45 protein-coding genes and 6 pseudogenes (1 of these 51 running past the window's edge) are annotated in these 57,671 nt (G+C 71.7%); 20 read left to right on the top strand and 31 right to left on the bottom strand.

Annotated elements, in window-relative coordinates:
- The 3 genes from ACP4J3_RS32590 to ACP4J3_RS32580 form a co-directional block, all read left to right on the top strand.
- Positions 1-362, top strand: partial view of a VOC family protein gene (locus ACP4J3_RS32590; RefSeq protein WP_426539763.1) — the end only. It extends 439 nt beyond the left edge of the window; 362 of the gene's 801 nt are visible here — the last part of the coding sequence; the start codon falls outside the window, past its left edge; it ends in the stop codon at positions 360-362.
- A gap of 52 nt (positions 363-414) precedes the next feature.
- Entirely contained in the window at positions 415-1,095 is a 681-nt protein-coding gene (locus tag ACP4J3_RS32585; protein ID WP_426539761.1) for a ribonuclease H family protein, read from the top strand.
- An 86-nt stretch (positions 1,096-1,181) separates the two neighbouring features.
- Positions 1,182-2,393 (top strand): FAD-dependent monooxygenase, encoded by a 1,212-nt coding sequence (locus ACP4J3_RS32580; protein ID WP_426539760.1) that lies wholly within the window; start codon positions 1,182-1,184, stop codon positions 2,391-2,393.
- An 18-nt stretch (positions 2,394-2,411) separates the two neighbouring features.
- On the opposite strand, the gene ACP4J3_RS32575 is transcribed toward ACP4J3_RS32580, so the two are convergent.
- Positions 2,412-4,100, bottom strand: coding sequence for a cholesterol oxidase substrate-binding domain-containing protein (locus ACP4J3_RS32575; protein WP_426539759.1), 1,689 nt, complete (start codon positions 4,098-4,100; stop codon positions 2,412-2,414).
- A 137-nt stretch (positions 4,101-4,237) separates the two neighbouring features.
- On the opposite strand from ACP4J3_RS32575, the gene ACP4J3_RS32570 reads away from it, so the two are divergent.
- Both ACP4J3_RS32570 and ACP4J3_RS32565 read left to right on the top strand, forming a co-directional pair.
- Positions 4,238-5,221, top strand: a complete 984-nt coding sequence (locus ACP4J3_RS32570) for an aldo/keto reductase (RefSeq protein WP_426539758.1) — start codon at positions 4,238-4,240, stop codon at positions 5,219-5,221.
- An 85-nt stretch (positions 5,222-5,306) separates the two neighbouring features.
- Complete coding sequence (locus ACP4J3_RS32565) at positions 5,307-5,789, top strand: DUF6328 family protein (protein WP_426539756.1); 483 nt, start codon at positions 5,307-5,309, stop codon at positions 5,787-5,789.
- Between the two features lie 22 nt (positions 5,790-5,811).
- On the opposite strand, the gene ACP4J3_RS32560 is transcribed toward ACP4J3_RS32565, so the two are convergent.
- Positions 5,812-6,846 carry a hypothetical protein gene (locus ACP4J3_RS32560; protein ID WP_426539754.1) on the bottom strand — a complete coding sequence of 345 codons (1,035 nt, stop codon included), beginning with the start codon at positions 6,844-6,846 and terminating at the stop codon, positions 5,812-5,814.
- 87 nt (positions 6,847-6,933) lie between these two features.
- Positions 6,934-7,905, bottom strand: coding sequence for an LLM class F420-dependent oxidoreductase (locus ACP4J3_RS32555; RefSeq protein ID WP_426539752.1), 972 nt, complete (start codon positions 7,903-7,905; stop codon positions 6,934-6,936).
- Positions 7,906-8,030: 125 nt separating this feature from the next.
- Here ACP4J3_RS32555 and ACP4J3_RS32550 point away from each other — a divergent pair, with 125 nt between their 5' ends.
- Positions 8,031-9,467, top strand: coding sequence for a serine hydrolase domain-containing protein (locus ACP4J3_RS32550; protein WP_426539750.1), 1,437 nt, complete (start codon positions 8,031-8,033; stop codon positions 9,465-9,467).
- On the opposite strand, the gene ACP4J3_RS32545 is transcribed toward ACP4J3_RS32550, so the two are convergent.
- From ACP4J3_RS32545 to ACP4J3_RS32520, 6 genes and pseudogenes are all read right to left on the bottom strand, one after another.
- Complete coding sequence (locus ACP4J3_RS32545) at positions 9,468-11,069, bottom strand: serine/threonine protein kinase (protein WP_426539748.1); 1,602 nt, start codon at positions 11,067-11,069, stop codon at positions 9,468-9,470.
- Positions 11,070-11,226: 157 nt separating this feature from the next.
- Positions 11,227-12,186, bottom strand: coding sequence for a threonine/serine dehydratase (locus tag ACP4J3_RS32540; protein WP_426539746.1), 960 nt, complete (start codon positions 12,184-12,186; stop codon positions 11,227-11,229).
- A gap of 126 nt (positions 12,187-12,312) precedes the next feature.
- Positions 12,313-13,154, bottom strand: a pseudogene (locus ACP4J3_RS32535) (polyprenyl synthetase family protein); the annotation flags it as partial.
- Between the two features lie 113 nt (positions 13,155-13,267).
- Positions 13,268-13,945 carry an AIM24 family protein gene (locus tag ACP4J3_RS32530; RefSeq protein ID WP_426539744.1) on the bottom strand — a complete coding sequence of 226 codons (678 nt, stop codon included), beginning with the start codon at positions 13,943-13,945 and terminating at the stop codon, positions 13,268-13,270.
- A 65-nt stretch (positions 13,946-14,010) separates the two neighbouring features.
- The gene (locus ACP4J3_RS32525; RefSeq protein WP_426539742.1) at positions 14,011-15,372 is read right to left on the bottom strand and encodes a CAP domain-containing protein; all 1,362 of its coding nucleotides are present in this window, start codon (positions 15,370-15,372) and stop codon (positions 14,011-14,013) included.
- 79 nt (positions 15,373-15,451) lie between these two features.
- Positions 15,452-16,666, bottom strand: coding sequence for a serine hydrolase domain-containing protein (locus tag ACP4J3_RS32520; RefSeq protein WP_426539741.1), 1,215 nt, complete (start codon positions 16,664-16,666; stop codon positions 15,452-15,454).
- A 195-nt stretch (positions 16,667-16,861) separates the two neighbouring features.
- Here ACP4J3_RS32520 and ACP4J3_RS32515 point away from each other — a divergent pair, with 195 nt between their 5' ends.
- From ACP4J3_RS32515 to ACP4J3_RS32500, 4 genes and pseudogenes are all read left to right on the top strand, one after another.
- On the top strand, positions 16,862-18,040 hold the full coding sequence (locus ACP4J3_RS32515; protein WP_426539740.1) for an ROK family transcriptional regulator: 1,179 nt from the start codon (positions 16,862-16,864) through the stop codon (positions 18,038-18,040).
- A gap of 30 nt (positions 18,041-18,070) precedes the next feature.
- Positions 18,071-19,861 (top strand): alpha-galactosidase D, encoded by a 1,791-nt coding sequence (locus ACP4J3_RS32510; RefSeq protein WP_426539738.1) that lies wholly within the window; start codon positions 18,071-18,073, stop codon positions 19,859-19,861.
- Between the two features lie 43 nt (positions 19,862-19,904).
- Positions 19,905-22,129: pseudogene (locus tag ACP4J3_RS32505) on the top strand (glycosyl hydrolase family 95 catalytic domain-containing protein).
- Entirely contained in the window at positions 22,126-23,322 is a 1,197-nt protein-coding gene (locus ACP4J3_RS32500; RefSeq protein WP_426539736.1) for an SGNH/GDSL hydrolase family protein, read from the top strand. Before ACP4J3_RS32505 ends, ACP4J3_RS32500 begins: the two are co-directional and overlap by 4 nt.
- Before the next feature lie 7 nt (positions 23,323-23,329).
- Here the strand turns inward: ACP4J3_RS32500 and ACP4J3_RS32495 are convergent.
- The 5 genes and pseudogenes from ACP4J3_RS32495 to ACP4J3_RS32475 all read right to left on the bottom strand — a co-directional run.
- A pseudogene (locus ACP4J3_RS32495) lies at positions 23,330-25,481 on the bottom strand (AAA family ATPase).
- A gap of 123 nt (positions 25,482-25,604) precedes the next feature.
- The gene (locus ACP4J3_RS32490; RefSeq protein ID WP_426539734.1) at positions 25,605-25,958 is read right to left on the bottom strand and encodes a UBP-type zinc finger domain-containing protein; all 354 of its coding nucleotides are present in this window, start codon (positions 25,956-25,958) and stop codon (positions 25,605-25,607) included.
- Positions 25,955-27,394 (bottom strand): ATP-binding protein, encoded by a 1,440-nt coding sequence (locus ACP4J3_RS32485; protein WP_426539732.1) that lies wholly within the window; start codon positions 27,392-27,394, stop codon positions 25,955-25,957. Before ACP4J3_RS32485 ends, ACP4J3_RS32490 begins: the two co-directional genes overlap by 4 nt.
- A complete protein-coding gene (locus tag ACP4J3_RS32480; RefSeq protein WP_426539731.1) occupies positions 27,391-29,067 on the bottom strand; it encodes an FAD-dependent oxidoreductase in 1,677 nt (558 codons plus the stop codon). The genes ACP4J3_RS32485 and ACP4J3_RS32480 overlap by 4 nt, the downstream gene beginning before the upstream one ends.
- A gap of 155 nt (positions 29,068-29,222) precedes the next feature.
- Positions 29,223-29,396, bottom strand: a pseudogene (locus tag ACP4J3_RS32475) (VOC family protein); the annotation flags it as partial.
- 98 nt (positions 29,397-29,494) lie between these two features.
- Between ACP4J3_RS32475 and ACP4J3_RS32470 the strand changes: the two are divergent.
- Positions 29,495-30,376, top strand: coding sequence for a universal stress protein (locus ACP4J3_RS32470; RefSeq protein WP_426539730.1), 882 nt, complete (start codon positions 29,495-29,497; stop codon positions 30,374-30,376).
- 14 nt (positions 30,377-30,390) lie between these two features.
- On the opposite strand, the gene ACP4J3_RS32465 is transcribed toward ACP4J3_RS32470, so the two are convergent.
- The 4 genes and pseudogenes from ACP4J3_RS32465 to ACP4J3_RS32450 form a co-directional block, all read right to left on the bottom strand.
- Positions 30,391-31,626 carry a DUF4032 domain-containing protein gene (locus ACP4J3_RS32465; protein WP_426539729.1) on the bottom strand — a complete coding sequence of 412 codons (1,236 nt, stop codon included), beginning with the start codon at positions 31,624-31,626 and terminating at the stop codon, positions 30,391-30,393.
- Between the two features lie 41 nt (positions 31,627-31,667).
- Positions 31,668-32,413 (bottom strand): annotated as a pseudogene (locus tag ACP4J3_RS32460) (MBL fold metallo-hydrolase).
- Between the two features lie 49 nt (positions 32,414-32,462).
- Positions 32,463-33,644, bottom strand: coding sequence for an acyltransferase family protein (locus tag ACP4J3_RS32455; protein ID WP_426539728.1), 1,182 nt, complete (start codon positions 33,642-33,644; stop codon positions 32,463-32,465).
- Positions 33,645-33,753: 109 nt separating this feature from the next.
- Positions 33,754-34,383 (bottom strand): alpha-ketoglutarate-dependent dioxygenase AlkB family protein, encoded by a 630-nt coding sequence (locus ACP4J3_RS32450; RefSeq protein WP_426539727.1) that lies wholly within the window; start codon positions 34,381-34,383, stop codon positions 33,754-33,756.
- Positions 34,384-34,509: 126 nt separating this feature from the next.
- On the opposite strand from ACP4J3_RS32450, the gene ACP4J3_RS32445 reads away from it, so the two are divergent.
- Both ACP4J3_RS32445 and ACP4J3_RS32440 read left to right on the top strand, forming a co-directional pair.
- Complete coding sequence (locus ACP4J3_RS32445) at positions 34,510-35,151, top strand: TetR/AcrR family transcriptional regulator (RefSeq protein ID WP_426539726.1); 642 nt, start codon at positions 34,510-34,512, stop codon at positions 35,149-35,151.
- Between the two features lie 48 nt (positions 35,152-35,199).
- Positions 35,200-36,873, top strand: a complete 1,674-nt coding sequence (locus ACP4J3_RS32440; protein WP_426539725.1) for an FAD-binding dehydrogenase — start codon at positions 35,200-35,202, stop codon at positions 36,871-36,873.
- Positions 36,874-36,895: 22 nt separating this feature from the next.
- Here the strand turns inward: ACP4J3_RS32440 and ACP4J3_RS32435 are convergent, their stop codons facing one another.
- The gene (locus tag ACP4J3_RS32435) at positions 36,896-37,255 is read right to left on the bottom strand and encodes a DUF488 domain-containing protein (protein WP_426539723.1); all 360 of its coding nucleotides are present in this window, start codon (positions 37,253-37,255) and stop codon (positions 36,896-36,898) included.
- A gap of 79 nt (positions 37,256-37,334) precedes the next feature.
- Here ACP4J3_RS32435 and ACP4J3_RS32430 point away from each other — a divergent pair, with 79 nt between their 5' ends.
- From ACP4J3_RS32430 to ACP4J3_RS32420, 3 genes are read left to right on the top strand one after another with little or no spacing between them, the layout of a single operon-like run.
- Entirely contained in the window at positions 37,335-38,078 is a 744-nt protein-coding gene (locus ACP4J3_RS32430; protein ID WP_426539722.1) for a L,D-transpeptidase family protein, read from the top strand.
- A gap of 29 nt (positions 38,079-38,107) precedes the next feature.
- Entirely contained in the window at positions 38,108-38,812 is a 705-nt protein-coding gene (locus ACP4J3_RS32425; protein WP_426539720.1) for a response regulator transcription factor, read from the top strand.
- Entirely contained in the window at positions 38,809-40,632 is a 1,824-nt protein-coding gene (locus ACP4J3_RS32420) for an ATP-binding protein (RefSeq protein WP_426539719.1), read from the top strand. Before ACP4J3_RS32425 ends, ACP4J3_RS32420 begins: the two co-directional genes overlap by 4 nt.
- A 43-nt stretch (positions 40,633-40,675) precedes the next feature.
- On the opposite strand, the gene ACP4J3_RS32415 is transcribed toward ACP4J3_RS32420, so the two are convergent.
- Complete coding sequence (locus tag ACP4J3_RS32415) at positions 40,676-40,909, bottom strand: WhiB family transcriptional regulator (protein WP_194038447.1); 234 nt, start codon at positions 40,907-40,909, stop codon at positions 40,676-40,678.
- A 105-nt stretch (positions 40,910-41,014) separates the two neighbouring features.
- A complete protein-coding gene (locus tag ACP4J3_RS32410; RefSeq protein WP_426539717.1) occupies positions 41,015-42,232 on the bottom strand; it encodes a saccharopine dehydrogenase family protein in 1,218 nt (405 codons plus the stop codon).
- 151 nt (positions 42,233-42,383) lie between these two features.
- Here ACP4J3_RS32410 and ACP4J3_RS32405 point away from each other — a divergent pair, with 151 nt between their 5' ends.
- Complete coding sequence (locus tag ACP4J3_RS32405; RefSeq protein ID WP_426539716.1) at positions 42,384-43,088, top strand: TetR/AcrR family transcriptional regulator; 705 nt, start codon at positions 42,384-42,386, stop codon at positions 43,086-43,088.
- A gap of 173 nt (positions 43,089-43,261) precedes the next feature.
- On the opposite strand, the gene ACP4J3_RS32400 is transcribed toward ACP4J3_RS32405, so the two are convergent.
- Positions 43,262-44,170, bottom strand: coding sequence for a LysR family transcriptional regulator ArgP (locus ACP4J3_RS32400; RefSeq protein ID WP_426539715.1), 909 nt, complete (start codon positions 44,168-44,170; stop codon positions 43,262-43,264).
- 66 nt (positions 44,171-44,236) lie between these two features.
- Between ACP4J3_RS32400 and ACP4J3_RS32395 the strand changes: the two genes are divergently transcribed.
- Positions 44,237-44,851 carry a LysE/ArgO family amino acid transporter gene (locus tag ACP4J3_RS32395; protein WP_426539714.1) on the top strand — a complete coding sequence of 205 codons (615 nt, stop codon included), beginning with the start codon at positions 44,237-44,239 and terminating at the stop codon, positions 44,849-44,851.
- Positions 44,852-44,931: 80 nt separating this feature from the next.
- Positions 44,932-46,227, top strand: a complete 1,296-nt coding sequence (locus ACP4J3_RS32390; protein ID WP_426539713.1) for an MFS transporter — start codon at positions 44,932-44,934, stop codon at positions 46,225-46,227.
- A 3-nt stretch (positions 46,228-46,230) separates the two neighbouring features.
- On the opposite strand, the gene ACP4J3_RS32385 is transcribed toward ACP4J3_RS32390, so the two are convergent.
- From ACP4J3_RS32385 to ACP4J3_RS32365, 5 genes and pseudogenes are all read right to left on the bottom strand, one after another.
- A complete protein-coding gene (locus tag ACP4J3_RS32385; RefSeq protein WP_426539712.1) occupies positions 46,231-46,686 on the bottom strand; it encodes a cyclic nucleotide-binding domain-containing protein in 456 nt (151 codons plus the stop codon).
- 285 nt (positions 46,687-46,971) lie between these two features.
- Positions 46,972-47,211, bottom strand: coding sequence for a hypothetical protein (locus ACP4J3_RS32380; RefSeq protein WP_426539711.1), 240 nt, complete (start codon positions 47,209-47,211; stop codon positions 46,972-46,974).
- A pseudogene (locus ACP4J3_RS32375) lies at positions 47,156-47,902 on the bottom strand (FUSC family protein); the annotation flags it as partial. The gene ACP4J3_RS32380 and the pseudogene ACP4J3_RS32375, both read right to left, overlap by 56 nt.
- A 112-nt stretch (positions 47,903-48,014) precedes the next feature.
- Complete coding sequence (locus tag ACP4J3_RS32370; protein WP_426539710.1) at positions 48,015-49,394, bottom strand: NAD(P)/FAD-dependent oxidoreductase; 1,380 nt, start codon at positions 49,392-49,394, stop codon at positions 48,015-48,017.
- Positions 49,395-49,593: 199 nt separating this feature from the next.
- Positions 49,594-51,498 (bottom strand): AMP-dependent synthetase/ligase, encoded by a 1,905-nt coding sequence (locus ACP4J3_RS32365; protein WP_426539709.1) that lies wholly within the window; start codon positions 51,496-51,498, stop codon positions 49,594-49,596.
- Between the two features lie 150 nt (positions 51,499-51,648).
- Here ACP4J3_RS32365 and ACP4J3_RS32360 point away from each other — a divergent pair, with 150 nt between their 5' ends.
- On the top strand, positions 51,649-51,906 hold the full coding sequence (locus tag ACP4J3_RS32360) for a DUF6480 family protein (RefSeq protein WP_426539708.1): 258 nt from the start codon (positions 51,649-51,651) through the stop codon (positions 51,904-51,906).
- A 16-nt stretch (positions 51,907-51,922) separates the two neighbouring features.
- Here ACP4J3_RS32360 and glgB read toward each other — a convergent pair whose 3' ends face one another.
- The 4 genes from glgB to ACP4J3_RS32340 all read right to left on the bottom strand — a co-directional run.
- Positions 51,923-54,136: a 1,4-alpha-glucan branching enzyme gene (gene glgB / locus ACP4J3_RS32355; RefSeq protein WP_426539706.1), complete on the bottom strand. Its 2,214-nt coding sequence runs from the start codon at positions 54,134-54,136 to the stop codon at positions 51,923-51,925.
- 3 nt (positions 54,137-54,139) lie between these two features.
- The gene (locus ACP4J3_RS32350) at positions 54,140-55,501 is read right to left on the bottom strand and encodes a maltokinase N-terminal cap-like domain-containing protein (RefSeq protein ID WP_426539705.1); all 1,362 of its coding nucleotides are present in this window, start codon (positions 55,499-55,501) and stop codon (positions 54,140-54,142) included.
- 41 nt (positions 55,502-55,542) lie between these two features.
- Positions 55,543-57,261 (bottom strand): maltose alpha-D-glucosyltransferase, encoded by a 1,719-nt coding sequence (treS, locus tag ACP4J3_RS32345; protein ID WP_426539703.1) that lies wholly within the window; start codon positions 57,259-57,261, stop codon positions 55,543-55,545.
- Positions 57,262-57,266: 5 nt separating this feature from the next.
- On the bottom strand, positions 57,267-57,671 hold a 405-nt coding region (locus ACP4J3_RS32340), incomplete at its 5' end, for a DUF3459 domain-containing protein (protein WP_426539702.1).

The raw sequence follows: 57,671 nt of genomic DNA, 5'->3' as shown, positions 1-57,671 counted from the left end.
AGCGGGAGAAGCCGGACGCCTTCTTCCCGGCCGTCTTCGGGTACGGCGCGAAACAGATGGAGGACGACGAGGTCGACTTCCGGATCTACTCGCTCGGCGACGACATGGTCCTCGGCCGGATGCAGATGACGGAGGAGTTCCCGCCCGAGGTCCCCTCCTACATCAACGTCTACTTCACGGTCGACAACTGCGACGACGCCGTCGCCCGGGCCACCAAGCAGGGCGCCGTTTTGCGCTTCGGACCGATGAACTCGCCGTTCGGCCGGTTCGCGGCGCTCACCGACCCGCAGGGCGCGAACTTCTCGGTGATCGACGTCACGACGACGGAAGGGGACATGCCGAAGACGACGGACGTGCCCTGATCGCGGGAGACCTGCGACCGGGCGGCCCGCCGGCCCATGGCATGATCGGCGCATGCGTGAACGTGTTGTGGCCGCGTGCGACGGGGCTTCGAAGGGAAACCCCGGGCCGGCGGGCTGGGCCTGGGTCGTCGCCGACGAGAGGGAGGCCCCCGCCCGCTGGGAGTCGGGGCCGCTCGGCAAGGCCACCAACAACGTCGCGGAACTCACCGCGCTGGAACGCCTGCTCACCGCGACCGACCCGGGCCTGCCGCTGGAGATCCGCATGGACTCGCAGTACGCCATGAAGGCCGTCACCACCTGGCTGCCGGGCTGGAAGCGCAACGGCTGGAAGACGGCCGCCGGCAAGCCCGTCGCCAACCAGGACCTGGTCGTACGCATCGACGAACTGCTCGACGGCCGCGAGGTCGAGTTCCGCTACGTCCCCGCCCACCAGGTCGACGGCGACCGGCTCAACGACTTCGCCGACCGCGCCGCCAGCCAGGCCGCCACCGTGCAGGAGCCCGCGGGCAGCGAACTCGGCTCACCGGAGCCGCCGCCGTCCCCAGACACCCCGAAGTCCAAGGCACCGCGTCGCAAGGCGGCAGCCTCCCGCAAGAACGGCGGCTCCGCGCGCACCATCAAGGCCAAGTTCCCCGGCCGCTGCCTGTGCGGTCGCGGCTATGCGGCGGGCGAGCAGATCGCGAAGAACCCCCAGGGCTGGGGCCACCCGGAGTGCCGTACCGCTCAGGCGTGACGACGGGCGAAGCGTTCCCGCCCTGTCGCCCGGCGGACCTTGCTACCCTGCAAACCCGAAATGACCGAATTGGGAATTTTCCAGGGGTGTGCGTGAAGGTCGCCTGCGTCGGCGGCGGGCCCGCCGGCCTGTATCTCTCGATCCTGCTCAAGCTGCGGAACCCGTCCCACGACATCACCGTCCACGAACGCGACCCGGAGGGCTCCACCTACGGCTGGGGCGTCACCTACTGGCGCGGGCTGCTCGACGAACTGCACGCGCACGACCCCGAGTCGGCCCGGGCCATCGAGGCGAACTCGGTCCGCTGGAGCGAAGGCGTGGCCCACGTCCGGGACCTGACGACCCGTCAACCCGGCGACGAAGGCCACGGCATCGGCCGCCACCGCCTGCTGGCGATCCTCACCGCACGCGCCCGCTCGCTGGGCGTACACCTGGAGTTCGAGCGGGAGGTCACACCGGACGACCTGCCCGACGCCGACCTGATCGTGGCGGCCGACGGCGTGCACAGCGCCCTGCGCACCCGCCACGCCGACCACTTCGGCACGGCGATCGGCACCGGCCGCAACCGCTACCTCTGGCTCGGCACGAGCAAGGTCTTCGACGCCTTCACCTTCGCCTTCGTCGAGACCGGCCACGGCTGGATCTGGTGCTACGGCTACGGCTTCGGCCCCGCGTCGAGCACCTGCGTCGTCGAATGCGCCCCCGAGACCTGGACCGGCCTCGGCCTGGACACCGCGAACGAGGCCGACGGACTGGCCCTGCTGGAGAAGCTGTTCGCCGACGTCCTCGACGGCCACCCCCTCATCGGCCGCACCTCGGCCGACCGCAGCGTCCAGTGGCTGAACTTCCGCACCCTCACCAACCGCACCTGGCACCGCGGCAACCTCGTCCTGATCGGCGACGCCGCCCACACCACCCACTACTCCATCGGCGCCGGCACCACCCTCGCCCTGGAGGACGCCATCGCCCTGGCCGCGGCGCTGCACCAGCGGCCCACCCTCGCGCAGGCCCTCGCCCGCTACGAACAGCAGCGCAGCCAGGCCCTGTTGTCCGCCCAGAGCGCCGCGCACCACAGCGCCCGCTGGTACGAGAACCTGCCCCGCTACATCCACCTGCCCCCGCACCAGATGTTCGCCCTCCTCGGCCAGCGCCACTCGCCCCTGCTGCCCCATGTGCCGCCCCGGCTGTACTACCGGCTCGACCGGGCGGCCGGCCGACTGGAGACGATGCGCCGCCTCAAGCGCCGACTCGGCCCGAAGCTCGCACGCACCCTGCACGCCAGGGCGTCCCGCCCCTGAACGACTAGGGGGCGTGCCTCACCGGAACAACCGGTCGAGGAAGCCATTGCCGAACACCCTGTGCGGATCGAGCCGGTCCAGCACCCCGCCCGCCTGCCCCCACACGTCCTCCCCGAAGCTGCCGGGCACCACATGACCCAGCACCTCACCGTCGCTCCAGGCGGCCTGCCTCGTGTAGGCCCAGCCCTTCGACCACTCGACCCTGGTCATGGCGTACTCGCCGTCGAAGGTACGCAGCAGGAACCGCTCGATCTGGCTGGAGAACTCCTCCGCGTACGGCGTCCCGGGCAGTGTCAGGATGTTCAGCCACACGGCCGTGTCCCACTCGGGGCGGTCCTCGCGCGGCCGGAGCGCCGACAGCAGCGGGGGCCGCGCCCCCGCCCGCCCGACGTCCCCCGGATCGTCCAGGCCCGTCACCCGGATCTCCACCGACCCGTTGACCGGGAACCGGCCCCGGTCGGCATAGGCCGTGAGCCGCTCCCGGTAGAAGGCGGCGAACTCGGCGACGACACGCTGCACCTGGTCCCGGCCGGTGTGCACCGCGTAGCCGTTCGTGGCGATCCTGAGCGTCGTCGGCCGCAGATACAGCAGCGTGTTCTTGGACGGCCCCCAGATGTCCCCCGACAGCGTGGCCGTCAGCCCGAGCACGGCCGCGTCGTACTGGGCGTTGCCCAGCACCGGCGCCAGATACCAGGCCCCGTCCGACACGACGCGCTCGACCAGGTCCGCGACCGGGGGCGGGACGCTGTCGGAGAACGGGTAGTTGTACGGCGTCCTCACCTGCCGCGAGGTCGGCGGCCGGGTCGGGGACACGCTCCACACCTTCAGCCACGGGCGCTCGGTGAAGGCGAACCAGATCGCCTCGGCCCGCCCGGCCCGGTCCAGGAAGCTCGCGAAGGTGCGGCCGTCGGTGCCGGGCGCGGCGAACAGCTCGTCGGCCGGGATGTCCGTACGGCTGACGCACCGCAGATTGGTGTTCGCGCCCACGCGCAGCACGACCTCGGTGACGAAGGCGCGGCCGAGGTGGGTGAGCAGCGCGGCGCAGTCCGCCTCGGCACGGTCGTAGCTCCGCAGCACATACGCGCCGCTGCCCGCGTCCCAGACGACGGCCGTCAGCGACAGCACGAGATTGCTCAGCGAGCCGTACGTGTGACCGGGCAGCCGCCGCTCGCCCGGCGCGGGTACGGCGGTGCCGTGCGCGTCGATCGCCAGGGCGCCGCCCAGGGTGAGATCGCCGGTCGCGGGTGCGGCGGTGACGCCGAGGCCGTGCTCCTCGAGGTAGGTGAGCAGGGCCTCCAGGGTGACGCCCGTGCCGGCGCGCACCGCGGCCGGCGACTCCAGGGACAGGCCGGTGAGATGAGCGGCCGTGTCGACGACGAGGACCGGCGCATCCGACGTCGTGCCCGGCGTGATGGTCAGCGGTGACCAGTTGTGCGAGGAGCCTCGGGCACGCACCCTCCAGTTGTGCCGCCACGCCCAGTTGACGACGTCGACCACTTGGTCCGGGCCGGCCGGCGCGCAGGCCCACAGCCCGTCGACGGTGATCTCGCCGACCCAGTTGCGATACGCCGAGCGGTACGGCGCCACGCCCGCCGGGAACTCCGGCAACTCCTGCGCGGCGATGGCCGGATCCACCGGGGAGAGGGCCGGTACGGCGGCCAGGGCCGCGGTGCGGAGCAGGCCCCTGCGGGTGAACTTGTCGATCACAGGGCAAAGCTAGGGACCGGACCGACGGTAACCGCTTGCTCGCCGAACGGATTCACTCGTGTGAGTGATGGATTCACAGGGAGCCCGAGCGGTGGGCCCGCTGCGCCCACGCGAATGACCAATGACAGACTGACGCCATGGACGAGCGTGTAATCGGTAGGTCGGGTCAGCGGGCATCCGTCGTCGGTCTCGGTACGTGGCAGCTTGGCGCCGACTGGGGAGACGTGGACGAAAAGGAAGCCCTTTCGGTACTGGACGCGGCGGTCGAGTCGGGGGTCACCTTCTTCGACACGGCCGATGTGTACGGCGACGGGCGCAGCGAGCAGACCATCGCCGGCTTCCTGCGGGGCAGGCCCGAGCTGGACATCTTCGTGGCGACCAAGATGGGCCGCCGCGTCGACCAGATCCCCGAGAACTACGTTCTCGACAACTTCCGCGCCTGGAACGACCGTTCGCGGCGCAACCTCGGCGTGGACCGCCTCGACCTGGTCCAGCTCCACTGCCCGCCGACGCCGGTCTACTCCACGGACGAGGTGTTCGACGCCCTGGACACCCTGGTCGAGGAGGAGCGCATCGCGCACTACGGCGTCAGCGTGGAGACCTGCGCCGAGGCGCTGACCGCGATCGCCCGGCCGGGCGTGGCCAGCGTACAGATCATCCTCAACCCGTTCCGCATGAAGCCCCTCCTGGAGGTGCTGCCCGCGGCCGAGGAGGCGGGCGTCGGCATCATCGCCCGCGTCCCGCTGGCCTCCGGCCTGCTGTCGGGCAAGTACACCAAGGACACCGTCTTCCCGGCGAACGACCACCGCACCTACAACCGGCACGGCGAGTCCTTCGACCAGGGCGAGACCTTCTCCGGCGTCGACTACGAGTCCGGAGTGGAGGCGGCCGTCGAGTTCGCCGCCCTCGCCCCGGAGGGCTTCACACCGGCCCAGCTCGCGCTGCGCTGGATCATCCAGCAGCCCGGCGTGACCACCGTGATCCCGGGCGCCCGCTCGCCCGAACAGGCCCGCGCCAACGCGGCCGCCGCGTCGCTGCCGGAGCTGTCCGAGGACACGCTCACCGCGATCCGGGACCTGTACGACCGGCGGATCAAGGAGCAGGTGGAAGGCCGCTGGTAGACGCGCACCCGCGCCGCGAGCGGTGGCCCTGCCGCTCACGAACCCCGCCGTTTGAGTGCTCCGCGGCGGGGTTACCTGTACCGGCATGACCGCACAGGCAAGGCGGCGGGGCCGCGACGAGACCGAGGAGGAGCGGGCCGACCGCATGTGGGGCGAACTCCTCCAAGAGGTCCGGGTGACCCAGATGGGCGTCCAGATCCTGTTCGGCTTCCTGCTCACCGTCGTGTTCACGGCGAAGTACGACACGCTCACCGACACGGACCAGACCATCTACATCGTGACGGTGGTACTGGGCGCCGCCGCCACCGGCGCGCTGATCGGCCCCGTGTCGCTGCACCGTCTGGTGTCCGGGCGGCGCATCAAGCCGCAGGCGGTGGCGTGGGCCTCCAAGATGACCTTCGTCGGCTTGTTCCTGCTGCTCGGCACCATGTCGGGCTCACTGCTGCTGATCCTGCGGGTCGCCACCCACGACTGGTTCGTGCCGCTGCTGGTCGCGGCCGTCGTCGTCTGGTACGTGCTGTGCTGGTTCCTGCTGCCCCTGTGGGCGCGCCACCGCGCGGTGGAATGAGCCCTCGACGCAGTGAGCGCGGCTAGCGCGTTTCGTCGGTGCCTCCCTGCGCGCCGCGCAGTGCCGTGATGCACGTGGAGATGGCCTGCTGGAGCTCCTCGAGCTGCTGGACCATGTCGTCCTCCACGAACTCCTGCACATCGTCGAAGGTCAGCTCCTCGAAGACCTTCGTCACCCGCTGCAGGCTGCTGTAGAACTTCGTCCGCCGCTCCCGCACCCGCAGTTCGGGGTCGGCCTCCACGGTCTCGGCGACGAGGGACTTCATGGTGTCGTAGGCCTCGCCCGCCCACTCGCCGGTGTCCTCGTCCTCCTCCAGCTCGTCGATCAGCGACAGATGCCGTTCCGCCTCCTGGCGCACCTCCACGGGCGCGTCGAGGGTCTGCCCGGCCGGGGTCCTGATCTGGCCGGACTCGGCGATCTGCCGGACGTAGCCGATCCGGTCGGCCGCCCGGTTCTGCGTGGCGACGGCCTTCTTCAGGTCGTCGGTGCGTACGACGTCCCGCGCCAGCTCGGCCTGGAGTTCGGGGTCCTCGCGGACCCGGTCCAGGAGCGCCTGGCGGGCCGCGCGGGCCGTCGAGGGGTCGGCGAGGATCGCGGCGCGCAGCGCGGTGGGGTTCTCGGCGACCTCCAGGGCCTTCGTCGGGCGGATGCCCTCGGCCTCGGCGGCCTCGGCGATGGCGGTGCCCCGCTCGGAGGTGGCGCTGTTGCGCGAGACGTAGTAGCCGAGCCACACATCGGCGTCCGGCAGCTCCACCTCCTGGCCCGGCGCCAGCGCCTCGAAGTGCGGGACGAGACCGTCGTCGGCGGCCCGGTCCCAGGCCTTGTAGTAGCGCATGACGCGCTCGGCGGAGCACCCGGCGAGCTCGGCGAACTCCTTCGCGGACACCTTCGGCGTCTCGCCCGCGCTCTGCCCGCCGGGGCGCACGCTGCGCGCCACCATCAGGCCGAAGGCCCACCCTCCGGTCCGCGCGTAGACCCCGAATTCCCGTGCGTCGCGGGCGACGAGGTCGGACAGGGGCACGGGGGACGGCTCGGACGGGACGATCGCCAGGCTCACGGATGACTCTCCTGTACAGGCTGTTCGGAAGGCAAAAGCGCCGACCGGCAGCCTATGGCACCCGCGAGCAGGGCTTGCGCGCCGCTGTCAGTCGAGCGCCTCCCGCAGCGCGGGCAGCAGCGTCTTCTCCGCCCAGTCGAGATACGGCAACTGCGCATCGCCCCCGATCTGCACGAGGGCGATCTCGGTGAACCCCGCCTCGGCGTACCGGCGGACGGCCTTGACGAACGCGTCGGGGTCGTCGCCGCAAGGGATCGAGTCGGCGACGTCGTCCCGGGTGACGAACCGGGTCGCCGATGCGAAGGAGTCCGGGTGCGGCAGCTCCGAGTTGACCTTCCAGCCACCGCCGAACCAGCGGAACTGGGAGTGGGCGCGCTCGATCGCGGCGTCCGGGTCCGGGTCGTGGCACACCGGGAGCTGCCCCACCCGCGGCTTGCCCTCGCCGCCGTGCCGGTCGAAGGCCTCCAGCAGGTCCGCCTCGGGCTCCGTGGCGATCACCAGGTCGCCGAGCCGGCCCGCGAGCGCGCAGGACTGCTCCCCGGAGACGGCGATCCCGATGGGCGGCGGCTCGTCCGGCAGGTCCCACAGGCGGGCCGACTCCACGTCGAAGTACGGGCCGTGATGGTTCACATGGCCGCCCCCGAAGAGCGCCCGGATGATCTCCACCGCCTCCTCGAGCATCTCGTGCCGCACATCCACTGACGGCCAACCGCCGCCCACCACATGCTCGTTGAGGTTCTCGCCCGAGCCGAGTCCCAGCCGGAACCGGCCCTCGGACAGCGACTGCATCGTGGCCGCCTTCTGTGCCACCACCGCCGGGTGATAGCGGACCGTCGGACACGTCACATAGGTCATCAGCGGAATCCGCGACGTGGCCTGGGCGGCCGCGCCCAGCACACTCCAGGCATACGGCGAGTGACCCTGCGAACGCAGCCACGGAAAGTAGTGGTCCGAGGTCACGGAGAAGTCGAACCCCGCCGCCTCGGCGCGGACCAGGTGGTCCACCAGCTCACGGGGGCCCGCCTGCTCGGTCATCATCGTGTATCCGATCTTCACCATGGGGCCCGAGTCCCCGGACAGCGGCGTCGAAAACGGGATTCATGGGGCACGGCGAGTGCCGTGGGTGCGGGGCCGGGCGTGGAATCGTCTCGATGACCGGCCGGGTGTCGGGAGAGGATGCCCGTATGCCTGTTCGTCCGCTGCCCTCGAGCACCCCCGCCGCCCAGGGCGTCGACGCCACCGGCGTCCTCGCCTTCCTCGACGCCGTCGACGCCGCCCCCGCGATCGAGCCGCACAGCCTGATGATCCTGCGCCACGGCCACCTGGTCGCCTCCGGCTGGTGGGCGCCGTACACCCCCGAACGCCCGCAGTTGCTCTACTCGATCAGCAAGAGCTTCACCGCGACCGCCGCAGGGATGGCCGCCGCCGAGGGGCTGATACGGCTGGACGACCCCGTGATCTCGTACTTTCCCGAGTTCGAGGCCCACATCACCGACCCGCGCAGCCGCGCGATGCTCGTGCGGCACGTGGCGTCCATGGCCAGCGGGCACGAGAGCGACACCGTCTCCGAGGCGCGGCGGCGCGACCGCGAGGACCTCGTGCGCGGCTTCCTCCTGGTGCCCCCGGACCGCGACCCGGGCACGGTCTTCGCCTACAACCAGCCCGCCACCTTCACGCTCTCCGCCATCGTGCAGCGCGTCAGCGGCCAGTCGCTGACCGAGTATCTGCGGCCGCGCCTGCTGGATCCGCTCGGCATCGGCGACATCGCCTGGCTGACGGACCGCAGCGGCCGGGAACTCGGCTTCAGCGGGCTGCACGCCACCACCGACGCGATCGCCAAGCTGGGCCAGCTCTATCTGCGCGGCGGGGTGTGGGAGGGCGAGCGGCTGCTGCCCGAGTGGTGGGTGGCCGAGGCCACGCGCCCGCAGATCCCGAACGAGGGTGTGATGCCCGGGGACGACTGGCAGCACGGCTACGGCTTCAAGTTCTGGATGTCGCGGCACGGCTATCGCGGCGACGGTGCCTTCGGCCAGTTCTGCGTCGTGCTGCCCGAGCACGACGCCGTGATCGCGACGACCGCGGACACCTGGGACATGCAGGCCCTGCTGAACCTGGTCTGGAAGCATCTGCTGCCCGCGTTCGGCCCCGCGCCCCGGACGGGCGGTGAGGCGGCGGACGCGGCGCTGGCGCGGCGGCTGGCCGGCCTGGCGCTGCCGCCCGCCGCCGGTGAGTCCGTGCCGCCGGGGCGGGCCGAGACCTGGTCCGCCGCCGCGTTCACCCCGGACGGCGGCGTCTGCGAGCCCCTGCCCAAGCTGACCGCGATCGACCTCGCCACGGACGGGGACGGCTGGGCGCTGACGCTCACCGAGGGCGGCCACCCGCTCGTGGTGCGGTTCGGGGACGCCGGATGGACCGTCACCGAGGAGCCGGTGCCCACCGCGGTGAGCGGCGGCTGGGCCGACGCCGACACCCTCGTCGTGGACGTCGCCTTCCTGGAGACCCCGCACCACCTGGACGTGACGTGCTCGCTCAAGGACCGGACGTTCACGGCCCGTTGGCGCACCGACCCGCTGCACGGCCTGCCCCTGCGGGCGATGCGCGCACCCCGTGCCTCGGGCTGATCAGCCCTCCGGCACCCGGAAGGTCCGCAGGAACACGTCCAGGGCCTCCCGGTTCTCCGGGTCGTCCCAGTCGTCCTCCGGCGTCGTCCAGCGCAGGGAGTAGCCACGGTGGTCGTCGATCAGGAACCCGCGGCCGAAGGTGCGCAGCCGGGTGCCGTCCCTCTCGGAGATCCACTCCATGTCGGCGGCCTTGTAACCCCGGTACGTCGTCGCCTCGATGTGGCCGATGCGCCGGAACCCGGACCGCTCCTCCAGGTCGGGCTGGACGTCGTCGCGCCACACGGCGACGGGATCCGGTCCCAGGGCCTCGCTGTAGGTGATCGCCAGCCTGCGCGGATCGCCGTCGGCACTGAAGAAGACGCGGTACGCCAGGTCTCCGGCCCGCTTGGTGTGCTGCGCCTTCCACCCTTCGGGCAGGGCGACGGAGAAGCCTTCCGGTGATCTGTACGTCCGGTAGCCGGGCGGCAGGGGCGTGCCCGAGGGGGATGCGGTGGGGGGCTTCGAGCCGGTCCCTTCCTGGGAGGGGGAGGGGCTGGGCGTGGTGGTGGGGGTGGGTGCCTGGCCGGTCGGCGACCCGGCGGAGGCGGACGCGCCGGGCGCCGAACCCGCCGACGCGGGGCCCGAGTCGTTCGACGCGCCGTTGGTCACCACCAGGACGGCGGCCGCCACGGTGACCACGGCCAGGGCCGTGCCGGCCACCATGGCCCGTCTGCTCCAGGTGGGCCCGACGGCGTATCGACGGCGCGGCCGTGGGTGCCCCATCGCCTGCGTGGCCGTCTCGGGGTCCTCGCTGAGGACCCGGACGAACGCGTCGCGGACCGCCGGCCGGCTCAGCCGCTCCCGGGAGTCCTTGCGCAGCAGCCCCTGCACCGCCTGGGTGAGCGGCCCGGCGCGCACCGGGGCGCGCAGCGGGAGCCGGTCGACCCCCTTCAACGTGGCCTCGGGCCGGTCCCGTTCGCGATACGGCGGGCGCCCCTCGACCATCGTGTAGAGGATCGCGCCGAGCGCCCACAGATCGGAGGCCGGCCCGATCCGCTCGTCGCGGGCCTGCTCCGGAGAGGCGTACGACGGCGCGGCGACGCGCGGCGCGAGGGTCGCGCCGGCCAGTCCGAAGCCGGTGACGACGACGGACCCGTCGCCGCCCACGAACACCTGCCCGGGGCTCAGTTCGCCGTGGGTGATGCCCGCGACATGCGCGGCCTCCAGCACGTCGAGCAGTTCGATACCGATGCGCGCGGCGCGCATGTGGTTGAACATGCCCTGCTGAAGGAGGAGTTCGCCCAAAGGCGTGCCGTCGATCCACTCGGTGACGATCCACAGGTTCCCGGACTCCTCGACGGCGTCCAGGACGGGGGCCACTTGGCCCGGGCGCAGCAGCCCCATCCGCTCGGAGGCGCGCAGGATGCGTGAGGTGGTCCGCCGCGCGGCGTCCGGGCACGGATCGTCGGGGAGGCCGATCTGGGTGAGGAGGCACGGGCGTTCGGTTTCCGTGTCCTCGCCGTAGTAGCCGACGCGGTTCGTCTCGCGCTGGACGACATCGACGAGCCGGTACCTTCCGGCGACCAACTCGGCTGTGGAGACGCGCGCCTTGACCATGGCCATCCCTCGCTGAACCCCGGGCTCTCATTTCTCACAGGAAGTACGGGAGGCATGACGGGAAGCGTTCAATGAATCCTCAACCAAAGGGCGCTTCTTTTCCTTTGCTTTCTGACGCGTGAGTAAGCATGTGAAAAGTCCAGGGAAATTGAGCCTGAATGAATCAGCGAAGGCCGAAATCGGCTGCCCAGCGCAGCACGTCCGAGGTCGTCGCGTTGCCCCCGCACACGACCAGCCCGAGCCGCGCACCGTCCCCGACCCGCTCCAGGACACGCCGGGCCGCGGGCAGCAGACAGCCGGCCGCGGGCTCGGTCCAGACCTTGGCGTGTTCGGCGAGATCGAGCACGCCCCGCACCGCTTCCCGGTCCGGGACCACGAGCACCTCGTCGACCAGGGCGGACACATGGTCGTACGTCAACTGCGACACGGCCGGTGCGCTGAGCGTGGACACGATCGACGACAGCGCCACGGGCACCGGACCGCCCTGCGCCAGTGCCCGGGACATGGCCTCGGCGCCCTCGGTCTCCACGCCCCAGATCCGCAGGCCGGGACGGCGGGCCCGCAGCGCCACCGCGACACCGGCGATGAGACCGCCGCCCCCGACGCTGACGATCACGTCGGTGAGGTCACCGGCGTCGTCGGCCAGCTCAAGACCGACGGTGCCCTGGCCGGCGATCACCAGGGGGTCGTCGAAGGGGTGGACGAGCGTCAGCCCCTCGTCCCGCAGTCGGGTGACGAGCGAGAACGCACCGTCCATGTCCTGCGTCAGCCGCACCGACGCCCCGGCGTCCTCGGCGATCCGGACGGCGTGCGCGGGCGCCGAGCGCGGCATGACCACGGTGGCCTTCACATCGAGGACGGCCGCCGTCATCGCCAGGGCGATGCCATGGTTGCCCCCGCTGACCGCCACGACCCCGGCGGCACGCTGGGCGTCGCTCATCGACAGCAGCTTCGCCGTCGCGCCGCGCGCCTTGAACGACCCGGTGCGTTGCAGGAGTTCGAGCTTCGCCGTGACCGGGACGCCGAGCAGGGCCGACAGGCCGGGGCTGGGTACGGTCGGGGTGTGCACCACGTGTCCGGCGATGAGGCCGGCCGCGGCTTCGACGTCCGAGATCCCGATCAAGGCAGTCACCTCTCCGGCGCGGGGCGGGGATCCGCGCCGCTTGGCACCCTGACGCGGGAGGCGCCGCCGGTCAACCCGGTTTCGCGACGGCGGCGACGGTCACCATCGCACGTGTGGCGCGCGCTCTCACAGCTCGCGCCGCACCAGGAGTCCAGCAGCGCCCGCAGTTCGCCGACAGGCCCCTCCCGCAGCGGCAGGTCCGCCAGGGCCGCGTCCACGGCGGCGACACGACGCCGGGCCGCCATGAGCGCGGCCGAGCGACCACCGGCCTCCTCGACCACCTCGCCGGGGTCGGCGGCCGACTCCAGGAGCGCGGGGAGCGGACCCGCGGCGGGGGAGTCGAGCGCGGCGAGCACCGGGAACGTCTTCTTGCGCTCCCGCAGATCGCCGTGGACCGGCTTGCCCGTGACGGCGGGGTCGCCCCAGATGCCCAGCAGATCGTCCACCACCTGAAAGGCGATACCCCGATGCCGGCCGGCACGGTCGAGCGCGGCGACCGTCGCGGGCGGCGCACCGCCGAGCAGGGCGCCCAGCGCGGCGGCACAGCCCGGCAGGGCGCCCGTCTTGTGCTCGGCCATCGCCCGGTACTCGCCCGTCCGCACCCGCTCCGGTCCCTGCCAGGGACGCGTGGCGAACAGCAGGTCGTCGGCCTGCCCGCGCACCAGGTCCCGCAAGGCCGCGGACAGCAGCCGCACAGCCCGGGGCCCCGCCCGTGCCGCAGCGAGCGTCTCGACGGCCGGCACGAACAGGGCGCCCCCCGCGAGCACGGCGGGCCCGGTGCCGTACGCCTTCCACACCGTGGGGCGGCGGCGCCGTGCCTCGTCGCCGCCCATGATGTCGTCGTGCAGCAGCGAGAAGGCGTGCACCAGCTCCACCGCGACCGCGCCGGGCACCGCGACCCGCCCGGGCGCACCGGTCGCTTCGGCACCGAGCACGGCCAGCGCTTGCCGTACGCCCTTCCCGCTCGTTGAAAACCAGCCCTGGCCGAAACGGGCGGCCAGGGCTTCACCTGTTGTCGATCAAGACGTCGGCAGGGCCGACGGGGTTGCCCGCGAGGGGCAGATCACCTCATGAGGTCGGTTCAGTGCTGCTGCGGCTTCTGCGGTGTCGCCTCGCTCGGCCGTACGACGACATGGCCCTGACCCTGCAGCATCAACTGTACGGCCTCCCCGGAACCGCCGCGCAGCATCGAGCCCAGCGACTGCGAGCGATGCAGCGAGGTCTGCAGCCCGGCCGTCCAGCCGACCACCGCGTCCGTGTCGACGTACACCGGGTACTGCTGCGAGACCGGGATGACCAGCGGATCGCCGTCGCAGATCAGCCCGAGCCTGCCCTGACCCGTGAAGACGCTGTTGAACAGGCCGCCGCCGGTGATGCCCGCGCCCTTCACCGTCGCTATGCGGTAGGACAGCGACGCGTCGAAACACAGGACGTTGCGGCCGTTGACCGTGAACTCGTCGCCGGGGTCGACTTCGACGATGAAGCAGTTCTGCGCCTCGTGCGCGAACCAGGCCTCGCCCTGCCCGCGCACCGCCATCAGCGGCAGCCCCTCACCGGTCATGGCCCGCTTGAGCATGCCGCCCACGCCCTGGCCCTTGCGCTCGAACTGGAGGTTGCCGCGGTAGGCGATCATCGCGCCCTGCCGGGCGTGCATCTCGCCGTTCACCGCGTACTTGACGCACTTGGAGTTCTCGATCGTCATGCCCGGCGCCGTGGCGGGCTGGACCATGTGCTCGCTGGAAAAGAGGTCACCCTTCATGCGGGCATCCTGTCCCGGACGGTCCCGTTCCGCCTAGCGCACGGCGTGTCGTCCTTCCCGGGACCTCATGCGCCGAAGAGCTGCGTCCAGTACGTGCCCGCCGGGCCGCCGCCCGCGAAGCCGATGCCTATGTGGGTGAAGTCGCGCTTGAGGATGTTGGCGCGGTGTCCCGGGCTGTTCATCCAGCCCTCCACGACCTCGGCGGGGGAGCGCTGGCCGCACGCGATGTTCTCGCCGATCGAGCGCATACGGGAGCCCGCGGCGGCCGCCCGGTCCCAGGGCTGGGTCCCCTCGGGCGAGGTGTGCGAGTAGAAGGCGCGGGCCGCCATGTCGGCGCTGTAAGTCTGCGCGGCGGTGGTGAGCGCGGGATCTGCGGCCAGCGGGCGCAGCCCGGCCCGGGTCCGCTCCAGGTTGGTGAGGTCGACGACCTCGGCCGCGGTGCGGCTCAGGTCGCCCGGCGTGAGCGGCCTGGCCCACAGCGCCGTCCAGTAGGTGTCGCCCGTGCGGCCGCCGCCCACGTACGCCACGGCCGTGTGGGTGAAGGCCGGGTCGTGCAGGGTGCGGCGGGGGCGTTCGGTGCGCAGGCAGTACGCGACGAACTCGGCGGGTGTGCGGGGACCGGAGACCAGGTGCTCGCCGACGGTGAGATACGCGTACCCGGCGGCGCTGATGCGCTGGTACACGGAGACGCCGTCGCGGCCCTCGACGTCGAGCCGGCCCGCCGCGGCCATGACTGAGGCGTGGGCCCGGGCGGCGGAGGCCAGGCGGGCGTCCAGGGTGACGGGCGGGGAACCGGCGCTCGTGCGGGCGGAGTTGACCAGGCCGAGGAAGCCGTCGGGGTCGGGGGAGGGGGAGTGCGCGGTGGTGAAGCCGGACAGGGTGTGCATCGCCGGCCGTGCGGTCGGCGTGGGTGGAGCGGGCGTCCGCCGGGCCGCAGAAGGCGTCGCGTCCTCGACGACGTCCACCCCGAAGTCGCGGGCGAGCCCCGCCAGCCCGTCCGCGTAGCCCTGCCCGATCGCCCGCACCTTCCAGCCGCTGCCGCGCCGGTAGAGCTCGGCGAGCAGCAGCACCGTCTCCTGCCGCGGGCGCGGCGGGGCGAACCGGGCGAGCGGGCGGCCGCCCGGGCCGGTGACCTGGAGCACCGGGGCGGGCAGCGTGCCCAGGGGAGTGCCGGGGTCGGCCGGGCTGACGACGACCGTGACCCGGCTCGCCCCGGCGCGCAGCCGCGGTGGATCGACGGTCAGGGTGTCGCCGTGGAGCCGGGCGCCCGGCGCGGAGGGCTGGTTGTAGAACACGAAGTCGGCGTCGCCCCCGACCTTGCCGCTGTCGTCGGTGATGAGGGCGGACACGTCGAAGGGGCCGGGCACCCGGACGGTCACGCTGCCGCCCGGGAGGGGCAGATTGCCCCCGGGAACCAACTCGCTCATCGTGCCGTCCTGGTGGGTGGTTCGAGATCCGGTGGAGCTGTCCGGACAACGTCCGCCGGATCTCGCGGGTTCCCGCCCGTCAGGCGCCCTCGGCCGCATTGCGCTCGACGCGCTCGGCACGATGCCGCGGCTTGGCCTTCTTGCCGCAGAACGCCGACTCCAGCGCGCCCCCCATCGACTTGAGGATCGTGCCGTTGTTGGAGGCGTTGGCGAGCGCCGCCAGGCTGCGCCTGCCGTCCTTGGACGCGAACGCGTAGGTGTAGTAGCCCTGGACGGCGCCCGTGTGGCCGTAGACCGAGACACCGCACGACAGCTCGCGCCGCCGCAGCCCGAGCCCGTACGACTGCTTGCCGCCCGCCGGCACCCACCGCTGCATCTGGGCGAGCTGGGCCCGCGAGGTCAGCTTGCCGCCGAGCAGTGCCGACAGGAAGGTGTTGAGGTCCTTCGTGGTGGAGATGACCGCGCCCGCGCTCTGCGCCCACGACACCGTCTGCTCGGTGGCGTCGACGAGCGCCGCGCCGGCCGCGTCCGGGGTGAGATAGCCGCGGGCGTGCCGGCCGGGGATCTTGGTGCGGGGGTGCACGTAGAAGGTGTTGCGCAGGCGCAGCGGCTCGATGATCCGGTCACGGTACTCGGCCCGTACGGAGCGCCCGGTCAGCTTCTCGATGAGCATGCCGGCGACCACGAAGTTGGTGTTGGAGTAGGAGTACGCGCCGCCGGGCTTGGTGGTGCGCGGCTTGCTCAGGGACCGCTTCACGAGCTGGCGGTAGGTGAAGACCTTGGTGCGGACCGCCTCGAAGCCGGGAACCGTCCGCGCGAACATGGCGTTGGTGTAGTCGTACAGGCCGCTGCGGTGGCTGAGCACATGCCGCACCGTGATGCGGCTGTCGGGCAGCAGCCCCGGCAGATAGCGGTTGACCGGCGCGTCCAGGTTCAGCTTCCTCTCGTCGGCCAGTTGCAGCAGGACCACGGCCGAGAAGATCTTGGTGACGCTGCCGATGCGGAACCGGTCGGCGTTGCCGATGGCCCGCCCGGTCCTGCGGTCGGCGACCCCCAGGGCGGCCCAGTGGGTCCTGGCGCCGTCGTCGACCCGCGCGATCGCGCCGGGCGCCCCCTGCTTGCGGACCGTGCGCAGGACGTCCCACACCCCCGCGATGTCCGGGGCGGGGAGGGCTTCGGCCCTGGCGGCCACCGTCGTGGCGCCGGGTTCCGCGGACACGGCGTGGGCGGGTGCCGCCAGGAGCGACACCAGTGCCGCCACCGCCGTACCTCTGACCACCGCTGCTGAGACCATCCGGCTTCCTCCCGTTTCTGTCGATGGGGCGCACATGCGAGAACGATCACCTTCGTTCCGGGCAACCTTCTCGCATCCCGTCACATCGCCACGGACGACGCACAGTTGGACAGCCAGGGATCACCGGGTGGGAGTCCTTCGGCGAATCCCGCTTCTTTCATTGACGGTGGAAAATAAGGGCTCTAGGTTCCGGGCATGTCCTCGATCCACCGCGCCGAGACGTTCCCGGCGAACACGCCGGCCGCCTCGCAGATCTTCACCACGGTCCTGAGCCACGGGCCGCTCACCCGCCTGGAGGTGGCCCGGCGGGCGGGACTGTCCCCGGCCGCCGTCACCAAGGCGGTACGGCCCCTCATCGAGGCCGGCTATCTGGTGGAGGACGCGGACGAGCCGGCCCGCCCCGCACTCGGCCGACCGGCCAACCCGGTGCGGGTCGACGGGGGACGGGCGCTGTTCATCGGTGTCAAGGTGACCGGCGACGAGATCATCGCCGTGCTCACGGACCTGTGCTGCCGTATCCGCCTCGCCCGCCACGCCCCGCTCCCGGACCGGGATCCCAAGGGCGTGCTGACCTCGGTCGCCGAGCTGACGGGCGAACTGCTCGCGGAGGCGGGCGACTTGGGCGTCCCGGTCCTCGGACTCGGCATCGCCGTCTCCGGAGACGTGGACCGCGGCGCCGGAGTCGTCCGCTACTCACCGTTCCTCCGGTGGCGGGACGTGCCCCTCGCCGAACTCGCCGCCGCGACCACCGGGCTGCCGGTCACCGTCGACAACGACGTGCGCGCCCTCACCGTCGCCGAGCAGTGGTTCGGCGCCGGCGTCGGGCTGTCCGACTTCGCCGTGGTGACCGTCGGCGCCGGCATCGGCTGCGGCCTCGTCGTGCACGGCCGGGTGGTCGCCGGTGCGCACGGCGTGGCCGGGGAGATCGGGCATGTGACCGTCGACCCGGCAGGACCGCCCTGCCACTGCGGCAACCGCGGCTGCGTGGAGGCCATCGCGGGGGACGCCGCGATCGTCCGGCGCATCCGCGAGACCACCGGCGTCGAGGTCGCCGACACCGCCGAGGCCGTGAAACTGGCCCACCGGGGCAACACCGGGGCGCGCGAGGCCTACGCCCGCGCGGGTGAGGCGATCGGCCGGGGCATCGCCACCGTGGCCAACCTGCTCGGCCCCGAGCGGGTGATCATCTCCGGCGAGGGCCTCGCCGCCCACGACCTGTTCGCCGAACAGATCCGCGACGCCTTCGCCGCGGCCGCGTTCGGCTCCGCCGCCCAGTGCGACGTACAGACCCGCCCGCTGCCCTTCGAGGAGTGGGCGCGCGGGGCCGCGGCCACCGCGATCCAGTCCTTCATCAGAGCCGACGACCAGCGGTAGCGCCGCTGACCGACCCAGGAGGTACGACCCATGCGGTCATCCTCGTACTCCGTCCTGCCCGCACGCGCCCTGAGAGCCGTGGTGGTCGTGGCCCTCACCGCCGGTGTCACCGCCGCCGTCCCCGCCGAGACCACCACGCCCGTCCCTGTGGCCGCAAAGCCCTACATGGGCTGGACGAGCTGGACGATGCAGTCGTCGAAGTACCCGGGCCTCAACCCGAAGGGCGACTACAGCTACCTGTCCGAGGCGAACGTCGCCAAGCAGACCGACGCCATGGCCGCCAAGCTGAAGAAGTACGGCTACGAGTACATCAACATCGACGCCGGCTGGTGGACGGACTGGAACTGGACGCCGCGGTACGACGAATACGGCCGACAGCAGGCCGACCCCGAGCGCTTCCCGAGCGGCATGAAGGCCGTCGCCGACCGCATCCACGCCAAGGGCCTCAAGGCCGGCATCTACCTCCCGGTCGGCCTGGAGAAGGGTGCGTACCGCGACGGCAGGACGCCGATCAGGAACGCACCGGGGTGCGCGACCGCCGACATCGTCCACGACGACCTGCGCACCACCAACGGCTGGGACTCCGCCTACAAGATCGACTTCTCCGACCCCTGCGCGCAGAAGTACATCGACTCCCAGGCACAGATGTTCGCCGACTGGGGCTACGACTTCCTGAAGCTCGACGGCGTCGGCCCCGGCTCGTCCAAGACCGGCGACAACTACGACAACGTCGCCGACGTCGCCGCCTGGCAGAAGGCCATCAAGACCGCCGGCCGCCCCATCCACCTGGAGCTGTCCTGGTCCCTGGACTACGGGCACGTCGCGGACTGGAAGAAGTACTCCAACGGCTGGCGCATCGACACCGACGTCGAGTGCTACTGCAACACGCTTGTCTCCTGGGAGAACTCGGTCGACGACCGCTGGGACGACGCCCCCGCCTGGACCGAACACGCCGGCCCCGGCGGCTGGAACGACCTCGACTCCCTCAACGTCGGCAACGGCGAGATGGACGGCCTGACCAAGGCCGAACAGCAGAGCTACGCCACGCTCTGGGCGATCGCCAAGTCCCCGCTGTTCACCGGCGACGACCTCACCCGGCTCGACTCCTACGGCCTGAAGCTGCTCACCGACCGCGAGGTCATCGCGATCAACCAGGGCGGCGCCCCGCCCGCCGAGCCCGTCACCGCCTCCGACCCGCAGCAGGTGTGGGCCGCCGAGAACCCCGACGGCACCTACACCGTGGCCCTGTTCAACCTCTCCGACGCGCCGGCCGCGGTGACCGCGCACTGGTCCACCCTCGGCTTCAAGGGCAGGGCATCGGTGCGCGACGTGTGGAACAAGGAGAACCTCGGCAGCCACACCGGCGGCATCACCCAGGCGCTTCCCGCGCACGGCTCCCGGCTGTTCACCGTCACCCCGCGCGGCACGGACCTCGCCTGGACCGCCCACGAGGCCGAGGCGGGCACCAACACCCTCGGCGGCAACGCCTCCGTCGCCGACTGCTCCGCCTGCTCCGACGGACGCAAGGTCGGCAACCTCTACGGGGGCGGCAAGGTCACCGTGAACGACGTCGTGGTGCCCAAGGCCGGCGTCTACCAGATCAAGGTCGCCTACGTCAGCGGCGACTCCCGCTCGGTCCTCGTCTCGGCCAACTCGGGCGGCGCCACCTCGCACGAGTTCGCGTCCACCGGGGACTGGAGGACCGTCAACAGCGTTCACGTGCCGGTCAAGCTCAAGGCCGGAACAAACACGATCACGTTCGACAGCGGGACCGGCTACGCGCCGGACATCGACCGGATCGACGTACCGAAGTCCCTCTGACCTCCCCTCGCCGGGCCCCGGCCCGGACGTACCCGGAGCCGCCATGAACGCCGGACCGAAAGAGCCCAGCAGAAGAACCGTCCTGTCCGCCGCCACCACCGCGGGCCTCACCGCCGCCCTCGCCACCCTGCCCGCCTTCACCGCCTCCGCCGCGCCCGCCCGCCCCACCGACGCCCCGCTGCCCACCGGCTCCGCCCGCCACCGACTGTGGTGGCGGGCCCCCGGCGACGAGGGCTCGCTCATCGAACAGGGCCTGCCCGTCGGCAACGGCCGCATCGGCGCCCTCGCGAGCAACGACCCCGGCCGCGAACTGCTGCTCATCAGCGACGCCACCCTGTGGACCGGCGGCCTCAACGACACCCTGGACCAGGACGGCCAGTTCCCCTACGGCCGCTCCGACTTCGGCTCCTTCACGCTGCTCGCCAGGCTCACCGTCGACAGCCCCGACCACGACCTCGGCGCCGTCCACGGCTACCGCCGCACCCTCGACCTCGCCCAGGGCCTGGTCACCAGCTCCTACGTCCGCTCCGGCGTCACCTACCGGCGCGAGATGTACGCCAGCCACCCCGACGACGTCATCGTCCTGTACTTCACCCAGAGCGGCGGCGGCCGCTACACCGGCACCATCACCCTGACCGGCACCCACGGCGAGACCCCCACCGCCGCAGAGTCCTTCGGCGCGACCCTCCCCAACGGCCTGCGCTACGGCGCCGCCTTCAAGGCCCGCGGCAGCGGCGGCAAGGTCACCGTCCACGGCACCCGCATCGACTTCTCCGGCTGCAAGGACCTCACCGTGGTCGTCGGCGCCGGCACCGACTACGCGCCCGACGCCGCGGCCGGCTTCCGTGACCCCTCCCTCGACCCCGAGCGACTGGCCCGTACGAAGGTCCACGCCGCCGCCGCGGAATCGGCCGACGCCCTGCGGCGCACCCACGTCGCCGACTACCGCACCCTGTACGGGCGACTCGACCTCTCCCTCGGCACGTCCACCGACGCGCAGCGCGCGCTGGACACCTGGGAGCGACTGCACGCCCGCAGCCGCGATCCGGAACCCGACCCCGAACTGGAGGCGTCCTACCTCCAGTTCGGCCGCTACCTCATGATCTGCGGCTCCCGCGACAGCCTGCCGGTGGCCCTCCAGGGCCTGTGGCTGGACGGCAACGACCCGGACTGGATGGGCGACTACCACACCGACGTCAACATCCAGATGAACTACTGGATGGCCGACCGCACCGGCCTGTCCCCGTGCTTCGACGCCTTCGCGGACTACTGCCTCGCCCAGCTCCCGTCCTGGACCGACGTCACCCGCCGCCTGTTCAACGACCCGCCCAACCGCTTTTGCAACTCCTCCGGCGAGAACGCCGGCTGGGCCGTCGCCTTCTCCACCAACCCCTACGGCGGCAGCGGCTGGTGGTGGCATCCGGCGGGCAACGCCTGGCTGTGCACCACCTTGTGGGAGCACACGGCCCACAGGACACCAAGGGCATCACCTATGCTCAGGAAGTCGTGTGGACGCTGTTCGGGAACTACTGCACCGCGGCCGCCGAGCTGCGCACCGACACCGCCTACGCGGACACGATCGCCGCACTGCGCAGAAAGCTGTACCTGCCGCAGGTCAGCCCCACGACCGGCCGGCTGGAGGAGTGGATGTCGCCGGACGACCTGGGGGAGACCACGCACCGCCACCTGTCCCCGCTGATCAACCTGTTCCCCGGCGACCGCATCCGCCCCGACGGCTCCACCCCTGCCGACATCGTGGCCGGCGCCACCGCCCTGCTCACCGCCCGTGGCATGGAGAGCTTCGGCTGGGCCAACGCCTGGCGCAGCCTGTGCTGGGCCCGCCTGAAGAACGTGGACAACGCCTACCAGCTCATCGTCAAAAGCCTCCGCCCCTCGACCGACGGCAGCAACGGCACGGCACCCAACCTCTTCGACATCTACGAGGCGGAACGCGGCCGGGGCATCTTCCAGATCGACGCCAACTTCGGCACCCCGGCGGCGATGGTGGAGATGCTGCTGTACTCCCGGCCGGGACACATCGAGCTCCTTCCCGCCCTCCCCGACGCCTGGGCCGCGACCGGCTTCGTCCGGGGCGTGCCCGCACGGGGCGGCTTCGAGGTCGACCTGCGCTGGCGTGACGGGAGGCCGACCGAGGCCCGGATCCGCAGCGTCGGCGGCCGCACCACGACGGTCGCGTACGGCGCGGGGTCCCGCACCGTCACCCTGCGGCCCGGCGCCTCCGCCACGCTGAAGGACTTCCCCCGGTGAGGGCCGCCGCGCTGCCGTCGGCCGCCCTCCTCCTGCTGACGGTCGTCGCCTGCCAGCCCGCGCCCGCCGAGGCCACCGGCGACGCCGACGGCGTCGTCACCTGGGCGGCCAGTGCCGACCGCATGACCGAAGGCGTCGCGGGCCGCAGCTACCGGCTCGTCGTGCACACCAGCGTCGGCGGCACCGGCGTGCGGATCCGCCTCTCCAACGCCTTCGGCGACCGGCCGCTGACCCTGGACAGCGTCTACGCGGGCCTCCAGAAGCAGGGCGCCGAACTGCGCCCGGGCAGCAACCGGCGGCTGGCCTTCGGCGGAGAGCCCTCGGTCACCGTGCCGGCGGGCCACACCGTGTGGAGCGACCCGCTGCCCGGCCGACTGCCCGCGGCCGTCAACCTCGTCGTCAGCCTGCACAGCCCGGACGCGGGCGGCCCGGCCAGCGGCCACTGGATGGCCATGCAGACGTCGTACGCCGCCCAGGGCGACCACACCGCCGAGGAGAGCGGCACCGCCTGGACCATCCCGACCGGATCCTGGTTCTACCTCGACGCCGTCGCCGTGCACGCCGCCAAGGGCACCGGAGCCGTGGTCGCGCTCGGCGACTCCATCACGGACGGCTGGCAGTCCACCACCGACCTGAACCGCCGCTGGCCCGACTATCTGGCCCGCCGCCTGCAAAGGGCCGACACCGCGGTGAAGGGCGTCGCCAACGAGGGGATCTCGGGGAACAAGGTCCTCGCCGACGGGCCCGGCCAGAGCGCGCTGAACCGGCTGGAGCGCGATGTGCTGTCCCAGCCGGGCGTACGGACCGTGTTCCTCTTCCAGGGCGTGAACGACATCAAGGCCCACACCGGTGTCACCGCCGACGACCTGATCGAGGGTTACCGCGAGATCATCGACCGGGCGCACGCGGCCGGCAAGTGCGTCGTCGGCGCGACCGTCGGCCCCTTCAAGGGCTGGCACGAATGGGACCCGGCCGCCGAGGCGGTACGCCAGGAGGTCAACGAGTTCATCCGCACCGGCGGCGAGTTCGACGCCGTCACCGACTTCGACCGCGTCCTGCGCAGCCCCTACGACCGGGCGAGGATGCTTCCCGCCCTCGACGGCGGCGACCACATACACCCCAACGACAAGGGCATGCAGGCGATGGCCGACGCCGTCGACCTGACCTCCCTCGACTGCGAGGCCACGGGGTGACAGGGCGTCAGCCCACCGTCTCCCCGCGGCTGACCAGCCCCTCCCGATAGGCGATCGCCACCGCCTCCGTACGGCTCGCCGCGCCCAGCTTGGCGAGGATGTTGGAGACATGGACGCTCGCCGTCTTGCCGCTGATGTACAGCTCCTCGCCGATCTGCCGGTTGCTGCGGCCGAGGGAGAGGAGCCGCAGGACGTCCTGCTCACGGGCCGTCAGCGCGGAGGACCGCTCGGCGCCGCCCCCGCCGAGCCGGCCCGGCGGATCAGGGCGTCCACCCGCTCCAGCAGCGGCGTGGCGCCGAGCCGCGCCGCGGTCTCCCGGGCGGCCCGGGCCTCGGTGGCCGCGGCCTCCCGGTCGTCCGCCGCCAGCAGGGCCTCGGCGTGGCGCAGTCGGCAGCGAGCCCGCTCGTAGTCGTCACCGTAGTCGAACGCGGCCACCGCCATCGCCCACGCGGCCGCGTCCGGCCCGGCGACGGCCCGCGCCCACTCCGCCTCCGCGCGGGCCAGCCACGCCATGCCCTCCGGGCCCTGCGCGGTGCCGTTCGCCCCGCGCGCGGTCGTGGCCCGCGCCCGCTCCACCAGCTCGGTCGCCGTGTCCGCCCAGCCGCGTGCCCCCGCCTCGTCACCGGCCAGGCGCAGCTCGGCGGCCCGGTCGGCGACCGCGGACAGCGCGAGGGCGGCGAGCCGCACGGTGGCGTCCGGCGGCGTCCCCGCGTCGTCGCTGAGGGCCGCGACGGTGGACCGCATCCGCTCCACGGCCGCCTCCGCGTCCCCGCGCAGCGCGGCGGCGTCGGTGAGCGCGATGCCCGCGACCAGCGTGCCCATCCAGTCGAACGGCCCCTGAAGCAGGGCACGGGCCCGCTCGGCCGCCCGGAAGTCACCGCGTGAGAGCGCCACATACAGGGCCGGACCGACCGTGTACCCGCCCGCCGCGGGCAGCACCTCGGCGTCGGATGCGGCGGCGCTCAGGCACTCGTCCCAGCGGCCCAGCGTGTACAGCACAAGCTGTTGCAGATACCGCATCCACAGCGGATACGGCGACGACAGCAACCCCGCACGCCGGGCGCGCTCCAGCCCCTCAGCCAGCCAGGGCAGACACTCCTGGAGCTCACCGGACTCGAAGGAGCCGACGGCGAGGTTGAACAGGGCGCGCATCTCCACCGGCGCGTTGCCCGAACGCCGCGCCAACTCCCGGGCCTCGCACAGCCGTTCCCGCCCCTGCTGCGTATGCCGGCCGCCGCCCTCGAGCGCGGCCAGCGAGATCAGCAGGTCCGCCCGGGCGTCGGTCGCCTGCAACTGCTCGGCGACGCGCAGGGCCTCGCGGGCGACCCGCAGCGCGGTCTCGTTCTCCCCGACCTGGCGTGCCGCGAGGACATGCGTGGCCGCCGCCCACACCCACGTCCGCGACGGAGGCTCGGCCGGGATCAGGGCGAGCGCCTCGCTGCTGTAGGCGGCCCGCACCACCCTCGCCACCTCGGCATCGGCCAAGGGCCGCAGCTCCAGCCGCTCGACGGCGGGCAGCCGTACCAGCTCGGCGAGCAGCGGCCGATGGGGGTGCCCCCACGCCGTTCAGGCAGTGGGGGAGGATGACGCCGATGCAGATCGTCGGCGCGGTACGACGCCAGCACGGCCAGCCTGCGCGCGGGCGCCCCCGCGGCCGTCCGCTGCAGGATCCCGCGACTGAGCAGGAACCGCAGCAGATCCCGCGACGACTGGTCGGCCCAGTGCAGATCCTCCAGGACGAGCAGCACCGGCGCGATGTCGCAGAGGTCGGCCAGCAGCCCCGCGATGCCCTCGAACAACCGCAGCCGGTCGCTCACGGCATCCGTCCCACCGCCCAGCAGCCCGCCGACGACAGGATGGGCCCCGAGCACCTCCGCGAACCGCCCGTCACCGGCGAGCACCCCGAGGACCTCGGTGAACGGCAGATACGGCAGCCCCACATCGCCGAGGTCGACACAGTGCCCGGTCAGCACCGTCATCCCGGCCGCCGACGCCCGCCCGGCGACCTCGTCGAGCACCCGGGTCTTGCCGACCCCGACGTCCCCGGCGATCAGAACGGCCCGGGCGTCACCGTTCCGGGCACGCTCCAGCACCCCGGAGAGCCGAGCGAGTTCGAGGTCCCGCCCGATGAGCGGAGTACTGAAGGAAGCGCGCGACATGGGAACATCCTGTCACTGTGCCGACCTCAGGGGCGCGGGGCTGTATCAATGTGCGGCTCCGCCGCGTGGGCGCGATCAACCCCCACGACCCGCACCCGCCATCAAACCGAAAGTCCCGAGCTCTCAGGCGCGCAACGCCCTCGCCCAATCCTCCGGCACCCGCCCCGCGGGCCCCGGCGCGGGCTGATCCGCCGGATGGCTCATCGGAGCCGCCAACTCGGGCCCGGACTCGAACAACTCACTCGTCGCGTAGTTCCAGTACCACGCCTCGCCCGGCTCGTAGCTCTGCACCAGCGGATGCCCCGTCTCCCGGAAGTGCGCCGTCGCGTGCTTCGCGGGCGAGCTGTCGCAACAGCCCACATGCCCGCACTGCGCACACCGCCGCAGATGGAACCACCACCCGTCGACCTCGTCGCACTTCCCGCACCCGCTGCCACTGGGCGGCACACTGGGATCGATGCCGTTGACGCTGGTCATGAGGCCTCCTCGGAGGTGAACGGAAGCAGCACCTGGAACCGCGTGTCGCCCGGCTCGGACTCCACCTGGATCGTGCCGTGGTGCTTGTTGACCACGATCCGCCAGGAGATGTCGAGGCCGAGCCCGGTGCCCTCGCCCACCGGCTTGGTCGTGAAGAAGGGGTCGAAGATCCGCCCCCGGTCCGCCGCCGGAATGCCCACCCCGGTGTCCCGGAACTCCACCAGCAGCCGGTCGTGATCCGGCGCCGTCCGCACGGTCAACGTCCCTTCCCCGCCCGCGCTGTTGATCGCGGAGACCGCGTTGTCGATCAGGTTCGTCCACACCTGGTTGAGCTCCGCCGGGTACGCCGGGATCCTCGGCAGCGTACGGTCGTACTCCTTGACCACCTTGATCTGCCGGCCGATCTTGCCCGAGAGCATCAGCAGGGTGCTGTCGAGGAGTTCGTGCACATCGGCGTTCTGGAAGGGCGCGCGGTCGAGCTGGGAGTACTGCTTGGCGGCGTCCACGAGATGCGAGATGCGCGTGGTCGAGTCGTTGATCTCGTCCATCAACAGCTCGGTCTCGACGGTGTAGTTGAGCCATCCGATCGCGCTGGGCAGGATCTCCCCGTCCACCGCTGTCGCGATCTGGTCGAGCCAGTCCACGTCGAGACCGGCCTGCACGAAGGTGGGCGCGATCCGCCAGCCGTCCGGGATGCCGTGGTCGTCGAGCCAGTCGGTGACCGCGTCCTCCCGGTCGGAGGCCTCCAGCGGGCTCAGCGTCGGCGCCTTCGCGACCCGTTCGGCCGTGCGTTCCTGGATGTCGATCAGATTTGCCATGACCTCGGGGGAGTACGAACCCTGGGCGATGACGGCCAGCTTGTGCCGCATCTTGCCCACGCGCTCCCGCAGCGTCGCCGTGGCCCGTACGGCCGCCGCGGCGGGATTGTTCAGCTCGTGCGTGAGCCCGGCGGACAGCGAGCCCAGCGCCAGCAGCCGTTCGCGCTGGTTGATGGCCAACTGGGTGCTCTTCTGGCCGAAGAAGAGGCCCTCCAGCAGATGCAGGGCCATCGGGAACCACTCCTGGATCACGGCCGCGAAGGTCTCGGCGGGCAGCACGAAGAACCGTGTCGGCTCCGTGACCCGCATCGAGCTGTTGTAGACCTGCGGCACCCGGTCCCCGAGGTAGGCCTGCCAGGCCCCCGAGTACACCCCGCGCTGGGACGTCCGGTTGACCTCCACGTCGTCGCCGCCGACCCGCCGGGACAGCACCACGGTGCCCTCGACCATCACGTAGAAGCAGGTCGCCGGATCGCCCTCGCGGTACACGGGCCCGGGCTCGAACATCTCCACCCGCCCCTCGCTGCACAGCCGGCCGAGCTGTTCGGGGGTGAGCTTCTCGAACAGGAACAGCGAGCCGATCTCCTGCGGATCGCACGGCATCGGCCGCCCGCTCATGACTGCTCCAGATAGCGGTGCACCAGCATCACGGCCATGGCTCCCTCTCCGACGGCGGACGCGACGCGCTTGGCGGACTCGGCGCGCGCGTCGCCCGCCACGAACACGCCGGGCACATTGGTCTCCAGGTGGTACGGCGGCCGGGCCGGCTCCCAGCCCGCCGGCGGCCGCCCGTCGGCGCTCAGGTCGGGTCCGGCCAGGATGAACCCGCGCTCGTCGCGCAGCACCGTCCCGTCCAGCCAGTCGGTCAGCGGGGCGGCGCCGATGAACACGAACATCCACCGGGCGTCGACGAGTTCGGTCCGCCCGCTGTCCACGTCCCGCAGCGTGAGCTGTTCCAGGCGCCCGGTGCCGTGCGCGGACTCGACGACCGTCCGGGCGCGCACCGAGATGTTCGGCGCCTCGTCGATCTGCTGGACGAGATAGTGCGACATGGACGCCGCCAGCGACTCGCCGCGCACCAGCAGCGTCACGGACTTGGCGCCCCGGGACAGGTACATCGCCGCCTGCCCCGCGGAGTTGGCGCCGCCGACGATGTACACGTCCTGGCCCTGGCAGGACGGGGCCTCCGTCAGCGCCGAGCCGTAGTACACCCCGCAGCCGGTCAGGTCCTCGCAGCCGGGCGCCCGCAGTTGGCGGTACGACACGCCGGTCGCCAGGATCACGCTGTGCGCGGCGACCGCCGAGCCGTCCGAGAACCGTACGATCCGGGCGGCGCCGCTGACCTCCAGTCCGGTCACCTCGCGCGCGGTGAGGATCTCGGCGTCGAACTTCGCCGCCTGCCGCCGGGCCCGGTCGGTGAGCTGGGCGCCCGACACGCCGTCCGGGAAGCCGAGGTAGTTCTCGATCCGGGAGCTCTGCCCGGCCTGTCCGCCGGTCGCCGACCGCTCCACCAGCACGGTCCGCAGCCCCTCCGACGCCCCGTACACGGCCGCGCCGAGCCCGGCGGGTCCGCCGCCGATGACGACGAGGTCGTAGAAGTCGGCCGTCGGGGTCGTCGCCAGCCCGACCTGCGCGGCCAGCTCGGGTGCCTCGGGCGCCACGAGCGGAGTCCCCTCCGGGGTGATCACCAGCGGCAGCCGCTGCCCGTCCTGCCCGGCGGCGGCCAGCAGCCGCTGTCCCTCGGGCTCCTCGGCCGAGTACCAGCGGTACGGCACCTGGTTGCGGGCCAGGAACTCCCGCACCTCCGAGGAGCGGGCCGACCAGCGGTGCCCGACCACCTTGGTGCTGGGCACCGGCCGGTGGTCGCTGCGCCGCCACGCCTCCAGCAGGTCGTCGAGGACCGGGTAGAGCTTCTCCTCCGGCGGGTCCCACGGCTTCAGCAGATAGTGATCGAGATCTACGACGTTGATCGCGTCGATCGCCGCGTTCGTGTCCGCATACGCGGTCAGCAGGACGCGGCGCGCCCCCGGGTACACGTCCAGGGCCTGTTCGAGGAACTCGATGCCGTTCATCTGCGGCATGCGGTAATCGGCCAGGATCACGGCCACCAGATCGCCCCGCAGCTTCAGCTCCCGCAGCGCCTCCAGCGCCGACTGTCCGGACTCCGCGCGCACGATGCGGTGCGACGCTCCGTAGCGCCGCCGCAGATCGCGGGCGACCGCCCGGGAGACCCCGGGATCGTCGTCAACGGTCAGGATGACGGTCCGCGCTGCCTCGGCGGCCTGTGCCATACGTCTCCCACCCCGGGGTCGGAACCACGGCGCGGCCGCTTCACGTCCGCCGCGCCGACTCCGGTCCATCGTATGTTCGGTCCACCCGCCTCGCGCGGGTATGCGGGAGGCGGCGGTTCTCAGCCGCGCCGCGAGCCGAGCACGCAGAACTCGTTGCCCTCCGGCACCGAGGTGAACAGCAGGCCCGGCAGCCGGTCCTGCTCGGGCCGGATCTCGAACTCGTCGGGCTCGTCGCACACCACGACTCGGCCCAGAGCCTCGGCCCACCAGCGCCCGAGGGCCTGCGGATCGGCCGAGTCCACCATCACTTGCTCCCATTCCGGTGCCATGCCCGCAGGGTGGTGAAGACTGGGGTCGAGGACATGACCATTGTCCAAAGCATGATCATTTCCATTGGCTTGATCATTTGCACGAGGAGGCAGCCGGAATGACGCGCCCGATCACGGCAGGGGTGGACGGCTCGGAGGAGAGCGTCGCCGCGCTGGGCTGGGCCGCCCGGGAGGCGGTCCGTCGCGGGCTCGCCCTGCGGGTGGTGCACGCCTGGCGGTTCCAGCCGCACGAGGCGGTCGACGCGGGGTACGCCAAAGACGCCGAGACCCAGGCCAGGTGGGTGCGAGAGGGGCTGGCGGAGGCCGCCCGCTCCGTCACCGAGCGGCATCCCGGTCTTGAGGTCACCACCGACGTCGTCGACGCCGGGCCCGCCGACACGCTGCTCGCCGCCGCGGCGGACGCCGAGATGCTGGTGCTGGGTTCACGGGGCCAGGCCGCGGTCGTCGGGTTCCTGCTGGGTTCCCTGGGACAGCAGGTCATCGCCGGGGCCACGCGGCCCGTCGTCCTCGTCCGGGCCGGAGACCAGGCGTCCGCCGAGGCCGCCGGGCGCGAGATCGTGGTGGGCCAGCAGGGCGACCCGGACGACAGCGCCGCCGCCCTGCGGTTCGCGTTCGAGACGGCCGCGGCGCGCGGCGCGGCCGTACGCGCGGTACGGGCCTGGACCCTGCCGCCGTTGTTCTCCTACAGCCCGGCCTCCATGAAGCTCCTGGACGACGCCGGAGGACTGGAGCCGTACGAGAAGAAGTCCCTGGGTGAGGCGCTGCGGCCGTGTCGTGAGCGCTTCCCGGACGTGCATGTGGTCGAGCACGTCGAGATGGGCAGCGCCGGGCAGGTGCTGCTGTCGGTGGCCGGGCGGGCCCAGTTGATGGTCGTCGGGCGCCGTGCCCGCCGTACGGCCGTGGGCGCCCGCATCGGCTCGGTGGCCCACGGCGTGCTGCACCACGCGCCCTGCCCGGTGGCCGTGGTGCCGCACGACTGAGTCAGTGGGACGGCTCAGTCGGACGTGGTCGGCTGCAGTGTCTCGCGCGCCTTGGGCAGGATGTTCGCGATGTAGTCCTCGACCACCGTGTCCAGGCCGATGTCGTGCTGCGCCCGCTCGGACAGGTACCAGCGGTGTTCCAGCAGTTCGTGGTAGATCTCGGCCGGGTCCATGGCACCGCGCAGCTCCAGCGGCACGGCCCGCACGGTGGGGCGGAACACGTCGCGCACCCAGCGGTGGGCGAGCACCTCGGGGCGGGCGCCGAGGGGGTCGCCCGGGGCGTAGTCGTCCTGGGTGGCCATCCAGCTCTCCAGGTCGTTCAGCAGCCGCCGGGCCTGGTTCTCCTCGGTGTCCAGGCCCGTCAGGCGCAGCAGTTGACGCTGGTGGTGGCCGGCGTCGACGACCTTGGGCACGAAGGTGACCGTGTCGCCGTTGGCGGCGTGCTCGATCTGCATCTCGGCCACGTCGAAACCGAGGTCGTTCAGGCGGCGGATCCGGCGCTCTATGTAGTGGTACTTGCCCGCCGGATACACCGAGGTTCGGGTCAGCTCCTGCCACAGGCTCCGGTAGCGGGCGCAGATCTCCATGCCGAACTCGACCGGGTCGACGGAGGGGTGCAGCGCCCCGGACGCCTCCAGGTCCAGCAGCTCGCCGCTGATGTTGACCCGTGCGAGGTCCAGGTCGTAGTCGCGCTGGCCCTCGCTGAGCCGCGGATGCAGATCGCCGGTCTCGGCGTCCACCAGGTACGCGGCGTAGGCGCCCGCGTCGCGCCGGAACAGCGTGTTGGACAGCGAGCAGTCGCCCCAGGCGAACCCGGCGAGGTGGAGGCGGACCAGCAGCACGGCCAGCGCGTCCATGAGCCGGTGCATGGTCGCCGGGCGCATCGTCGTCTCGAACATCGAGCGGTACGGCTGCGAGCCGCCCAGGTGCCGGGTGACCAGCACCGGCTCCAGCGGGCCGCCGGCCGTGTCGGTGCGGCCGGTGACCACGGCCAGCGGGTCGACCGCGGGGATGCCGAGCCGGTCCAGGTCGCGCAGCAGCTCGTACTCGCGCAGGGCAGGGCGCTCGGCGAGCTCCTTGACGGCGATCACCTCGTCGCCGGCGCGGGCGTAGCGCACGACGTGGCGGGAGATACCGCGCGGCAGCGGGACCAGGACCTCCTGCGGCCACTCCTCCAGGGGGAGTTGCCAGGGCAGTTCCAGCAGGAGCGCGGGGTGCTCCGGATTCGTCGCGCTGATCTGGAGAGCCATGGGCCGTTCGTCCTCGCCTCACGGGGAATCGTCAGCTCACCCTAAAGGGCGCGGTCCCGGGCCTGAAGAGCGGCCTCCTGCACCGACCCACAGTGCAGCGGCCGTGCCCGGGCAGCAGCACATCGCCCTTGAGGTCTTCGAGCACGGCCAGCGAGGCCACGGCCTGCGCCCGCTCGCGGTGGAACATGTCCGGCAGCAGCTGCGGACCCTTGATCCGCGAGGTGGGATGCCCGCTGACCAGGGCGTCGCCCGCGATCACCACGCCGGCGTCCGGCAGATGGTAGGCGCAGTGGCCGTCGGTGTGACCGGGCGTGTGCACCGGTACCGGGCGGCCGGGCAGGTCCAGCGGGCCCGGCGACGGGAACGGCTCGGGGGAGGTGACGGGGACGTGCGCGGTGCCGCCGGCGCAGATCACGTGGATCGCCCAGGGCAGCACACCGGGCCGCCAGCCGTTCCTCAGGACCGTTCCGACGTCGACCTGGTGCAGGAACTCCCGGCGGGCGTGCGGCACTTCGGCCTCGTGCAGGAATATCGGCGTGCCGTACGTGTCGCGCAGGTACTCGGCGTTGCCCAGATGGGCGGTGTGCGCGTGGGTGATCAGTACGGCCTCGACCGCCTCCGGCGCGCTCCCGACCTCCGCGAGCGAGGCGAGGAGCCTGGCCCGGTCCCCGGGATAGCCGGTGTCGATCAGGGTGACCGCGTCCCCCTCGGTGAGGATCACCCAGTTGGTGTTGCTGCCGTGCACCAGGTGAGTGCCGTCCGCGACTTGGTGCACATCTGCCCGCATGATCGTCCCGCGTGGTGAGGTCCGTGCCCGACGCAGACAGCAAACCAGATCAGGACGACGGCGCGTCCGCCGCGGCCGGACGCATGCCGAACAGGAACCGCGTCAGCCGCGTCCTGCGCACCAGACCCTCGTACAGGGCGAGGATCACCACCAGCGAACCGGTCACGATCATCGCGTACTCGACCACGATCGGCGCCGGCCGGCCCACCACGCCGTAGGCGACGGCGACCACGACGGGCTGGTGCAGCACGTACACCGGCAGGGCGGCGATCCCGAGGTACACCATGACGCGCGACGGCGCCCGGACCTCGCGCGGCCGGTCCAGCAGACCGAGGATCGCCACGACCCAGCACCAGCCCGCCGCCCCGAACACCGCCCGCGTCACCAGCGCGAACGCGCTCCAGTCGGTGAACGGGTCGTCCAGGGACAGGAACCCGGGCGCGGTCCCCGCGAACAGCACGAACCCGGCGACGCCCACCGGGACGGCGAGTCGGCGCAGCGCGGCCCGGACGCGTCCGTCGTCGGCGAGGGCGTAACCGAACAGGAAGAACACCAGGTAGGCCCAGCGGTTCCAGCCCGCGAAGCCCTCCTCCATGCCCAGCAACGCGTTGATCACGGCGAGCGGCAGGGCGGGCACAAGCAGCAGGGCCGGGCGCCGCTGAACCGCGCGCCCCACGCGCTCGGCCCAGGCCGCGAGCGGTGCCGCGACCGGGGCGAGGAGCAGGCTGAAGGTGAGCAGCAGGACGACGAACCACAGATGGCCGGTCTCGAAGTGCTCCCCGTCCAGGACGAAGGGGAAGTCGGCCGGGTCCGGGCGCACGGTGAGAAAGCGCGGCCAGAAACGCCAGTACGGCTCGTCGTAGCCGGGGTCGGCGGCCCGCAGCCGCAGCCACTGGGGCAGCGGGCACAGGACGAGCGTCGCGAAGACCAGCGGAACGCCCAGCCGCAGCAGCCGCTCCCGGGTGAACCGGGCGGACCCGCGCCGGCGGATCGAGTGCCGGGAGCCGAGCCCCGCGATCAGGAAGAGCATGGGCATCGCCCACACGACCGCCAAACCGGCGAGCACGGTCACGGCGTCGGTCGTCTCCGCGTTCTTCACATAGAAGTCGTCGTCCGGCGAGAACACGAGACCGGAGTGGAAGAAGACCAGCCCGAGAACGACGAGGACCCGTAGCGCGTCCAGTTCGCTGCGCCGGGGAGCGGTGGGCGGTGCCTGCGTCTGCGCGCTCACCCGGCCAGTGTGGCGGCGTGAGAGGGCTTCGCCCAGAGGAAGGGCTGCCTCCGGCACCGTCCGCCGGAGGCAGCCCCCGCGCGCACCCGAAGCGTCCGCCTCCGAAGCCTCAGTGCACGCCGTCCGGGCGGAACTGCACGCTGATGCGCGGTCCCGTCGCGCGTGTGGTCTTCGGTACCGAGTGCTCCCAGGTCCGCTGGCAGGAGCCGCCCATCACGATCAGGTCGCCGTGCCCCAGCGGTCGGCGCACCGTCTCCGCGCCGCCGCGCATCGGGCGCAGCAGCAGATCCCGGGGCGCGCCCACGGAGAGGATCGCGACCATCGTGTCCTCACGCGCGCCCCGCCCGATCCGGTCCCCGTGCCAGGCCACGCTGTCCCGGCCGTCGCGGTAGTAGCAGAGCCCGGCCGTGGTGAACGGCTCGCCCAGCTCCTCGGCGTAGTGCGCGGACAGCGCGTCGCGGGCCTCGACGAGGACGGGATGCGGCAGCGCGTCGTCCGCCCCGTAGAACGCGAGCAGGCGCGGTACGTCGACCACGTGGTCGTACATCGTGCGCCGCTCGGCACGCCACGGCACCTCGGCGGCCAGCTCTTCGAACAGTGCGTCGGCCCCGCTGAGCCAGCCCGGCAGCACGTCGATCCAGGCGCCATGGGCGAGCCGGGTACGGCGGATCCCGGCGAGGGACCCGAGCCGCAGCTCGTCGGTCTGATCGAACAGGGAGCCCTGGAGGTGCGTGGCCATGCTCTCAGCGTACCCCTGAATCGAAAATCTGTTCCCATCGATTTTCGGTCGTTCGCCCGTTCGGTCGAACCACTTCGGATGCACTCGTGTATCGGATACATTCACGTATCGAATGGAGGTCCGGACGTGGCGGTGGAGGAAACGACCAGGCGTGTCACCAAGCGCCGGGTCCGCACGCGGGCCAATCTCCTCGACGCCGCCTTCGAAGTGTTCGCCGCCAAGGGCTTCGGCCGGGTCTCCATCGAGGAGGTCTGCGACGCCGCCGGCTACAGCAGAGGCGCCTTCTACTCCAACTTCGACAGCCTGGACGAGCTGTTCTTCGCCCTCTACCAGCAGCGCGCGGAACTGATCGCGGAGCAGGTGTCCGGGGCGCTCGCCCTCGACGGGCCGGACCTGGACGTGCCCGCCGCCGTGGACCGGGTGACGGACGTGCTGGTCCTGGACCGCGACTGGCTGCTGGTCAAGACGGACTTCCTGGTGCACGCCGCGCGCGAACCGGCCGTCGCCCAGACCCTGCTGGAACACCGGGCCCGGCTGCGCGGCGCGATCGCCGAGCGGCTCGCCCGCGCGCGGGGACACACCGCACTGCCCGCCGTGCTCGGCGACATCGACGGCGCCGCCCACGCCGTGGTCGCCGCCTACGACGGAGTGACCACCCAGCTGCTGCTGGACAAGGACGTCGAGCACGCCCGCGCCTGGCTGAAACAACTGCTCACCGCGCTGCTCACCGACGGCAGCGACACCACGCACAGCGCCACCACCGAATAGCGCCACCACCGAATAGCGCCACCACCGAATGGGGAAGGGACGGTCGCCATGGATGCCGACGTCATCGTCGTCGGAGCGGGACTCGCGGGCCTGGTCGCCGCGAGCGAACTGACCAGCCGGGGCCGCAGGGTCGCGCTGGTGGACCAGGAGAACGCCGCCAACCTCGGCGGACAGGCGTTCTGGTCCTTCGGCGGGCTGTTCCTCGTCGACTCCCCGGAGCAGCGGCGTCTGGGCATCAAGGACTCCCTCGACCTGGCCTGGAACGACTGGCAGGGCAGCGCGCAGTTCGACCGGGAGGACGACGATGACTCCTGGGCGGTGCGCTGGGCACGCGCGTACGTCGAGTTCGCGGCCGGAGAGAAGCGCGCCTGGCTGGACGGGCACGGCATCAAGTTCCTGCCCACGGTGGGCTGGGCCGAGCGCGGCGACCTGCGCGCCGACGGCCACGGCAACTCGGTGCCCCGGTTCCACATCGCCTGGGGCACCGGCACGGGTGTCGTGGAGCCGTTCGTGCGGTACGCCAAGCAGGCCGCCCGCGACGGGCTGCTCACCTTCTACCACCGGCACCAGGTCGACGAGCTGGTCATCGAGGACGGCGCGGCGCGCGGCGTGCGCGGCACGGTCCTGGCCGAGGACAACTCACCCCGCGGTGTCGCCTCCAACCGCGACCGCGCAGGCGAGTTCGAGCTCACCGCCCGGGCCGTCGTCGTCACCACCGGCGGCATCGGCGCCAACCACGACATAGTGCGCCGCTACTGGCCCGAGCGCCTCGGCACACCGCCCACCGAGATGGTCACCGGAGTCCCCGCCTACGTCGACGGGCGCATGCTCGACATCAGCGCTCAGGCGGGCGTACGCCTGGTCAACCGCGACCGCATGTGGCACTACACCGAGGGCCTGCAGAACTGGGACCCGATCTGGCCCGGCCACGGCATCCGCATTCTGCCCGGACCGTCCTCGATGTGGTTCGACGCCCTCGGCCGCCGGCTCCCGGACCCCTGCCTGCCGGGCTACGACACCCTCAGCACCCTCGAATACCTGCGCACCACGGAGGACATCGCCGGGTACGACCACTCCTGGTTCATCCTCAGCCAGAAGATCATCGAGAAGGAGTTCGCGCTCTCGGGCTCCGAGCAGAACCCCGACATCACCGCCAAGGACCGGACCGGTTTCCTCAAGGAACGCGTACTCGGCAAGGGCGCCCCGGGTCCGGTGGCGGCGTTCCTGCGCAACGGCGCGGACTTCGTGACCGCCCCCGACCTGGAGCAACTGGTCGAGAAGATGAACCAGCTGACGGACAAGCCGCTCCTCGACGCGGAGACCGTCCGGCGCCAGATCGAGGCCCGCGACCTCCAGATCGCCAACCCGTACAGCAAGGACGCCCAGGTCCAGGGCATCCGCAACGCCCGCCGCTACATCGGCGACCGCCTCGGCCGCGTCGCCACCCCGCACCGCATCCTCGACCCGGCGGCCGGCCCCCTCATCGGCGTCAAGCTGCACGTCCTGACCCGCAAGACGCTCGGCGGCATCCAGACCGACCTCGACTCCCGCGCGCTCGGGGCCGACGGCACACCCATCGACGGCCTGTACGCGGCCGGCGAGGTCGCCGGCTTCGGCGGTGGCGGCGTCCACGGCTACAACGCCCTCGAGGGCACCTTCCTCGGCGGCTGCCTCTTCTCCGGCCGGACGGCGGGACGGGCGGCGGCCCGGCAGATCGCCTGAACGCGCCGGTCGGCCCGCCTCCTCACTCCTGTCGCTCCTGGAGGAGGCGGGCCAGCACCGACGCGTGGCTCTGTTCGGGGGTCTTGGAGGAGGTCACCAGCGTCACGTCACCCTCGGCCGCCAACGCCCGTACCCGCTCCACGAGTTCCGCCGCCTCGGGTTCGGCCAGCTCCGCCTCGTAACGGCGCGCGAACTCCTCGTGCGACCGCTCGCCCGCGTGGTACCAGCGGCGCAGCTCGGTCGACGGGGTGAGCCCCTTCGGCCACTCGTCCACGCGGGCGGCGTCCTTCGACACACCGCGCGGCCACAGCCGGTCGACCAGGACGCGTACGCCGTCCTCGGGCTCGGGTGCTTCGTAGACGCGACGGATGCGAACGCTCATGGCCGGGCCTTTCTCGGGCGGCGGACGACGACCCGCCGGACCTGACGAGTTCCTCACAAGTGTCGGTCAAGGTCGACGCATGATCACGCACAAGCCCCGTGTCGCACTGCTGGCCGCCGCCTCCCTGTTGCTGACCGGCTGCGCCGGCGGTGCAGCGGTGACGCCGGACCACGAGCCCGCGGCCGGCACACCAGTGCCCGCCACGCCCATGCCCGACGTCGCCCTTGAGGCGGCCCCGCTGCAACTGCCCGGACTGGGCCCGAGGACCCGGGCGAAGGTGCCCTCCGAGGCCCGTCAGGCCGTCGTCGTGACCGGACGCGGCAGGAACTCCTCGCAGTCGACGGTCGTCCTGTACGAGCGCGGTGACACCGGCTGGGAGCCCGGCGCGAGCCGGCCCGCCCACAACGCCCTGCGCGGCTGGACCGACCACCACCGCGCCGGCGATCTGCGCTCACCCGTCGGCGTCTTCACCCTCACCGACGCCGGGGGCCTGCTCCGCGACCCCGGGACCAGGCTGCCGTACGACCACGGCGTCGGGTTCACCGCCACCGGCACCGGCTTCGAGGGCGAACCCCTCGCCGGCTCCTTCGACTACGTGATCGCCATCAACTACAACCGCAAGCCCGGCACTTCACCCCTCGACTGGACCCGCCCGCTCGGCGCGGGCCGGGGCGGCGGCATATGGCTGCACGTGGACCACGACGGCCCGACACAGGGCTGCGTCAGCATCGCCCGGGAGCACATGAGGGAGCTGCTGCGGGCGCTGGACCCCGACCGGCATCCGGTCGTCGTCATGGGCGACGCCAAGTCGCTGGCCCGCTGAAATCCCCCGAACCGCTTAGGATCCGCCGCGTGTGCGCACATGTGCTGGTCGCCGAGGACGACGAGATGCAGGCCGAACTCATACGGCGCTCCCTGCTGGCGGAGGGCCACACCGCCACCGTGGTCCACGACGGGTCGGCCGCCCTCGAAGCGGTCCGGCGGCAACGGCCCGACCTGGTCGTGCTGGACCTGATGCTGCCGGTGATCGACGGCTTCGGGGTGTGCCGGGTGCTGCGCCGCAACCCCGAGAATCCGGACATCCCCGTGCTGATGCTGACGGCCCGGTCGGCGGAGGACGACGTGCTGCTCGGCCTCGCACTCGGCGCCGACGACTACATGACCAAGCCGTACAGCCCGCGTGAGCTGATGGCCCGCATCCGCACCGTGCTGCGGCGCAGCGGGCGTGCCGCCGGCCGGCGGGAGGATCCCGTGGTACGCGCGGCGGGCCTCGCCGTCGACCCCGTACGGCACGAGGTGCGGTGCGACGGGGCGGCGGTGGAGTGCACGCCGGCCGAGTTCGAGATTCTTCTCACCATGGCCGCCGAACCCGAACGGGTCTTCTCCCGGCGGCAGTTGCTGGAGTGCACCCGGGGCACCGACCGGGCCTCCACCGAACGGGCCGTCGACGTCCACATCATGAACCTGCGCAAGAAGATCGAGGCCGACCCGCGCAGACCGGTGCGGCTGCTGACCGTGTTCGGCGTCGGCTACAAGCTCAGCGGGGGCCGCGGATGAGCCGGCGCATCCCGCTGCGCAAGCGGCTCCTGGTCCGGCTGCTGATCGCCACGGTGCTGATCGCCGTGTGCTCGGTGGCGGCGACGGCCTGGCTGGCGGTGGAGACCACCACCCGGGCCCTGCGGGAGGAGCAGGGGCAGGTCCTCGCGGAGGACATGGACGTCCTCGCCCGGCTCAGCGGTTATGCCGCGACCCACTCGGACTGGCGGGGCGTCGAGGAGACAGTGCGTGCGCTGTCCGCGCGGACCGGGCGCCGTATCGCCCTGACCACCCCCGAGCGCCGGACCATCGCCGACTCCGCACCGCCCGGCACCTCCCTGCCGCCGCGCGCCGCCGCCACCGTCGACCCGCTGCGCACCGACACCCACACGGAACACGGGGCGCAGCGCAGCGGCATCGATCCGCGCGTGGTGGGCCCGTACCGGGTGACGGACGAGGAGCGGGCCAGGCTGGACAAGCTCGCCCAGGTGCGGCAGAAGTGCTTCGCCCGCAACGGGTACGAGACCGACGTCGTCCAGACGCCGAGCGGCCGCCCCGTCGTCACGGACCACGACGGCCCCGTCGCGGCCGGCCATGTGCCCGAGGAGTGCGCCGACGGCCTGCTCAACACCGCGACGCCCACCGAGGAGAAGGCCCTGGCCGACCTGAGCCGGCGCTCCCGCACCTGCCTGGACCGGCACGGCCTGAACACCGACGAGAGGCGGTTCGTCGCCGTCGACGTCACCGAGCCCCGGCTCGGCAGCCGGTACGTCATGGGCAAGTTCGGAGCGGGCGCCGCCAACGAGTCCATGCGCGCGGCGGAGAGCTGCCTCGACGCCGCGCGCCGCGCCCAGCTCGACCCGTACGTCGCCCCCGTCGCCGAGCTGTTCCTGGGCGGCGGGGACACGACGGCCGTACGGTTCGACATGTCCCCGGCCAACAAGGCCAAGGTCGTCGGTGCCGCCGGCCTCGTCCTGGCCGTCACCGTGGCCGTGACCGCCGTGGTCGCCACCCGGCTCGTCCGGCCGCTGCGGGCGCTGACCGAGGCGGCCCAGCAGCCGCCCGAGCTGCATGTGCGGGTGCCTGTCACCACCCGCGACGAGACCGGCATCCTCGCCGTGGCCTTCAACGAACTCACCGAGCGGCGCGAGCGGTTGGAGGCCCAGCGCAAGGCGATGGTCAGCGACATCGCCCATGAACTGCGCAGCCCGCTCACCAACATCCGCGGCTGGCTGGAAGTCACCCGCGACGGCGTCGTCGACCCCGCCCCCGCCCTGCTCGCCTCCCTGCACGAGGAGGCTCTTGTCCTCCAGCGGGTCATCGACGACCTCCAGGACCTCGCCGACGCCGACGCCGGCACCCTGCGCCTGCACCGCGAGCCCGTCCGCGCCGACGACCTCCTCCACCAGGTCGCCGCCGCCCACCGCGTCGCCGCCGACACCGCCCGCGTCGCCCTGCGCACGTCGGCCGACGGCAGTCCCTGGCTGGACGCCGACCCCGTCCGCATGCGCCAGGCGCTCGGCAACCTCGTCTCCAACGCCCTGCGCCACACGCCGGCCGACGGCACCGTCACGCTCGCCGCCCGGCGCGACGGCGACTTCGTGGTCCTCGACGTCACCGACACGGGGACCGGAATCGACCCCCAGGACCTGCCGCACGTCTTCGACCGGTTCTGGCGCGCGGAGAAGTCCCGCAGCCGGCGTACCGGCGGCAGTGGGCTGGGCCTGCCGATCGTGAGGCACCTGGTCGCCGCGCACGGTGGGACGGTCGACGCGGCGAGCGAGCCCGGCGCCGGATCCGTGTTCACCCTGCGCCTGCCGGCGGCCGAGGCGCCCGACTGAGCCGAGCGGCCCCTCCCCTGCGCTCGTCCCGTCGATCCGCCGGTCATCCGGCCCGCTGCCGCAGCGCCCGTCGCTCGGCCTCGCTCGTGCCGCCCCAGATCCCGATGAACTGGTCCATGTCGAGTGCCCAGCGCAGACACTGCTCCCGGACCGAGCAGCGCCGGCAGACGGCCTTCGCCTGCTCCGTCTGCAGCACGGTCGGCCCGGACGTGCCGATCGGGTAGAAGAGGTCGGGGTCCTCATGGCGGCAGGCGGCGTGGTCTCGCCAGTCGTCCATCAAAGTCACCTGCGATCGTCGTACGTGCCCTCGGTGGATGCCTACTCGTTTTCGGGTCGCCTGTCGATGCATGAGTGAAACCCCGTCGGACACAGCCGAATCCGGTCACTCCTCGCGCATGCCCCACGCAGAGCCGTACGCGGTCAGCAGATCCAGGAAGGGGCGGGCCGGGAAGGCCTCAGGACCGAGCACGCCCGTGCCCGACCAGGCACCGGTGGCCAGGAGTTCGAGGGCGACGACCGGATTGACGGCGGTCTGCCACACCACGGCCTGGCTGCCGTACTCCTTCATGGACCACTGGTTGTCCACCACGTGGTACAGGTACACCTCGCGAGGCCCGCCGTCCTTGACGCCCCGCACCCAGGTGCCCGCACAGGTCTTGCCGTGCATCCGCTCGCCCAGCGTCGCCGGATCCGGCAGACACGCGGCGACCACGTCCCGGGGCGAGACCCGCACCGGCCCGTCGGCGCTCGCCACGGTCACCGGCTCGGTGCGGTCCAGGCCCAGCAGGTGCAGCGTCTTCAGCGTGTCGATGAACTCCTCGCCCAGGCCGTACTTGAACGTCACCCGGCGCGCGTCGACCCAGCGAGGGATCAGGAGCACCTCCTCGTGCTCGACGTTCACGCACTCGACCGGGCCGATGCCCTCCGGGAATTCGAACACCTCGGGCTCGCTGAAGGGCTCGGTGGTGAACCAGCCGCGGCCGTCCTCGTAGACCACCGGCGGGTTGAGGCACTCCTCGATCGTGGTCCAGATGTTGAAGGGCGGCGCGAAGCCGTAGCCGTCGACGGTGAGGTTCGCGCCGTCGCGGACGCCGATCTCCTCGATCTCGTCGAACAGCTCATCCGCCGCGTACCGGGCGAACACATCCGACAGCCCCGGCTCCACACCCATGCCGACCAGTGCCAGCGCGCCCGCCTGCGCCCAGTCGTCCGCCTGCTCGAACTGGGCGTCGCCCAGCTTGACCCCGCACTCCTCGTACGGCCGCTCGGGATGCGGCCGCGACAGTGACATCGCCATGTCGACATACGTGGCACCGGCCGTGCGCGCGGCCCGGAACAGCGGCATCACGAACCGGGGGTCGGTGGCGTTGAGGAGCACGTCGCAGGCGTGCCGCTCCAGCAGCGCGGCCACGGCCGCCTCGTCGCCCGCGTCCACGCGCTCGGCACGGAAGCGGGCGTCGCCACCGAGGGCCGCCACGGCCGCCTCGGCGCGGGCGGGGTCGTAGTCGGCGACCACCATCGCCTCGAAGAACGGACGCCGGGCCGCGATCCGGGTGATCGCGGTACCCACTCCGCCGGCTCCCACGAGCAGTACACGCATGACAAGACTCCCTCGACTGAAGTGCTGGACCTGCTGAAGTGCTGGACCTGCTGAAGTGCTGAAGGTCTACGACGTGGTGGGGCCCCACCCGGAATACAACGCCGCTCGCTCGGTTAAGGTCAATGGCGTTGGCATAAGAGAGAGCAGGGTGATGCCAAAACCGGTCGTACCGGAAGAAAAGCGGCGTCGGCGTCGTCCCACCAAGAGCGGCACCGTGCTCTCGGAGCGGCTGATCGTCGACACCGCGCTGCGCATGCTGCGCGAACACGGCAGCGCCGGGCTCACCGCCCGCCGCCTGGGCCTGGCCCTCGACGCCGACCCGAGCACGCTGTACCGCTACTTCCGCGGCATGGACGACCTGATCCTCGCGATCGGCGACGCCCTCATCGGCCAGGCACTGGAGGGCTGGCAGCCGACGGGGGAGTGGCGGGACGACCTGCGCGCCGTCGGGCTGCGCATCCACGCCGCGTACCTGGCCCATCCGCAGGCGGCCGTGCTGACCACGAGCCGGGTCACCGGCCGGGCCAACGAACTCGCCGCCGACGAGGCGGTGTTGGACATCCTGCGCCGGGCCGGCTTCCCGCTGCCGGACACCGTGCGCGTCTACCACGCCTTCATCGACCAGACGCTGGCCTTCGCGGCGCTGGACGCGGCGTCGCTGGCACTGCCCAGCGCCGCACTCCGTGCCGATGAGGAGATGTGGCGCTCGACGTATGCGCGGCTGCCACGCAGCACGCATCCCCGGATCGCCGAGGCGGCACCGCTGCTGGCGACCCGGATGGTGGAGAGCGCGTATCCGACGGCGCTGGAGATGCTGCTGGACAGTGCCGCCGCCCAGCTCGGGGAGTCCCAGTGAGCCGGAGAGGTCCGGCTTCAGCCGGCGAAGAGCGTGCCGGCCAGGATCACCATGATGCCGGCGGGCATGCGAGGGCTGAGGTGCTGGACGGTGCTGCTTTCGCGTAGGAGACCGTGGCCTCCTACGAGGAGGTCATCGAGTTCCGCCGTACCGAGAAGCTCAGCGGCCGCCGCTCAGCCGCGCAGCGCCTCCGAGGCCGTTGCGGTCACGGCCTCCGTCACCGTCACCAGAGCCGGCGAGTCCAGCTTCCACTGCTGCCAGTACAGCGGAACGTCGACCGGCAGCTCCGGAGCGAGCAGTACGAGGCGGCCGTCTCTCAAAAGAGGCTCCGCCTGAACTTCCGGCACCATTCCCCAGCCCAGCCCGGCCGCCACGGCCGACACGAACCCCTCCGAGGTGGGGACGTGATGCCGTACCGCACTCGCACCGGTCCGGCCGCGCCGCAGCCTGCGCACGAACCCGTCCTGGAGATCGTCACTGCGGTCGAAGGACATCACCGGCGCCCGCGCGAGCGCGTCCCCCAGCGGCCCGTCGAGATACCGCTCGGCGAACCGCGGGCTCGCCGCGGCCAGGTAGCGCATCCGGCCCAGCAGACGCACGGAACACCCCGCCACGGGATCCGGCGACGAGGTCACCGCCGCCATCACCTGCCCCTCCCGCAGCAGCGCCGCCGTACGGCTCTCGTCCTCCCGTCGCAGCTCGAAGCAGAGCCGAGGCTCCGCCGGGACGCGCGTGAGCGCCGTCAGGAACCACGTCGCCAGCGAGTCGGCGTTGACCGCGATCGACACCCGGGTCGGCTCCCCGGCCGCGCTCATGCCGAGCTCGGCCCGCGCGTCGCGCTCCAGCCGGGCCAACTGGCGGGCGAACCGGACGACGACCTCGCCCGACTCGGTCGGCCGCACCGGCTTCGTGCGTACCAGCAGCACCCGCCCCGTGCGCTGCTCCAGCGCCTTCACCCGCTGGCTCACCGCCGACGGCGTCACATGCAGCGCGGCCGCGGCCGCGTCGAAGGTGCCCTCGTCCACCACCGCCAGCAGTGTCCGCACCTGGTCGAGGGGAAGCTCGGTCAGTTCGGTCTTCATATCTGCTAAAGGTAGCTAAGAATCTTTAGCTGTACACGAGGAGATCGCTTCCTTAGCGTCAACGGCATGACAAGTGCTTTGACCACGGCCGCCGCCGGATTCGGCACCGGCCTCTCCCTGATCGTCGCCATCGGCGCCCAGAACGCCTTCGTCCTGCGCCAGGGCATCCGCCGCGACGCCGTCCTCGCCGTCGTCGGCATCTGCGCCCTGTCCGACGCGCTGCTGATCACCCTGGGCGTGGCCGGCGTCGGCGCGGTGGTCGTGGCCTGGCCCGGGGTGCTGACCGCGGTGGCGTGGGTCGGCGGGGCGTTCCTGCTCTGCTACGGCGCGCTCGCCGCCCGCCGGGTCTTCAGGCCGGGCGGCGCCCTGCTGGCGGAGGGAGACGCGGCGGGGTCACGGCGCCGGGCGGTGCTGACCTGCCTCGCGATGACGTGGCTCAACCCGCACGTCTACCTCGACACCGTCTTCCTGCTCGGCACGGTCGCCGCCGACCAGGGCCCGCTGCGCTGGACGTTCGGCCTCGGCGCGGCGCTCGCCAGTCTGTGCTGGTTCGCCGCGCTCGGCTTCGGCGCGCGTCTGCTGAGCCGCCACCTCGCCAAGCCGGCGGCCTGGCGCGTACTGGACGGGCTGGTCGCCGTGACGATGATCGCGCTCGGCGTGAGCCTCGTCGCGGGCGCCTGACCCGGTGGTGCCATAGTGATCCCTGATTCCCGATAGGTGTAACGAGCAACCACGAGTCATCACGAGCAGCCAGGACGTCCGTGGACACGAGTGAGAGCAGTACCGAACAGCAGCCGGCGGCTTCGGAGCCGGAACCCGCCCGGCGTGCCCGGCGCCGCTGGGTCATGGACACCCGTCCGCTGCGCCGCCCGGCCTACCGCCGCCTGTGGTCCTCGACCATCGTCACGGCCCTCGGCAGCCAGCTCACCGCGGTCGCCGTGCCGAAGCAGATCTACGACATCACCGGCTCCTCGGCCTGGGTCGGCGCGGCGAGTCTCGCCGGACTGCTGCCGCTGGTGGTGTTCGCGCTGTGGGGCGGGGCGATCGCCGACACCATGGACCGCCGCAAGCTGCTGCTGATCACCAACACCGGCATAGCCGTCACCTCGCTGCTGTTCTGGCTCCAGGCCGTCACCGGTCTGGAGTCGGTGGCGGCGCTGATGGTGCTGCTCGCCGTGCAACAGGCGTTCTGGGGCATCAACGCCCCGGCCCGCAACGCCTCCATCGCCCGCCTGGTGCCGGCCGGCGAACTGCCCGCGGCGAACGCCCTCGGCTCCACCGTCATGCAGACCGGCCAGGTGGTGGGCCCGCTGCTGGCCGGCGTACTGATACCGGTCATCGGCCTGGCCGAGCTGTACCTCATCGACGCGCTGGCCCTGTGCGTCACGGTGTGGGCGGTCCTGCGGCTCCCCGCGCTGCCGCCGCTGAAGGCCGCCGCCGAACGCCGCGCCGGCGTACGCGAGATCGCGGAGGGCTTTCGCTACATCGCCCTGCACAAGGTGCTGTTGCTGTCCTTCCTGGCCGACATCGTCGCGATGGTGTTCGGCATGCCCCGCGCCCTGTTCCCCCAACTGGCGAGCCAGAACTACGCGTCGTACGGCGAGGGTCTCGCCCTCGGCCTGCTGTTCGCGGCGATCCCGGTCGGCGCGGTGGCCGGCGGGCTGTTCTCCGGAACCTTCTCCCGGGCCCGCCGGCACGGCTGGATGGTGATCGGCGCGGTCGTCGCCTGGGGTGCTGCCATCACCGGCTTCGGGCTGAGCGGCAGCCTGTGGCTCGCGGTGGTGTTCCTGGCGCTCGCCGGGGTCGCCGACATGGTCTCGATGGTCTTCCGCGGGGCGATCCTGCTGTCCGCGGCCGACGACGAGATGCGCGGGCGGATGCAGGGCGTCTTCACGGTGGTCGTCGCGGGCGGACCGCGCCTGGCCGACCTGCTGCACGGCACGGCCGGCTCGGCCTTCGGCGCGCGTACGGCGACCGCGGGCGGCGGCCTGCTGGTCGTCGTCCTCATGCTGGGCCTGGCCGCCGCGCTGCCCGCCCTGCGCCGCTACCGCGTCTGACGCTCAGAGCACCGGGCGCCGGTTGTGGCCGTACTGCTCCATCAGCTTGCCCCGGGTCATCTCCAGCCGGTAGGCGAGGATTTCGGCGACGTGCCGTACCAGCGACATCCCCAGCCCCGGATCCTCGTCGCACAGCCGCAGTACCGCCGCCGCGTCGAACTCGTAGGCCCGCACGGGACTGAAGGCCTCCGCGCCGAAGTCCCACTGGTACGGCGGGAACAGCCAGGACCAGCCGAGCAGATCGCCGGCGCCGAGGCTGGCGACGGTGACCCGCTGCACGGATGTCACCCGCTGGTCGAGGGAGACGGCGCCCGAGCGGATGACCCAGAAGCGGTCGGCCGTGCCGCCCGCCTCGAAGATCCGGGCGTCCTCCGGGAAGGAGACCTCCCGGGCGAGCGACATCAGGCGCTCACGCTGAGGCGGCGGAAGGGCGGTCAGGAGTTTGATCGCTTTGGTCATGACACGGGGCTCCTCGCCGAGGACTGAGGTTCCGGTGCGTTCCCTGCGTCCATTTCAGCCGCTGCCGCCGCGCTGAGCACCTCGGCGGAGAGGGTTTTGTCCGGGATCTCGTGCGGCGGGTCGCCGAGGGCATGAAAAAGCCCTGGCTGGACGGGGGAGGCCAGCCAGGGCCGTATGTGGTGGCGCGCGGAGGACGGATTCGGTCTACCCCGCGACCACGTATGTATGAACCGTAAACCATCTTGGCGGATTTTGCGTAATCAAAACCTGCGTACGTGACTGGTTTCACTCCGATCCATGTTTCAGACCGGGTTCTGAGTGCTTTCCCGGGGTCAGGATCTCTTCGAGCACCGTGATCACGGTCTCGTACGCCACCGTCCGCGCGGCGGCGTCGCGGGCCCCCTCGGGATCGGTCGGCCTCAGCTCCTCGCTCCGTGCCCGCCACGTCCGCTGGTTCCGCCGGGCATAGGCCCGGGCGCGCTGCATCCGCCGCAGCAGTTCGTCTGAGTCCACCACATCGGTCATGACATCCGCGTACCCAGGTATCGCCCGGATGCGCGGTCATCCGCCCGGTGCCTTCACGGGCACGCCCAGCCGGGCCGAGCAGCGAGGCGATGCTCGGGCCGGTCCGCGACTCGGCGGTCGCGGCCAGCGAACGCGCGTGATACGCGCAGGTCTCCAGCAGCGTGACGACACGGCGCGCGGTCTCCCGCCTGGCCCGCAGGGGCGTGACGGGATGGGTGAGCGGCCGGGTGGCGGCCCGCAGGTCGGCCGGCGCCTGGTCCAGGTCGCGCGCCTCGTCGATCAGGTCGACGGGCGGTCCACCGCTGAGCTGGTCGACGGCGTTGCGCGTGACGTCCCCGAGCCGCTCCAGCACGGTGGCGAGGAGTTCGTTCGTACGGCGATCGGTCCGCACCGGCAGTACGAACGCGGCCGCGATCACCCCGCAGGCCGCGCCGAGCGCGGTCTCCTCGATGCGCAGCACCAGCACCGACAGGCTGTAGGTGTGCAGCAGGGTGTAGAGCAGCCCGAGGGCCGCGGTGACGAAGAAGGACATCAGTGTGTACGACAGCGGCGCCGAGTAGAACATCGCGAAGACGAACAGCAGCACCAGCGCGAACGCCGTCCAGGTGCGCTGTCCTACGGCGCCCGCCAGCACGATGCCGGCCAGCACGCCGAGGACGGTGCCGAGCAGCCTGCGGTAGCCCTTGACGAGACGGTCCCGCAGCCGCGCCCGGACCGGCCCTCACGCCGCCGTACGCTCTCCCGCTCTCCCGCTCTCTCCCCGTTCGCACCGCGCTCAGCGCTCCGCGCCCCGACCGAGGCCGTCACCCCCGTGAGCCGTCGTCCTTCCCGTCGACCTGCGCCCGCAACTGCTCCGGCGTCAGATAGGCGTGCACGAACTCGAAGTCCTTCAGCTTGGCGGGACTGCGCGACTGGAATCCGGTGCGCACGAAATCGTCCCCGGCGACGGCGTTGAGCAGCCAGTTCGTCATGACGCGGGTCTTGGCGACGTTGGTGCGCAGCGCCGACCAGTGGTAGCCGCGGGCCACGGCGAGGGCGGGCAGGCCCTTCAGCTCGACGCCGAGCGGCTTGGACACGGCGTCACGGCCGCCGAGGTCGACGACCAGCCCGAGGTCCTTGTGCTCGTACGGCCGCAGCGGCTGGTCGCGCAGGGCCGCGATGACGTTGTCGGCCACCACCTTGCCCTGGCGCATGGCGTGCTGTGCGGTGGGCGGGCAGACGGCGCCCTCCTCGTCCTTGGCCGTGTCGGGCACCGCGGCGGCGTCGCCGAGCGCGAAGACGCCGTCGTGCCCGGGCAGGTTCATCTCGGCGGTGACCGCGAGCCGCCCCCGCACCGTCTCCGCGCCCAGCGTGCCGATCAGCGGGCTGGCGACCACACCGGCGGTCCAGATCAGGGTGCGGGTGGGGATGACACGGCCGTCGGTGAAGGTGACCTCCTCGGGGCCGGCCTTGGCGATGGACACCCCGAGGGAGATCTCGATACCGCGCCTGCGCAGGATCTCCTGGGCGTCGGCGCCGAGCTTCTCGCCGAGCTCGGGCATCAGCCTCGGGGCGATGTCGATCAGATGCCACTTGATCAGGCGTGGATCGAGCCGCGGATAGCGCTTGACCGCGTTGTGGGTCAGCATCTGCAGACAGGCGGCGGTCTCGGTGCCCGCGTAGCCGCCGCCGACCACCACGAACTGAAGGCGCGCCGCGCGCTCGTCCGGGTCCTGGCTGGCGTCGGCGAGATCGAGCTGGGAGATGACGTGGTCGCGCAGGTAGGCGGCCTCCGCGAGCGTCTTCATGCCGTACGCGTTGTCGGTCAGCCCCGGGATGTCGAAGGTGCGGGTGATGCTGCCGGGGGCCAGCACGATGTAGTCGTACGGCTCGTTGACGGTCCGGTCGGTGATGGTGCGGATGACGCAGACCTTGGACGCGAGGTCCACGCCGATGGCGCCGCCCGGGATGATCCGGGTGCGGTACCTGCGGCTGCGGCGCAGGGACAGGGCGATCGACTGGGGCGTCAGGACACCGGAGGCGACCTGGGGCAGCAGCGGCAGGTAGAGCTGGTAGGAGGACGGTGTCACCAAGGTGATCTCGGCCTCGTCCGGGGAGAGTTTGCGTTCCAGCCGGCGAACGCATCCCACACCGGCGAAGCCTGCGCCAACCACCAGGATCCTGGGTCGTGTCACGGTGATCATCCCTTCTGCGGCTCCAGGCGGTCTGCCTCGACGACGTTCGCCTGCCCCTGGACCGCGGCTTCGCACGCCTCGATCCCACCGCGCCACCGGTCGTTCCGCCAGCCGGGTGCGGCAGGCAGACGAACCCGTCGACAGCCACCCTGCCCCACCCGGCGCGAGGGCACACCGGTTCGGAAGTGAAAGACGTGTCCGCAAGTGCTCAGCGGAAGACGTTGTCCGCGTCGTCCCAGTGCGCGAACTCGTCCGACAACTGCTCCCGCGGTGCGCGCGAGCGGGCCTGGTACATCGCGTCGATCTGCAGCGCGTAGTGCCGCACGATCTCGTCCCGGCGCAGCTTCATCGACGGCGTCAGCAGCCCGCGGGCCACGTCGAACGGCTCCGGCAGCACCCGGAACACCCGGATCGACTCCGCGCGCGACACCGCGCTGTTGGCGGCGGCCACGGCCCGGCCGACCTCCTCTCGCAGCGCGTTCTCCTCCCGCGCCTCCCGGACCCGCGCGTCGCTGCGCCCCGCGCGGCCGTCCCGCCAGTACGCCAGGAAATCGGGGTCCAGAGTGATCAGCGCGCCGACACAGGGGCGGTTGTCGCCCACCACCACCGCCTGATGCACCAGCGGATGCATCCTCAGCCGCTGCTCCAGGAGCGCCGGCGAGACGCTCTTGCCGCTGCTGGTGACGATGACGTCCTTCTTGCGCCCCGTGATCGTCAGATAGCCGTCGGAGTCCAGCCGCCCGAGGTCCCCGGTGGCGAGCCAGCCGCCGCGCAGCGCGGCCCACGTCGAGCTCTCGTCGTTGACGTACCCCTGGAACACCGACGGCCCGCGCACCAGGATCTCCCCGTCGTCGGCCACCCGGATGTCCATGCCCGGCAGCGCCTGCCCCACCGTCCCCGACATCTCCCGGCCCAGCGGCTGCGCGGTGACCCCGCCGCTGGTCTCGGTGAGCCCGTACCCGTCGTTCACGAAGATGCCGATGCCCTCGTAGAAGAGCGACAGCTCACGGTTCAGGGACGAGCCGCCGGACGTCCCGAGCATCACCCGGCCGCCGAGTGCGGCACGGAACTTGCGGTACACCGTCCGCTCGTACAGGGCGTGCTGCAGCCGCAGATCGAAACCGGGGCCGGGACCGCCGCCCAGCCGCTGCCGTTCCAGGGCGGCCGCGAAGTCCCGTGCGGTGTCGGCGGCCCGCTCGAACAGAGCGCCCCGGCCCGCCTGCTGGGCCGTGCGCAGGGCGTTCTTGTAGATCTTCTCGAAGATCGAGGGCACGGCGCAGAAATAGGTGGGCCTGAAGGTGCGCAGGGCGACCGCCAGCGCCTCCACGCGCAGGTCCGGTTCGTGCCCCATCATCATGCCGCCGCGGATGCACAGGGTCTGCACCAGAAGGCCGTACACATGGGAGAACGGCAGAAAGGCGAGGACGGACGCCTGCCCGCCCGGCGGCACCACCTTGTGGCCCCAGCCCGCGAGCAGCGTGTCGCAGGGGCTCGCCAGATTGCGGTGGCTCAGGGCGCAGCCCAAGGGCCGGCCCGTGGTGCCGGAGGTGTAGGCGATCACCGCCGTCGAGTCCGGCAGCACGATGCGGCGCAGCGACTCGACCGTGGTGAGCGGGATGAACTCGCCCCGCTCCACGAGCTGTTCAAGACCGCCCGCGTCGAGCTGCCAGACATGGCGCAGCCGCGTCAGCGATCCGCACACCGAGCCGACCGTCATGACCGCCTGCTCGTCCTCGACCACCACGGCCACGCACTCGGCGTCCCTGAGGATCCACTCGACCTGGTCGCGCGACGCCGTCGGATAGATCGGGACCACCTCGGCGCCCACCGCCCACAGCGCGTAGCTGAACACCGTCCACTCGTACCGGGTGCGCGCCATGATGGCCACGCGGTGGCCCGGCGAGATGCCGGACGCGATCAGCCCCTTGGCCAGTTCGGTGACTTCGTCGCGCAGTTCCACGGCGGTCACCTCCTCCCAGTCGGTGGAGGAGGGGTCGGGACGGCGCGCGAGCACCGGCAGCGTGGGACGGACGGCCGCCGTCTCGAAGACGCTGTCGGCGAGCCCGCCGATCAGGGACGTGACGGTCGGGGGAGCGAGGCCGAGGTCGCGCATGCGCTGCTCCAGATGTGTACCGGTTGTGACGTCACCGACGAGTTCCGTTATCGACGCTGCCCGAATCTAGCCCAGCTGAGAGCGCGTGGTGCCGGGAACTGACAATTGACCTCGCTTGGTGATCTCGGCTGGAGGGGGAACCCGGGTGGCATGACGTACCCGAACCCCGACCCGAACCGCCGCCCGAACCCCGATCCGGAGCCCGAGCGCAGCACCGGCCTCGAGCCCGGCGGTGGCGTACCCCCGGGCGAGACCCCGCCCGCGGAGAGCAGCATGCCCGGCGCGGGCCCCCGCGAGACGCACAACCCGCCCACGGGCTGGGCCAAGGCGCCCCTGACCCTGATCCTCCTCCTCGTGGCCGTGATCGCCGCGTTCTTTCTGGCCTACGCCCTCGTCCTGATCCTGTGAGCCCAGCGCCGGCTCGTCAGAGGGAGGGCACCAGCCACACCGTGGCCAGAGGGGGCAACGTCAGTGTGATGTGCCCGTCCTCGGGCTTGACCGGGTCGGGATTGGTGACGTCGCTGCCGCCGTAGCGCGCCGCGTCGGTGTTGAGCGTCTCCTGCCAGGCGATTACGTGGTCCGGCACCCACAGGCGGTAGTCGTGACGGACGACGGGGGAGAAGTTGGAGACACAGAGCAGGGCGGTGCCCTCGGCGTCGTACCGCAGGAACGCGAAGACGTTGTCGTCGGCCGCGTCCCCGAGCGACCACTGGAACCCGCCCGGGTCGGTGTCCCGCTCCCACAGCGCCGGGATCGCCCCGTAGCGCGAGTTGAGGTCCCGCACCAGGTCCCGCATCCCCCGGTGGTCGCCGGCCGACGCGTACCCGGGATCGAGCAGCCACCACTCCGGACCGTTTGCCTCCGACCACTCGGCGCCCTGTGCGAACTCCTGCCCCATGAAGAGCAGTTGCTTGCCCGGATGCGCCCACATGAAGCCCAGGTAGGCACGGTGGTTGGCGCGGCGCTGCCACCAGTCGCCCGGCATCTTGGACACCAGCGCCTGCTTGCCGTGCACGACCTCGTCGTGGGAGATCGGCAGGACGTAGTTCTCGCTGTAGGCGTACACCATCGAGAAGGTCATCTCGTTGTGGTGGTACTTGCGGTGCACCGGCTCCTTGCCGATGTACACCAGCGAGTCGTGCATCCAGCCCATGTTCCACTTCAGCCCGAACCCCAGCCCGCCACTGTCGGTCGGCCGGGTCACCCCGCCCCAGGCGGTCGACTCCTCCGCGATCGTGACGACCCCCGGATTGCGCCGGTACACCGTCGCGTTCATCTCCTGCAGGAACCGCATCGCCGCCAGGTCCTCCCGCCCGCCGAACGCGTTCGGCGACCACTGCCCGGACTCCCGCGAGTAGTCGAGGTAGAGCATCGAGGCGACGGCGTCCACCCGCAACCCGTCGATGTGGAACTCCTCGCACCAGTACGTCGCGTTGGCGACGAGGAAGTTGCGTACCTCCGTACGTCCGTAGTCGAACTCGAACGTCCCCCAGTCCGGATGCTCGGCCCGCCGCGCGTCCCCGGGTTCGTACAGCGGGTCCCCGTCGAACCGGGCCAGCGCCCAGTCGTCCTTGGGGAAATGGGCCGGCACCCAGTCCACGATCACCCCGATGCGGGCCCGGTGCAGGGCGTCGACCAGGCACTTGAAGTCGTCCGGGGTGCCCAGGCGGGCCATGGGCGCGTAGAAGCCGGTGACCTGGTAGCCCCAGGAACCCGCGAAAGGATGCTGCGCGACCGGCATGAACTCGACATGGGTGAAGCCCAGGTCCTTGACGTACGCCGGCAGTTCCTCGGCGAGTCGGCGGTACGTCAGTCCCGGTCGCCAGGACGGCAGATGGACCTCGTAGACCGAGAACGGGGCCCGGTGCACCGGGACGTCACGGCGGTGCGCCATCCACTCCTCGTCGCCCCACTCGTAGTGCGAGGCGTGCACGATCGACGCCGTGTCCGGCGGGACCTCCGCACGGCGCGCCATCGGGTCGGCCTTGAGGAAGCGGTGACCGTAGCGGGAGGTGATCTCGAACTTGTACCGGGTGCCCTCGCCGATGCCCGGCAGGAACAGCTCCCACACCCCGGACGCGCCGAGGGACCGCATCGGGAACGCCGTCCCGTCCCAGTAGGTGAAGTCCCCGGCGACCCGCACACCCCGGGCGTTGGGCGCCCATACGGTGAACCGGGTGCCGGCCACGCCCTGGTGGATCATCGGCTCGGCGCCGAGCGCCTTCCACAGCTCCTCGTGCCGGCCCTCGCGGATCAGGTGCAGGTCGAGCTCACCGAGGGCGGGCAGGAAGCGGTACGGGTCGTGGACCTCGCGCTCGTCGGACCCGTCCTCGGCGTACGACACCAGCAGCGTGTACGCGGGGATCGCGTCCAGCGGCAGTACGGCCGAGAAGAGGCCGCCGCCCTCGGAGACCAGCGCGGTGCGCTCGCCGTCGACCACCACGCTCACCGCACGCGCGAACGGACGCAGCGCACGGAAGGCGATCCCGCCCGGCACCGGATGGGCGCCGAGCAGCGCGTGCGGATCGTGGTGGGCGCCCGACAGCAGGCGGTCGCGGTCGGCCGGATCGAGGGGCGGCGCGGTGGTGTGCCGGCCCGGTCCGGCGGACTCGGGGGGCGAGGTCTCGTGCAGGGCCATGGGTCAGGCTCCTCTCACGGCGAGGCGTTCGATCGCCGCCATCGGTACGGGCAACCAGTCGGGTCGGTGCCGGGCCTCGTACAGCACCTCGTACACGGCGCGGTCGGTCTCATAGGCACGGAGCAGCCCGTGCTTCTTGCGGGGGTCCCACCCGGCGCGGGAGGCGTAGCCCGCGCAGTAGGACTCCCGGCAGCGGCGCGCCCACTCCGGACGCCACGGGCGGCGCTGCCGGGCGGCGTAGTCGAAGGAGCGCAGCATGCCGGCGATGTCGCGCACGGGGGAGTGGACGCCGCGCCGCTCGGCGAGCGGGCGCGAGGGCTCGCCCTCGAAGTCGATGACGAACCACTCTCGGCCGGCCCGCAGCACCTGACCCAGGTGCAGGTCGCCGTGGATGCGCTGGGCGGACGGGCCGGGGTCGCAGGCGGCCAGGGCACCGAAGGCGGTGCGCAGACCGGGGACGTAGGGCTGGAGCGCGGGGACGAAGTGCGCGGCGAGCTCCAGGCGTTCGGTCATCTCCGCCGCCGTACGGCCGTTCTCGGCGCGGGCCCGGGAGGGGAAGGCCGCCGCCAGCGCCAGATGCACCTCCGCCGTCGCCTGCCCCATCTCACGGGCCGCGGGGGTGAAGTCGCCGCCCGAGGCCAGCGCGTCCAGTGCCAGGGTCCAGCCGTCGGAGGCGTCCCGCAGGAACGGCTGGAGCACGCCGAGCGTCGCCTCCCACGGGTGCGTCGTACGGAACCATGCCACCGGGGCCGGCACCCGGCCGCAGCCCTGCCCGGCGAGCGCGCCGGACAGCTCCAGGTCGGGATTGACGCCCGGCTGGATGCGCCGGAACAGCTTCAGGATGAACGCGTCGCCGTACACCAGCGAGGAGTTGGACTGCTCGGCGTCCAGCAGCCGGGGTACCAGCCCGGCCGGCAGCGGCACGGCGGAGTCCGCCTCGAAGCGCAGCGGCCCCGCCGTGCCGGGGTGGCGCAGCCGGTCCAGGAGCAACTGGGCCGAACGAGGGTCCTGCAGCGCGTCGAACACCGTCAGACCGGCCAGCGGCCCCTCTTCCGCGCGGCCGATGAGCGCCCGGCCGAGCCGCGGCGACAGATGCTGGCGGACGCCGAGCAGCAACTGGTAGCAGTCACCGGCCGGGGGAGCGCCGCCCGGTGCGGGCACCGCCGAGTGGCCGGCGTGCACCAGCAGATGCAGACAGCCCGGGAACAGCTCCGTCATCGACAGCAGCGCGAGGTCCGTGACGGGCCGGTCCTTGCCCGCGAACCAGCGCTGCCGTGGCAGCCACTCGCGCAGCAGCCCGGCCAGCGAGGCCATGGGGCTGGCGTCGACCGTACGGGTGGGTCGGGGATATGCGGTCTTCTGCATGGTGACGCGTCCTTTCCTCGGCACACGCTCGAAGCTCACGCTCAAAGGCGTCTGCCGATGCGGGATGCGACTCGGGTGAGCCGGAACCAGTAGAAGCCGTGGCCCCCGAGGGTCAGCAGATACGGCAGTTCGCCGATGGCCGGGAAACGCACCCCGCCGAACAGCTCGACCGGATGGCGTCCGCTGAACTCACGCAGGTCGAGCTCGGTGGGCTGCGCGAAGCGCGCGAAGTTGTGCACGCACAGCACCAGGTCGTCCTCGTACTCGCGCAGGAAGGCGAGCACGGCCGGATTGGAGGACTGCAGCTCGGTGTAGGTGCCGAGCCCGAAGGCGGGGTTCTGCTTGCGGATCTCGATCATGCGCCGGGTCCAGTGCAGCAGGGAGGACGGCGAGGCCATGGACGCCTCGACGTTCGTCACCTGGTAGCCGTAGACCGGGTCCATGATGGTCGGCAGGCAGAGCCGTCCGGGGTCGCAGGTGGAGAAGCCGGCGTTGCGGTCCGGCGTCCACTGCATGGGGGTGCGGACGGCGTCGCGGTCGCCGAGCCAGATGTTGTCGCCCATGCCGATCTCGTCGCCGTAGTACAGGATCGGGCTGCCCGGCAGGGAGAGCAGCAGGGCGGTGAAGAGTTCGATCGAGTGACGGTCGTTGTCGAGCAGCGGGGCGAGCCGCCTGCGGATGCCGATGTTGGCGCGCATGCGGGGGTCCTTGGCGTACTCCGCCCACATGTAGTCGCGTTCCTCGTCGGTGACCATTTCCAGGGTCAGCTCGTCGTGGTTGCGCAGGAAGATGCCCCACTGGCAGCCGGAGGGAATGGCCGGGGTCTTGGCGAGGATTTCCGAGACGGGATAGCGGGATTCCCGCCGCACGGCCATGAAGATCCGCGGCATCACGGGGAAGTGGAACGCCATGTGGCACTCGTCGCCGCCGCTGCGGTAGTCGCCGAAATAGTCGACCACGTCCTCCGGCCACTGGTTCGCCTCCGCCAGCAGCACCGTGTCCGGATACATCGCGTCGATCTCACGACGGACCCGCTTGAGGAATTCATGCGTCGCGGGAAGGTTCTCGCAGTTCGTGCCCTCCTCGGCGTACAGATAGGGCACGGCGTCGAGCCGGAAGCCGTCGATGCCCAGGTCCAGCCAGAAGCGGAGGGCGGCCAGGATCTCCTCCTGCACGGCAGGGTTCTCGTAGTTGAGATCCGGCTGGTGGGAGAAGAAGCGGTGGAAGTAGTACTGCCCCCGGACCGGGTCGTACGTCCAGTTCGAGGGTTCAGTGTCGACGAAGATGATGCGGGCGTCGGCGTAGGCCTTGTCGTCGTCGGCCCACACGTAGTAGTCGCCGTAGGGCCCGTCGGGGTCTTTTCTCGATTCCTGGAACCACGGGTGCTGGTCGCTGGTGTGGTTCATGACGAAGTCGATGATGACGCGCATGCCGCGCTGGTGGGCGGAGTCGATGAATTCGACGAAGTCGGCGAGGTCACCGAATTCCGGCAGCACCGAGGTGTAGTCGGAGACGTCGTAGCCGCCGTCTCTGAGCGGTGATTTGAAGAAGGGCGGCAGCCACAGGCAGTCGACGCCGAGCCATTGCAGGTAGTCGAGTTTGGCGGTCAGGCCTTTGAGGTCGCCGACGCCGTCGCCGTTGCTGTCCTGGAATGAGCGGACCAGGACCTCGTAGAAGACGGCACGTTTGAACCAGTCGGGGTCACGGTCCTTGGCAGGAGTGTCCTCGAACGTGTCGAGCACGGGCTCGTTGACGGTCATGACGCTCAAGACCCTCCGATCTGCGACGGCGATGCCTGGACGTGGAACACGTGCGCGGGCGCCCGGCCGGGCTCCAGGCGTACGTAGTTGGTCCTGCCCCAGCGGTAGATCTCACCCGTCAGTTCGTCGTGCACGGACAGCGAGGCGTCCCAGTCCAGGCCGAGTTGCGGCATGTCCAACGAGACCGTGGCCTCCTGGGTGTGGTGGGGATCAAGGTTGGCGACCACCAGAACCGTGTCCGGACCAGTGCGTTTGCTGTACGCGATGAGCGCGTCGTTGTCGGTCCGGTGGAAGCGGAGGTTCCTGAGCCGGTGCAGGGCGGGATGGCATCTGCGGATGGCGTTGAGGCGGGTGAGCAGGGGGGTGATGGTGCGGCCCTCGCGTTCGGCGGTGTCCCAGTCGCGGGGGCG

The sequence above is a fragment of the Streptomyces sp. UG1 genome, assembly GCF_049974585.1.
In the GTDB taxonomy this organism is placed as follows: domain Bacteria; phylum Actinomycetota; class Actinomycetes; order Streptomycetales; family Streptomycetaceae; genus Streptomyces.
This window is presented reverse-complemented; position numbering and strand designations above follow the sequence as displayed.

Bases quoted from the DNA above. Each gene is read 5' to 3' on its own strand.
- ACP4J3_RS32585 (WP_426539761.1), top strand. From the start codon at position 415: ATGCGTGAACGTGTTGTGGCCGCGTGCGACGGGGCTTCGAAGGGAAAC.
- ACP4J3_RS32570 (WP_426539758.1), top strand. From the start codon at position 4,238: ATGGACGAGCGTGTAATCGGTAGGTCGGGTCAGCGGGCATCCGTCGTC.
- ACP4J3_RS32565 (WP_426539756.1), top strand. From the start codon at position 5,307: ATGACCGCACAGGCAAGGCGGCGGGGCCGCGACGAGACCGAGGAGGAG.
- ACP4J3_RS32555 (WP_426539752.1), bottom strand. From the start codon at position 7,905: ATGGTGAAGATCGGATACACGATGATGACCGAGCAGGCGGGCCCCCGT.
- ACP4J3_RS32550 (WP_426539750.1), top strand. From the start codon at position 8,031: ATGCCTGTTCGTCCGCTGCCCTCGAGCACCCCCGCCGCCCAGGGCGTC.
- ACP4J3_RS32545 (WP_426539748.1), bottom strand. From the start codon at position 11,069: ATGGCCATGGTCAAGGCGCGCGTCTCCACAGCCGAGTTGGTCGCCGGA.
- ACP4J3_RS32530 (WP_426539744.1), bottom strand. From the start codon at position 13,945: ATGAAGGGTGACCTCTTTTCCAGCGAGCACATGGTCCAGCCCGCCACG.
- ACP4J3_RS32525 (WP_426539742.1), bottom strand. From the start codon at position 15,372: ATGAGCGAGTTGGTTCCCGGGGGCAATCTGCCCCTCCCGGGCGGCAGC.
- ACP4J3_RS32520 (WP_426539741.1), bottom strand. From the start codon at position 16,666: ATGGTCTCAGCAGCGGTGGTCAGAGGTACGGCGGTGGCGGCACTGGTG.
- ACP4J3_RS32515 (WP_426539740.1), top strand. From the start codon at position 16,862: ATGTCCTCGATCCACCGCGCCGAGACGTTCCCGGCGAACACGCCGGCC.
- ACP4J3_RS32510 (WP_426539738.1), top strand. From the start codon at position 18,071: ATGCGGTCATCCTCGTACTCCGTCCTGCCCGCACGCGCCCTGAGAGCC.
- ACP4J3_RS32490 (WP_426539734.1), bottom strand. From the start codon at position 25,958: ATGACCAGCGTCAACGGCATCGATCCCAGTGTGCCGCCCAGTGGCAGC.
- ACP4J3_RS32485 (WP_426539732.1), bottom strand. From the start codon at position 27,394: ATGAGCGGGCGGCCGATGCCGTGCGATCCGCAGGAGATCGGCTCGCTG.
- ACP4J3_RS32480 (WP_426539731.1), bottom strand. From the start codon at position 29,067: ATGGCACAGGCCGCCGAGGCAGCGCGGACCGTCATCCTGACCGTTGAC.
- ACP4J3_RS32470 (WP_426539730.1), top strand. From the start codon at position 29,495: ATGACGCGCCCGATCACGGCAGGGGTGGACGGCTCGGAGGAGAGCGTC.
- ACP4J3_RS32465 (WP_426539729.1), bottom strand. From the start codon at position 31,626: ATGGCTCTCCAGATCAGCGCGACGAATCCGGAGCACCCCGCGCTCCTG.
- ACP4J3_RS32450 (WP_426539727.1), bottom strand. From the start codon at position 34,383: ATGGCCACGCACCTCCAGGGCTCCCTGTTCGATCAGACCGACGAGCTG.
- ACP4J3_RS32440 (WP_426539725.1), top strand. From the start codon at position 35,200: ATGGATGCCGACGTCATCGTCGTCGGAGCGGGACTCGCGGGCCTGGTC.
- ACP4J3_RS32435 (WP_426539723.1), bottom strand. From the start codon at position 37,255: ATGAGCGTTCGCATCCGTCGCGTCTACGAAGCACCCGAGCCCGAGGAC.
- ACP4J3_RS32430 (WP_426539722.1), top strand. From the start codon at position 37,335: ATGATCACGCACAAGCCCCGTGTCGCACTGCTGGCCGCCGCCTCCCTG.
- ACP4J3_RS32420 (WP_426539719.1), top strand. From the start codon at position 38,809: ATGAGCCGGCGCATCCCGCTGCGCAAGCGGCTCCTGGTCCGGCTGCTG.
- ACP4J3_RS32415 (WP_194038447.1), bottom strand. From the start codon at position 40,909: ATGGACGACTGGCGAGACCACGCCGCCTGCCGCCATGAGGACCCCGAC.
- ACP4J3_RS32410 (WP_426539717.1), bottom strand. From the start codon at position 42,232: ATGCGTGTACTGCTCGTGGGAGCCGGCGGAGTGGGTACCGCGATCACC.
- ACP4J3_RS32405 (WP_426539716.1), top strand. From the start codon at position 42,384: ATGCCAAAACCGGTCGTACCGGAAGAAAAGCGGCGTCGGCGTCGTCCC.
- ACP4J3_RS32400 (WP_426539715.1), bottom strand. From the start codon at position 44,170: ATGAAGACCGAACTGACCGAGCTTCCCCTCGACCAGGTGCGGACACTG.
- ACP4J3_RS32395 (WP_426539714.1), top strand. From the start codon at position 44,237: ATGACAAGTGCTTTGACCACGGCCGCCGCCGGATTCGGCACCGGCCTC.
- ACP4J3_RS32385 (WP_426539712.1), bottom strand. From the start codon at position 46,686: ATGACCAAAGCGATCAAACTCCTGACCGCCCTTCCGCCGCCTCAGCGT.
- ACP4J3_RS32380 (WP_426539711.1), bottom strand. From the start codon at position 47,211: ATGACCGATGTGGTGGACTCAGACGAACTGCTGCGGCGGATGCAGCGC.
- ACP4J3_RS32370 (WP_426539710.1), bottom strand. From the start codon at position 49,394: ATGATCACCGTGACACGACCCAGGATCCTGGTGGTTGGCGCAGGCTTC.
- ACP4J3_RS32365 (WP_426539709.1), bottom strand. From the start codon at position 51,498: ATGCGCGACCTCGGCCTCGCTCCCCCGACCGTCACGTCCCTGATCGGC.
- ACP4J3_RS32360 (WP_426539708.1), top strand. From the start codon at position 51,649: ATGACGTACCCGAACCCCGACCCGAACCGCCGCCCGAACCCCGATCCG.
- glgB (WP_426539706.1), bottom strand. From the start codon at position 54,136: ATGGCCCTGCACGAGACCTCGCCCCCCGAGTCCGCCGGACCGGGCCGG.
- ACP4J3_RS32350 (WP_426539705.1), bottom strand. From the start codon at position 55,501: ATGCAGAAGACCGCATATCCCCGACCCACCCGTACGGTCGACGCCAGC.
- treS (WP_426539703.1), bottom strand. From the start codon at position 57,261: ATGACCGTCAACGAGCCCGTGCTCGACACGTTCGAGGACACTCCTGCC.